Source organism: Wolbachia endosymbiont of Bemisia tabaci, from assembly GCF_003999585.1.
Lineage (GTDB): Bacteria > Pseudomonadota > Alphaproteobacteria > Rickettsiales > Anaplasmataceae > Wolbachia.
On the sequence record NZ_CP016430.1, the window covers coordinates 874,133 to 931,803 of the forward strand.

At 33.8% G+C, this 57,671-nt stretch carries 60 protein-coding genes, 3 tRNA genes, 2 rRNA genes and 4 pseudogenes (1 of these 69 cut by a window edge); 54 read left to right on the forward strand and 15 right to left on the reverse strand.

From position 1 onward, the window contains the following. The 3 genes and pseudogenes from gatA to BBB02_RS04240 all read left to right on the forward strand — a co-directional run. On the forward strand, positions 1-958 hold the 3' portion of the coding sequence (gene gatA, locus BBB02_RS04225; RefSeq protein ID WP_127464081.1) for an Asp-tRNA(Asn)/Glu-tRNA(Gln) amidotransferase subunit GatA. Its footprint begins 518 nt before the window's first position; 958 of the gene's 1,476 nt are visible here — the last part of the coding sequence; the start codon falls outside the window, past its left edge; the stop codon is at positions 956-958. Between the two features lie 111 nt (positions 959-1,069). Next, the gene (polA, locus tag BBB02_RS04230) at positions 1,070-3,601 is read left to right on the forward strand and encodes a DNA polymerase I (protein WP_127464082.1); all 2,532 of its coding nucleotides are present in this window, start codon (positions 1,070-1,072) and stop codon (positions 3,599-3,601) included. Between the two features lie 908 nt (positions 3,602-4,509). Then, a pseudogene (locus BBB02_RS04240) lies at positions 4,510-5,471 on the forward strand (hypothetical protein). Between the two features lie 8 nt (positions 5,472-5,479). Here the strand turns inward: BBB02_RS04240 and BBB02_RS04245 are convergent. The 4 genes from BBB02_RS04245 to BBB02_RS04260 form a co-directional block, all read right to left on the reverse strand. Further along, a complete protein-coding gene (locus tag BBB02_RS04245; RefSeq protein ID WP_127464084.1) occupies positions 5,480-6,262 on the reverse strand; it encodes an exodeoxyribonuclease III in 783 nt (260 codons plus the stop codon). After that, positions 6,262-6,969, reverse strand: coding sequence for a uroporphyrinogen-III synthase (locus BBB02_RS04250; protein WP_127464085.1), 708 nt, complete (start codon positions 6,967-6,969; stop codon positions 6,262-6,264). The genes BBB02_RS04245 and BBB02_RS04250 overlap by 1 nt, the downstream gene beginning before the upstream one ends. 228 nt (positions 6,970-7,197) lie before the next feature. Next, positions 7,198-8,709 (reverse strand): actin-bundling T4SS effector WalE1 family protein, encoded by a 1,512-nt coding sequence (locus BBB02_RS04255; RefSeq protein ID WP_127464086.1) that lies wholly within the window; start codon positions 8,707-8,709, stop codon positions 7,198-7,200. Positions 8,710-8,899: 190 nt separating this feature from the next. Continuing rightward, positions 8,900-10,801: a coiled-coil domain-containing protein gene (locus BBB02_RS04260; RefSeq protein WP_127464087.1), complete on the reverse strand. Its 1,902-nt coding sequence runs from the start codon at positions 10,799-10,801 to the stop codon at positions 8,900-8,902. 128 nt (positions 10,802-10,929) lie between these two features. Between BBB02_RS04260 and BBB02_RS04265 the strand changes: the two genes are divergently transcribed. Next, entirely contained in the window at positions 10,930-12,255 is a 1,326-nt protein-coding gene (locus tag BBB02_RS04265; protein ID WP_179948504.1) for a phosphomannomutase/phosphoglucomutase, read from the forward strand. Between the two features lie 130 nt (positions 12,256-12,385). Here the strand turns inward: BBB02_RS04265 and BBB02_RS04270 are convergent, their stop codons facing one another. Genes BBB02_RS04270 through BBB02_RS04280 form a run of 3 tightly spaced genes read right to left on the reverse strand, consistent with a single transcriptional unit; the run spans position 12,386 to position 15,020 of the window. Further along, on the reverse strand, positions 12,386-12,973 hold the full coding sequence (locus BBB02_RS04270; RefSeq protein WP_127464089.1) for a CvpA family protein: 588 nt from the start codon (positions 12,971-12,973) through the stop codon (positions 12,386-12,388). Positions 12,974-13,030: 57 nt separating this feature from the next. Further along, on the reverse strand, positions 13,031-13,627 hold the full coding sequence (locus tag BBB02_RS04275; protein WP_017532459.1) for a riboflavin synthase: 597 nt from the start codon (positions 13,625-13,627) through the stop codon (positions 13,031-13,033). Positions 13,628-13,667: 40 nt separating this feature from the next. Continuing rightward, positions 13,668-15,020, reverse strand: a complete 1,353-nt coding sequence (locus BBB02_RS04280; protein ID WP_127464090.1) for a hypothetical protein — start codon at positions 15,018-15,020, stop codon at positions 13,668-13,670. Between the two features lie 664 nt (positions 15,021-15,684). On the opposite strand from BBB02_RS04280, the gene pheS reads away from it, so the two are divergent. From pheS to ruvC, 13 genes and pseudogenes are all read left to right on the forward strand, one after another. Further along, entirely contained in the window at positions 15,685-16,728 is a 1,044-nt protein-coding gene (pheS, locus tag BBB02_RS04285) for a phenylalanine--tRNA ligase subunit alpha (RefSeq protein WP_127464091.1), read from the forward strand. Next, positions 16,729-17,946: an NTP transferase domain-containing protein gene (locus BBB02_RS04290; protein ID WP_127464092.1), complete on the forward strand. Its 1,218-nt coding sequence runs from the start codon at positions 16,729-16,731 to the stop codon at positions 17,944-17,946. 78 nt (positions 17,947-18,024) lie between these two features. Continuing rightward, a pseudogene (locus BBB02_RS04295) lies at positions 18,025-18,584 on the forward strand (hypothetical protein). Positions 18,585-18,819: 235 nt separating this feature from the next. Further along, entirely contained in the window at positions 18,820-19,290 is a 471-nt protein-coding gene (locus BBB02_RS04300) for a P44/Msp2 family outer membrane protein (RefSeq protein WP_017532463.1), read from the forward strand. Positions 19,291-19,525: 235 nt separating this feature from the next. Continuing rightward, positions 19,526-19,933, forward strand: coding sequence for a hypothetical protein (locus BBB02_RS04305; protein ID WP_127464093.1), 408 nt, complete (start codon positions 19,526-19,528; stop codon positions 19,931-19,933). A 215-nt stretch (positions 19,934-20,148) separates the two neighbouring features. Further along, positions 20,149-20,451, forward strand: a complete 303-nt coding sequence (gene rplU / locus BBB02_RS04310; protein ID WP_015588327.1) for a 50S ribosomal protein L21 — start codon at positions 20,149-20,151, stop codon at positions 20,449-20,451. A gap of 10 nt (positions 20,452-20,461) precedes the next feature. After that, a complete protein-coding gene (gene rpmA / locus BBB02_RS04315; RefSeq protein ID WP_006012184.1) occupies positions 20,462-20,731 on the forward strand; it encodes a 50S ribosomal protein L27 in 270 nt (89 codons plus the stop codon). Positions 20,732-20,739: 8 nt separating this feature from the next. Continuing rightward, positions 20,740-20,816: transfer RNA gene (locus BBB02_RS04320), tRNA-Ile, on the forward strand. A gap of 31 nt (positions 20,817-20,847) precedes the next feature. Then, positions 20,848-22,023, forward strand: coding sequence for a methionine adenosyltransferase (metK, locus tag BBB02_RS04325; RefSeq protein ID WP_127464094.1), 1,176 nt, complete (start codon positions 20,848-20,850; stop codon positions 22,021-22,023). 103 nt (positions 22,024-22,126) lie between these two features. Then, positions 22,127-22,782 (forward strand): annotated as a pseudogene (locus BBB02_RS04330) (TenA family protein). Positions 22,783-22,821: 39 nt separating this feature from the next. After that, the gene (locus tag BBB02_RS04335; RefSeq protein WP_017532468.1) at positions 22,822-23,481 is read left to right on the forward strand and encodes a TenA family protein; all 660 of its coding nucleotides are present in this window, start codon (positions 22,822-22,824) and stop codon (positions 23,479-23,481) included. A 47-nt stretch (positions 23,482-23,528) separates the two neighbouring features. After that, positions 23,529-24,356, forward strand: a complete 828-nt coding sequence (locus BBB02_RS04340) for a cytochrome c oxidase subunit 3 (RefSeq protein ID WP_127464095.1) — start codon at positions 23,529-23,531, stop codon at positions 24,354-24,356. Beyond that, on the forward strand, positions 24,357-24,845 hold the full coding sequence (ruvC, locus tag BBB02_RS04345; RefSeq protein ID WP_127464096.1) for a crossover junction endodeoxyribonuclease RuvC: 489 nt from the start codon (positions 24,357-24,359) through the stop codon (positions 24,843-24,845). Positions 24,846-24,871: 26 nt separating this feature from the next. On the opposite strand, the gene ruvX is transcribed toward ruvC, so the two are convergent. The 3 genes from ruvX to BBB02_RS04360 form a co-directional block, all read right to left on the reverse strand. Next, positions 24,872-25,339 carry a Holliday junction resolvase RuvX gene (gene ruvX, locus BBB02_RS04350; protein ID WP_127464097.1) on the reverse strand — a complete coding sequence of 156 codons (468 nt, stop codon included), beginning with the start codon at positions 25,337-25,339 and terminating at the stop codon, positions 24,872-24,874. A gap of 319 nt (positions 25,340-25,658) precedes the next feature. After that, positions 25,659-27,443, reverse strand: a complete 1,785-nt coding sequence (locus BBB02_RS04355; protein WP_127464098.1) for a ribonucleoside-diphosphate reductase subunit alpha — start codon at positions 27,441-27,443, stop codon at positions 25,659-25,661. 48 nt (positions 27,444-27,491) lie between these two features. Then, positions 27,492-28,562, reverse strand: coding sequence for a methyltransferase domain-containing protein (locus tag BBB02_RS04360; protein ID WP_127464099.1), 1,071 nt, complete (start codon positions 28,560-28,562; stop codon positions 27,492-27,494). Positions 28,563-28,896: 334 nt separating this feature from the next. Between BBB02_RS04360 and BBB02_RS04365 the strand changes: the two genes are divergently transcribed. The 3 genes and pseudogenes from BBB02_RS04365 to BBB02_RS06795 all read left to right on the forward strand — a co-directional run. Further along, positions 28,897-31,660, forward strand: a 23S ribosomal RNA gene (locus tag BBB02_RS04365). A gap of 67 nt (positions 31,661-31,727) precedes the next feature. Next, positions 31,728-31,834, forward strand: a 5S ribosomal RNA gene (gene rrf / locus BBB02_RS04370). 162 nt (positions 31,835-31,996) lie between these two features. Continuing rightward, positions 31,997-32,632, forward strand: a pseudogene (locus BBB02_RS06795) (IS66 family transposase); the annotation flags it as partial. Positions 32,633-32,809: 177 nt separating this feature from the next. Here BBB02_RS06795 and BBB02_RS06155 read toward each other — a convergent pair. The 3 genes from BBB02_RS06155 to rpmH form a co-directional block, all read right to left on the reverse strand. Continuing rightward, the gene (locus BBB02_RS06155) at positions 32,810-32,980 is read right to left on the reverse strand and encodes a hypothetical protein (RefSeq protein ID WP_164741542.1); all 171 of its coding nucleotides are present in this window, start codon (positions 32,978-32,980) and stop codon (positions 32,810-32,812) included. Positions 32,981-33,053: 73 nt separating this feature from the next. Next, positions 33,054-33,431 carry a ribonuclease P protein component gene (gene rnpA / locus BBB02_RS04375; RefSeq protein ID WP_127464308.1) on the reverse strand — a complete coding sequence of 126 codons (378 nt, stop codon included), beginning with the start codon at positions 33,429-33,431 and terminating at the stop codon, positions 33,054-33,056. Beyond that, a complete protein-coding gene (gene rpmH, locus BBB02_RS04380; protein WP_015588337.1) occupies positions 33,415-33,549 on the reverse strand; it encodes a 50S ribosomal protein L34 in 135 nt (44 codons plus the stop codon). The genes rnpA and rpmH overlap by 17 nt, the downstream gene beginning before the upstream one ends. Positions 33,550-33,656: 107 nt before the next feature. On the opposite strand from rpmH, the gene pstC reads away from it, so the two are divergent. The 3 genes from pstC (at position 33,657) to BBB02_RS04395 (ending at position 36,625) form a co-directional block, all read left to right on the forward strand. After that, positions 33,657-34,745 (forward strand): phosphate ABC transporter permease subunit PstC, encoded by a 1,089-nt coding sequence (gene pstC, locus BBB02_RS04385; RefSeq protein ID WP_063631036.1) that lies wholly within the window; start codon positions 33,657-33,659, stop codon positions 34,743-34,745. Between the two features lie 96 nt (positions 34,746-34,841). Then, entirely contained in the window at positions 34,842-36,278 is a 1,437-nt protein-coding gene (gene atpD, locus BBB02_RS04390) for a F0F1 ATP synthase subunit beta (RefSeq protein WP_179948525.1), read from the forward strand. Positions 36,279-36,283: 5 nt separating this feature from the next. Further along, complete coding sequence (locus BBB02_RS04395) at positions 36,284-36,625, forward strand: F0F1 ATP synthase subunit epsilon (protein ID WP_127464101.1); 342 nt, start codon at positions 36,284-36,286, stop codon at positions 36,623-36,625. Between the two features lie 377 nt (positions 36,626-37,002). Here BBB02_RS04395 and BBB02_RS04400 read toward each other — a convergent pair whose 3' ends face one another. Further along, positions 37,003-39,363 carry a coiled-coil domain-containing protein gene (locus BBB02_RS04400; RefSeq protein ID WP_127464102.1) on the reverse strand — a complete coding sequence of 787 codons (2,361 nt, stop codon included), beginning with the start codon at positions 39,361-39,363 and terminating at the stop codon, positions 37,003-37,005. A gap of 434 nt (positions 39,364-39,797) precedes the next feature. On the opposite strand from BBB02_RS04400, the gene fsa reads away from it, so the two are divergent. Next, on the forward strand, positions 39,798-40,442 hold the full coding sequence (gene fsa, locus BBB02_RS04405; protein ID WP_127464103.1) for a fructose-6-phosphate aldolase: 645 nt from the start codon (positions 39,798-39,800) through the stop codon (positions 40,440-40,442). 780 nt (positions 40,443-41,222) lie between these two features. Here the strand turns inward: fsa and BBB02_RS04410 are convergent. Continuing rightward, positions 41,223-41,690, reverse strand: a complete 468-nt coding sequence (locus BBB02_RS04410) for a hypothetical protein (RefSeq protein WP_127464104.1) — start codon at positions 41,688-41,690, stop codon at positions 41,223-41,225. 151 nt (positions 41,691-41,841) lie between these two features. Between BBB02_RS04410 and carA the strand changes: the two genes are divergently transcribed. The 30 genes from carA (at position 41,842) to rplQ (ending at position 57,666) form a co-directional block, all read left to right on the forward strand. Next, a complete protein-coding gene (carA, locus tag BBB02_RS04415) occupies positions 41,842-42,936 on the forward strand; it encodes a glutamine-hydrolyzing carbamoyl-phosphate synthase small subunit (protein ID WP_127464105.1) in 1,095 nt (364 codons plus the stop codon). 105 nt (positions 42,937-43,041) lie between these two features. After that, positions 43,042-43,124: transfer RNA gene (locus BBB02_RS04420), tRNA-Tyr, on the forward strand. A 4-nt stretch (positions 43,125-43,128) separates the two neighbouring features. Beyond that, positions 43,129-43,199 (forward strand) — tRNA-Gly (locus BBB02_RS04425). A gap of 78 nt (positions 43,200-43,277) precedes the next feature. Beyond that, positions 43,278-44,450, forward strand: a complete 1,173-nt coding sequence (gene tuf / locus BBB02_RS04430; protein ID WP_127463721.1) for an elongation factor Tu — start codon at positions 43,278-43,280, stop codon at positions 44,448-44,450. Between the two features lie 14 nt (positions 44,451-44,464). Next, positions 44,465-44,785 carry a 30S ribosomal protein S10 gene (gene rpsJ, locus BBB02_RS04435; RefSeq protein ID WP_012482004.1) on the forward strand — a complete coding sequence of 107 codons (321 nt, stop codon included), beginning with the start codon at positions 44,465-44,467 and terminating at the stop codon, positions 44,783-44,785. Between the two features lie 9 nt (positions 44,786-44,794). Continuing rightward, a complete protein-coding gene (gene rplC / locus BBB02_RS04440) occupies positions 44,795-45,517 on the forward strand; it encodes a 50S ribosomal protein L3 (protein WP_127464106.1) in 723 nt (240 codons plus the stop codon). 2 nt (positions 45,518-45,519) lie between these two features. After that, positions 45,520-46,134, forward strand: a complete 615-nt coding sequence (gene rplD / locus BBB02_RS04445) for a 50S ribosomal protein L4 (protein ID WP_127464107.1) — start codon at positions 45,520-45,522, stop codon at positions 46,132-46,134. Further along, positions 46,131-46,418: a 50S ribosomal protein L23 gene (locus tag BBB02_RS04450; protein ID WP_127464108.1), complete on the forward strand. Its 288-nt coding sequence runs from the start codon at positions 46,131-46,133 to the stop codon at positions 46,416-46,418. Before rplD ends, BBB02_RS04450 begins: the two co-directional genes overlap by 4 nt. Before the next feature lies 1 nt (position 46,419). Then, on the forward strand, positions 46,420-47,244 hold the full coding sequence (rplB, locus tag BBB02_RS04455) for a 50S ribosomal protein L2 (RefSeq protein WP_127464109.1): 825 nt from the start codon (positions 46,420-46,422) through the stop codon (positions 47,242-47,244). Between the two features lie 3 nt (positions 47,245-47,247). Beyond that, complete coding sequence (gene rpsS, locus BBB02_RS04460) at positions 47,248-47,532, forward strand: 30S ribosomal protein S19 (protein ID WP_010404687.1); 285 nt, start codon at positions 47,248-47,250, stop codon at positions 47,530-47,532. Positions 47,533-47,541: 9 nt separating this feature from the next. Beyond that, positions 47,542-47,892, forward strand: coding sequence for a 50S ribosomal protein L22 (gene rplV, locus BBB02_RS04465; RefSeq protein WP_108784172.1), 351 nt, complete (start codon positions 47,542-47,544; stop codon positions 47,890-47,892). Between the two features lie 39 nt (positions 47,893-47,931). Beyond that, positions 47,932-48,552, forward strand: a complete 621-nt coding sequence (gene rpsC, locus BBB02_RS04470) for a 30S ribosomal protein S3 (protein ID WP_127464110.1) — start codon at positions 47,932-47,934, stop codon at positions 48,550-48,552. Positions 48,553-48,563: 11 nt separating this feature from the next. After that, complete coding sequence (gene rplP / locus BBB02_RS04475; protein ID WP_127464111.1) at positions 48,564-48,977, forward strand: 50S ribosomal protein L16; 414 nt, start codon at positions 48,564-48,566, stop codon at positions 48,975-48,977. Positions 48,978-48,988: 11 nt separating this feature from the next. Further along, positions 48,989-49,195: a 50S ribosomal protein L29 gene (gene rpmC, locus BBB02_RS04480; protein ID WP_127464112.1), complete on the forward strand. Its 207-nt coding sequence runs from the start codon at positions 48,989-48,991 to the stop codon at positions 49,193-49,195. Continuing rightward, positions 49,188-49,418 (forward strand): 30S ribosomal protein S17, encoded by a 231-nt coding sequence (rpsQ, locus tag BBB02_RS04485; protein ID WP_127464113.1) that lies wholly within the window; start codon positions 49,188-49,190, stop codon positions 49,416-49,418. Before rpmC ends, rpsQ begins: the two co-directional genes overlap by 8 nt. 18 nt (positions 49,419-49,436) lie before the next feature. After that, complete coding sequence (rplN, locus tag BBB02_RS04490; RefSeq protein WP_006012242.1) at positions 49,437-49,796, forward strand: 50S ribosomal protein L14; 360 nt, start codon at positions 49,437-49,439, stop codon at positions 49,794-49,796. Then, positions 49,796-50,113: a 50S ribosomal protein L24 gene (rplX, locus tag BBB02_RS04495; protein WP_010404700.1), complete on the forward strand. Its 318-nt coding sequence runs from the start codon at positions 49,796-49,798 to the stop codon at positions 50,111-50,113. The genes rplN and rplX overlap by 1 nt, the downstream gene beginning before the upstream one ends. A 6-nt stretch (positions 50,114-50,119) precedes the next feature. Then, positions 50,120-50,656, forward strand: a complete 537-nt coding sequence (gene rplE, locus BBB02_RS04500) for a 50S ribosomal protein L5 (RefSeq protein ID WP_127464114.1) — start codon at positions 50,120-50,122, stop codon at positions 50,654-50,656. Positions 50,657-50,668: 12 nt separating this feature from the next. Continuing rightward, positions 50,669-50,977, forward strand: a complete 309-nt coding sequence (gene rpsN / locus BBB02_RS04505; RefSeq protein WP_017532494.1) for a 30S ribosomal protein S14 — start codon at positions 50,669-50,671, stop codon at positions 50,975-50,977. Between the two features lie 22 nt (positions 50,978-50,999). Further along, entirely contained in the window at positions 51,000-51,395 is a 396-nt protein-coding gene (gene rpsH, locus BBB02_RS04510; protein WP_127464115.1) for a 30S ribosomal protein S8, read from the forward strand. A gap of 16 nt (positions 51,396-51,411) precedes the next feature. Next, positions 51,412-51,957, forward strand: a complete 546-nt coding sequence (gene rplF / locus BBB02_RS04515; protein WP_127464116.1) for a 50S ribosomal protein L6 — start codon at positions 51,412-51,414, stop codon at positions 51,955-51,957. Between the two features lie 5 nt (positions 51,958-51,962). Beyond that, on the forward strand, positions 51,963-52,334 hold the full coding sequence (gene rplR, locus BBB02_RS04520; protein WP_127464117.1) for a 50S ribosomal protein L18: 372 nt from the start codon (positions 51,963-51,965) through the stop codon (positions 52,332-52,334). A gap of 12 nt (positions 52,335-52,346) precedes the next feature. Next, entirely contained in the window at positions 52,347-52,859 is a 513-nt protein-coding gene (gene rpsE, locus BBB02_RS04525) for a 30S ribosomal protein S5 (RefSeq protein ID WP_127464118.1), read from the forward strand. Between the two features lie 3 nt (positions 52,860-52,862). Continuing rightward, entirely contained in the window at positions 52,863-53,333 is a 471-nt protein-coding gene (gene rplO / locus BBB02_RS04530) for a 50S ribosomal protein L15 (protein WP_127464119.1), read from the forward strand. A 3-nt stretch (positions 53,334-53,336) separates the two neighbouring features. Next, positions 53,337-54,665, forward strand: a complete 1,329-nt coding sequence (gene secY, locus BBB02_RS04535) for a preprotein translocase subunit SecY (protein WP_127464120.1) — start codon at positions 53,337-53,339, stop codon at positions 54,663-54,665. After that, positions 54,662-55,303 (forward strand): adenylate kinase family protein, encoded by a 642-nt coding sequence (locus tag BBB02_RS04540; RefSeq protein WP_127464121.1) that lies wholly within the window; start codon positions 54,662-54,664, stop codon positions 55,301-55,303. Before secY ends, BBB02_RS04540 begins: the two co-directional genes overlap by 4 nt. 59 nt (positions 55,304-55,362) lie before the next feature. Next, positions 55,363-55,731, forward strand: coding sequence for a 30S ribosomal protein S13 (rpsM, locus tag BBB02_RS04545; protein ID WP_127464122.1), 369 nt, complete (start codon positions 55,363-55,365; stop codon positions 55,729-55,731). 24 nt (positions 55,732-55,755) lie between these two features. Continuing rightward, a complete protein-coding gene (gene rpsK / locus BBB02_RS04550) occupies positions 55,756-56,142 on the forward strand; it encodes a 30S ribosomal protein S11 (protein WP_006012273.1) in 387 nt (128 codons plus the stop codon). A 20-nt stretch (positions 56,143-56,162) separates the two neighbouring features. Further along, positions 56,163-57,230 (forward strand): DNA-directed RNA polymerase subunit alpha, encoded by a 1,068-nt coding sequence (locus BBB02_RS04555; RefSeq protein WP_127464123.1) that lies wholly within the window; start codon positions 56,163-56,165, stop codon positions 57,228-57,230. A 7-nt stretch (positions 57,231-57,237) separates the two neighbouring features. After that, a complete protein-coding gene (rplQ, locus tag BBB02_RS04560; protein ID WP_010404731.1) occupies positions 57,238-57,666 on the forward strand; it encodes a 50S ribosomal protein L17 in 429 nt (142 codons plus the stop codon). The last annotated feature ends 5 nt before the right edge of the window (positions 57,667-57,671 follow it).

Sequence of the window (57,671 nt, forward strand, 5' to 3'; positions counted from 1 at the left end):
TGCTGGAGCATTAGGAAGCGATACTGGTGGGTCTGTACGTCAACCAGCAGCTTATTGTGGAGTGGTTGGAATAAAGCCAACTTATGGAAGATGTTCGCGTTTTGGTATTATGATTGCATTTGCGAGCTCTCTTGATCAAGCAGGAGTAATTACTCGTTCCGTTTCTGATTCAGCGTTAATGCTGGAAACAATTTGTGGCTATGATGAAAAAGATTCAACATCGAGCGAAAGACCAGTGCCTAAATTCTCTAATCTTATAAATGGTGATATCAAGGGTAAGCGCATTGGTATACCAAAAGAATATAGAATGGATGGAATTTCAGAAGAAATCGTTCATCATTGGGAAAAAGTTTCTTCCAATTTAAAAGAAAATGGTGCTGAAGTTGTTGACATTGCTCTGCCTCATACTAAATATGCGATACCGGTTTACTATCTAATTTGTTCTGCTGAAACTTCATCTAATCTTGCTCGCTATGATGGTGTACGTTACGGATTTAGGGTTGATGCTGATACCCTTGAAGAAATGTATTCGCTAACAAGAGCAGAAGGTTTTGGTAAAGAAGTGAAAAGGAGAATTTTAATTGGTGCTTATGCGCTTTCTTCAGGTCATTACAATGAGTATTATGAAAAAGCACAGTGCATTAGGGCATTAATTAGAAATGATTTTACAAAAGCGTTTGAAAAAATAGATTACATACTTGTGCCATCTGCTCCAACAGAAGCTTTTGGCTTAAATGAAAAGTCAGATCCGCTAATGATGTGCATTAATGATGTGTTTACCACCGTGCCGGCAAGCTTATCAGGGTTACCTGCTATTTCTGTTCCTGTTGGACTTTCCAATGAAGGCTTACCACTTGCTTTGCAAGTAATTGGAAATTATTACGATGAAGCTGGAATATTAAATATGGCAAGTGTGATAGAGCAAAATTGTGGCAGAATAGTTAATTCCCTTGCGTAATATGTTTTCTTATAGTAACTATAGCATTATGATTATTTTGGCTATAGGAAACAAGAGCTTGATTTTTATAGCTAAATAAAAGACCATCAAAGGCACATATAAATATCTACAATGAAAGAAAAGACTTTCACAATCATTGATGGTTACGGTTTTCTTTTCAGAGCTTATTACGTTTTGCATCATTTAACTACCACAACCGGTATTCCTCCAGTAGGTGCTGTGTACGGTTTTCTTAATATGGTTCTGAAGTATATTTCCCATTCGGACTACTTAACTATAGCACTTGATTCTGGCAAAAAAAATTTCAGGCACAGTTTATATTCTGAGTATAAAGCAAACAGAGTAACGCCTCCTGAGGATCTAATTCCACAATTTACAATACTGAGAGAAGCGGTAGAAGCTTTTAACTTCAGCTATGAAGAGATTGAAGGCTATGAAGCAGATGACATAATTGCAACACTAGCTGCAAAATATGCCAACCACGAAGACTTTAAAGTAGTAGTAGTCTCATCAGATAAAGACTTATTTCAACTTTTGAATTACAACATTCTAATATTTGATCCTATCAAAAATATATACGTAGATGAAAAACAAGTGATAGAAAAATTTGGTGTAAATTCAAATAAGCTTCTTGATTTATTTTCTCTAACTGGAGATGCATCTGATAACATTCCAGGCGTTCCAAGAATAGGCCCAAAAACTGCAGCTAAATTGCTGGATAAATTTGATTCGTTGGATAACATTATAGAAAACATCAATAACATTGAGCAAACAAGAGTTCGTAATATTCTTACTGAGCATAAGGAAAAAGCACTAATTTCAAGAGAACTTTTGTCACTATGCAAAAAAGTAGATCTTCAACATGATATTGTAAAATATGAAGTCCATCCTCCAAATATGGAAAAATTGTTATCCTTTTTGAAGAGATATGAATTTAATTCATTGATAGGAAAAGTAGAAAAGCTTTTTTCTTATAGTGGATCTAGCACAAAAGAGAAAACAGAATATAGCGGTGAAGAATTAGAAAAATTTTTGGAGCATTGCAGATATGAAGGCAAAATTGCAATTCATTGCCACTTTGAAAACAATGCATTAAACGAAATCTCCTTATCTTGCAGTGAAGATAATATTTTCTACATAGATCAAAACTGTCTACAAGATGCACTCACTATAATAAATTCAACTTTATTTTCAAATGGGGTGCTTAAAATAATACATGATATTAGAAAGATCAGAGAAATATTTCCTGCAATAGAGAAAGTGCTAGATTCAATTGATGACTTAATGATCATGTCATACAGTCTTGATACAGGGAAGCATGATCACAGCATTCCAAATATAGTTGCACACAATTTAAGTGAAAATGTAGAAACTTTCTCGGCAAAAACTTTAATAGCGATCCATGAGAAACTGACACAAAGATTATTTCAGGAAAAACTTTTTACGATTTACGAGCGCTTTGACAAGCCTCTCATGAAAGTAATATTTGATATGGAGAAAAATGGAATACTGATTAATATTCAAAAACTACAGGAACTGTCTGATAAGTTTGAGCAGCTAATTGCTGTACTTGAAAACGATATACATAATTTAGCAGGAGAAAAATTCAACATTGCATCGCCAAAACAATTAAGTGATGTTTTGTTTAATAAAATGGAGCTAAGTAAAAAGAAAAAGTCAAAATCTGGGTCTTATAGCACAAACTCTGAAGTTCTAGAGGCACTTGAAGAGGAGGGGACAGAAATCGCAGGTAAAATTTTAAGTTGGCGACATTCAAGTAAATTAAAGGGTACCTATACTGACGCGTTAATAAAACAGGTTGATCCGCTTGATGGTAGGATACATACAAGCTTTTCAATCACTGTGACTGCAACTGGAAGGCTGAGCTCTAGCAATCCTAATTTACAAAATATTCCTATCAGAAGCGAAGAAGGTAGTCTTATCAGGCAAGCCTTTATTGTGCCAAAAGGTTGCAAGATAATTTCTGCTGACTATTCACAAATAGAATTAAAACTCCTGGCACACGTTGCAAATGTTACCGCATTTAAAGAAGCTTTTGCAAACAGGCAAGATATTCATGATATCACTGCAAGACAAGTTTTTGGAGTGCAAGAAATAGATGAGCAATTAAGACGCAAAGCAAAAACCATTAATTTTGGCATTATATATGGCATTAGTCCATTTGGCCTTGCAAAGCGACTTGGCATTACCTTTCAAGAGGCTGCTGAATACATTAATTACTATTTTTCTTGTTACCCAGAAATAAAGGTCTATATGGAAAAAGCAGTATCTATCGCGAGAAATCATGGTTATGTAGAGACTTTGTTTGGTAGAAGATGTTTTGTAAGAGACATAAATAATAAAATTCCTTATCTAAGACAATTTGCAGAAAGGGCAGCAATAAATGCACCGCTGCAAGGAACCGCCGCTGATATAATAAAACGTGCAATGATTCAGCTTTTTGATCAATTGAAAACAGGTAAAATAATTCTCCAAGTCCACGATGAGCTACTGGTTGAAGTAGAGGATGACAAGGTACAAGAAACAGCAAAACTTATGAAAGACGTAATGGAAAATGCGATAGAAATCTCTATACCACTTGAAGTAGAAATAAAAATTAGCGACAACTGGGGCTTTTCTTAATTATGTTGCACACTCTAAGAACATATCTTGAAAGGACCTAAGTAGTATCTGTTCAGATGCATGGCTAATGTGTAAATATTGAAGTAAAAATAATGTCATCCCAGTGCTTGACACTGGGATCCAAATTGCTCACAAGCAACCTAATCATAGATATTAAAAGCAACGCTTTCAATGAGACTACAAAAGGCTGGATTCCAGTGTCAAGCACTGCCTTGTTGTTGTAAATTCATTTTTACCTTATTTTGCCACACCCCTGAACGGATGCCTTGAGTAGTTAATTTCGTAAGTATAATAGTAGTCATATTAAAGAGTTCTTGAAGTAAGGAGAGCACGCTCATACGTCACGCAAACAACGTTTGGGAATAATCTAAGGTTCTGTGATATCAGCAGCTTTCTTGGCAATAACATCCCGCTTTCAGTAAATAGTGATTTTATAATTTTCCTATATATTAGAAAAATTTTTATTTTAATTAGCGTTAAACAATAGGCGCCTATTGATTTTTAGCTAAAGTAAAGGTCAAATATCTGGAATTCTGGACATAAAACCCCCCTGTGTAAGAAAAAGATTAGAAAAAAGTGCAGCGCACATACGACAGAAATTAAGCATATTTACATGCACTAAAGAAGATACGCTACGCTTTTTGATTAAAAATTTGACTGAAAAGTCTGCAGACAAAGATAGATTTTGAGCTCTTAAAATATCTCTAACTGTAATTATAATCAGATTTAAAATATATGGAAGCAATTTTTTACATTCCCTTATCACTTATATCATTTGTTACTCTTCTATTTTTTGCTTTATTCTTTCTTTTTCCCCTTTCGATACAGGTTTTAGGAAATTTGAACTAATGCGAAAAATATGCTATAATTAAAGCATAGTAAATGTGAGTAAGTCAGTTATGGGAAAAATATCAGCTCCACAAGCAAAGAATCAGGAACCTTCGAAGCCACCTGCTCAGGTAATGGAGATAGTTCTCAAAGAAGAACATAAGGAAATTTACGATTACTTTGTGAAAGTATATTAGAAGTTAAAGCCAAATTAAAGGAGAGCAAAGGAATAACTGATTATTTTATATTAGCTTATAAGAAGATACTACTAACTAATGTCAATCCAGAAAAGATAAGACCACTCAGTGAAGAGAATTTTTGTCAGTTTTTACTTTCTGTATTCAAAGAAGTTAGAGAGAAAAAATTAGCGAACAAAGAGAATGTCAAGAATGTTGAAATAAAGAAATTAGTAGATGATTGTGTAGCTGATATACGTGGTACAGAAGCTAAGGATTCACTAATAAAACTTGTTGGGTTACCATTGGGAATAAAAATAGACCCGAAAAATATTTCTGGCTCCTTTATGGATGGAGTGAAAGAAAAAATACCATTTTTAGGTGGGGACAAAAAAGAAGAGGATGAACCACTACTTAGTGATGAAGAGATGGTAACAAAGTGCTTACGTAAGGTTTTTCTTCCTATTCTTTTTTCCATTGCTTCAATATTAATTTTTGGTCCTACTACACTTGCAATAGTTGCTGCTGTTATTGGTACAATATTTGCTGTAAAGGGAGGAATTGAAGTTCTTTTTTCAAATAATAGGCCAGGTACTTTATATGATCCTAGCTCACCAGATAAAGATGATACAAAAAAGAGAGAAAAATTGAATGAAAAAATTCGCAATGGCATTGATGATATTTTAAAAACCGAAATCAAAGAGATTACTGAACAAATTTCTCAGGGAGACGGAGAGAATAAACAGCATTTTACTTCTGAGCGAGTTTGCAGTCCACGAAAAGAAACACCTGCTACCCTTAAACAACCTACTTTAGATCAGCCAGCTAAAAGTACAGGACAGCAAACAGATTTACCAAATATGTAAGAGGTCTTTTATTGTTTTATAACACATACAACAGGAGTATGATCAGATGGGTTTTCTAGTTTACGCAACCTATCATCTATGTAACATGTTTCCAATTTATCTGCAGCTTGTGGCGATAGCAGCATATGATCTATTCGCATTCCTTGATTGTTTCTGAGTGAATTACCTTGATAATGCCACCAAGTGAATTGTTGTAAGTTGAGGTGAGATATTCTAAATGCATCTTTAAAACCAAGATTCAAGATCGCTCTTAATTTCTCACGCTCTTTTATATGAAAGCACACTTGGCCATTTAATAAATTTGAATCAAAAACATCAATTTCATCCAGTGCAACATTATAATCACCAGCTATAATAGTTAACTCTTCATTTTTTAACAAAGTGCCCATCCTTTCATATAGGTTATCAAAAAACTTGAGTTTATACTCAAAAGTATGAGAGTCTGGGCTTTGACCGTTTGGAACGTATACACTTCCTACCCTTACCTTATTATTGGTGTGTTTTATCACACACTCTATATAACGTGCTTCTTGATGACTTTCCACAATATCAATTTTTAATTTTTCCAGTATTGGATATTTAGATAAAACACAAACACCATTTCTTGCAACCTGTCCATAGACAGAATATTCATATCCTAACTTTTCTATCTCTGCATAAGGAAATTGCTCTTCTGTACATTTTATCTCTTGCAGCAAAACTATATCTATCTGACTATCAACTATAAAACTACAAAGTTGGTTAATTCTTTTACGTATGGAGTTTACATTCCAAGTTGCAATCTTTAGCATCAACAATCCTTATTAATTATATCAATTAAACTCTCCCCTGTGGGCAACCTCGATGTTATAATTTTTTTCCACTTGATTAACTTTAAACTATCAGCAATGTTTTTACTCATGGTATATGCAACTGTATTATTAATCACAGGAGATAGCCCACTTTTTAGAACTAATGAACAAAATACCCTTGCAGTTTGTGAGGAAAAAAAAGCAACGCTATCAATTTTACCGTCCAATAGTAAATTTTTACACCTATTAGTTAGACTCCTTTTAGTAATTGTTTTATAGAGTACAACTTCTCTTACGTTAAAACCTTCTTCAGATAATCTCTTTTTTAGGTCACATGATACTTCTTGTCCCCTTATATATAAGAACTTTATTGCATTTGAATAATGAGATTTTATGAATGATATCAGACCATCAATGTTGCTGTCTGCTGAGATTATATCGGAAAATCCCAAATTTTTTGCAGCCTGCATAGTTGAATTACCAACCGTAATAATTGAAAAGCCATCCTCTTTGCATATTTGACTGAAAGCCTTTACACTGTTTTTACTTGTAGATATCACAACGTCAAATTCATACGTAGATATATCAGGATTTAAGTACTTTATTGTGAATACTGGTTCTATAAAAACTTTGTATCCATATTTTTTTAGCGTGCTTCTTGTGCTCAACGAATCTAATAAAGGCCTTGTCAATAAAATAGACTTCATTCTGGTTTATTTCACTAGCAGTAAAATAATATACCTTATACACAAATTATTGAATAAAAACTTTTATTTTTTAAGTTTCTTGCGTAACCTATGAAAAAGGCAAGAGAAACTCCATAAATTGGCCTAGTGCTAGAAAATTGATATTAAATAAGCGAACGTTTTGATCAAATGGAAAAAAGGATGTTACTCATTGAGTAACATCCTTTTGAAGAAAGTGGGTAATTTTGGTTACTGTCTTTCATTTGTTTTTGGAACTTGCTGTTCTACATTAGTGTCAACAGTTACTGCTGAAGAAGGTCCCACCAATTTGTCCAAAGAACCTGTCTTTCTTAAGTCAGCTTGGGTTTTTAACTCACCATTTTCCTTAGTGAGTATCCCATGTTGCGGAGAAGAACTTGGTGAATTGAACCCACTATCAGAATTACGACGGTAACTGGCAAAGCTAGAAGTTGTAGCAGTACTGTCAGTGCTTATAGAACCCATTGAATTGCTTCTTGGCGGTTTCTCCGGAGCAACATAAAAACGGCTATTTCCTATCTCTGCTAATGTCACCTCATTCTCAGAAATCCTTTTATATCCTGTGCAAGTAACTTCCTCTGGCTTTTTGCTACCTTTTGACGAGAACATCCTACCAAAGAATGAAGTAGGTGCTTTTACTTCCTTGTGCTCACTAGGGTTTAACAACTCCTCTTCGCTGCTAGTAGTGCTGTAACTACTTAAAGAATTCATTGAACTACTTCCTAATAAGCTATTTTCCAATGAATTCATAGAACTTGCTTTATGCCTTTTTGCTGACTTATTAAGCCTTTCTAAAGTATTAAAACGAGTATGCTCTTCCTTGCATTCTCTAATAACTTCCTTAATCTCATCATGATGTTCAGAGAAAATACTGTCTCTAAAGTATTTATCTTTATCTGATAGTCTTTTTGTAACTAAATTACGCAAACCATCTGCGTCCAAGTTATCAATAAATTTCTTCTGCTCTCTCCATTTATCTACTAGCTGGTCTGGCAAATAATCTCTCCAATCAAGATATGTTTCTTTTGCTATTTTTCCTTCTATTTTTTCTGATATTCCAGAAAGTATGCTCTTTATTAACGTGGAATTATTTTTTCCATCAGTACAAATTGCTCTAAGATCTTCTTTCACTTCTTGAGCTCTCTTCTTTTGTGGTGAATCAGGAATAAGCTCATTATCTATTCTATCTGAATAATTCTCATTACCAGCTGCACGATATAACTTATTTGCTGTTGCAGTGAGCACATTACTTGTCTTTTCCTTTGTTTTTTCACTTACAAAACTAGCACCTCTCTTCAGCGAATCTGTTGAATACTCATAGCCATCCTTAATTTTTCCGCCAATATGCTTCGCTCCTTCAACTGTTTTTTCTGCTGACCATTTGAGCCCTTTATATCCAGATTGAACTGCTTTTACAGCAACTTTCGCAGCGAAAAATAGAGTAAGACCAACTATAGCACTTGGTATAGCAAATGTTGCACCAACTGCCAAAAATGGTAACACTGCTGCAAATAATCCACTTGCTGTACCTACTACAAGAGCCTGATCTCCTTGCTTCATCTTGGAGAATTCTGTATCTCCTTTTAACAGATCCATAATTCTGTCTTTTAGCTTCTTGGGATCGTGAATGATATCTGAATTTAATGAAGAATCTTGAATCATTTTAAGATCATCTTGCTTATTTTCAACAAAATTTGAAGAGTTTTTTTCACTAGGTGACATTTTAAACCTCACTATTAATTAAACATACTAATATTGTATATATCTGATTCTTAAGTTAGGGTTAATTCATCTAACAATGTCCACTTACTCTCAAATGATTTTGCTTGATGTGTTTTTTTGAAAGCACAGAAAATTAGTGATTGTTGCGGTATGACGTCTCGTTTAGATTAGCTATAGTTGAAGCAAAAACTCATCCTTTTGAAGGAGTAGATTTTTCTGGAACCTTAGCAGGAGTTGGTTTTGGATCTGATAATTCTGTATTGACCTTAGTTGGCTCTGCTGGAATTTGCAGTTCTTCCGATTTATCGTCTGGAATTGGAGTAGGCCAATCCATAATGTTTTCTGGTCTGTTTGTTCGATCTTCCTCTTCCTTAGTCTCTTTTTGATCTGTTGAAGATGATGCATTAACACCTTCATTTTTAGTTTGTGTACCTTGATCTTGTGTTTTAGGAGCTGTAGTTTCATGATCACTTGCCTGGATTCCTCTACTTTCATATTCAACTTCAGTTTGAGTTGAGATAGCTACTTTCGCATTTACTTTACTGAACTTATCCGCAAGTGATCTTCCAGGTTCAAGTTGTCGAATTTTTCCGTCCAAAACTTCTTTTTCTTTTTGCAGTTGATTTAATTCTTTAGTTAATTGACTTGCTGTATCAGTCAATTTTTTGTTTTCATTTCTTGCTTCCATTAATTCTTCTACCAACTGCTTTTCATGATTATCTTTTGAACCTTCTACCAATATTTCCGTTATATCATTTTTCAGCTTTGTGTTTTCTGCTTTCAACTTACTTAATTCAATCTCACTTTGCTTAGATTTTTTGTGTAGTTCCTCATTTATTCTATTTGTTGACTGAATCTCACTTTCTTTATCTTTCAATTGATTAATTAAATCTGTTATTCTAGCATTTTCATCTTTTTGACTTTGTTCTAGTAAGGTTACTTTTTGTGCTAATCGCTCTATGTCTTTATCCTTTTCAGCTAACTCTTTTTCCTTTCTTTTTAATTCAGCTTTAAGTCTTGTGACTTCTTTTGCCAAATCTTGCTTTTCCTCAGTTAATTTACTTAGTTCCTCATCAACTTCTTGTATTATCTTTGTATTATGGCTTTTTAACTCTGCATTTTCCTTCTTGAGATATGTATTTTCTTTCTCTAATTCCGCTACTCTATCTTCTAATCCTTTCCCTCCTTGTTTATGCTCTTCTTCATCATTAAACGTATCACTTTCAAATACTTCATCTCCATCACCAACCTCACCACTAATAGACAAAGAACTTCTGCGTGAAGAAGGTGTAGACGTACTAAGAGAAGAATATCCACTACTACTTAGTATAGGTGATTGTGATGAATTTTTTGTAAATGCTTCCTCTGCTGGTGTTTGCTGCTCGTTCATACTTTTGCCCATGTCAGTGAAAGCTTGATGTAGAGTTTTGCCGTTGATAAAAACTTCTTTATTCTGCTCAATTAATTTTAATACCTCTTCTGGGTCGGTTATTCCTCCAAATTTTGGTTCATCAACTACATTTTTTATGCCATTAGAGTCTATTTTCACAGTCATACTACAGTTTATGTTATTGCCTTTAGAATCCTTAGCTTGCCAATTAATGGTCATCTCACATGAGCTTGAACCAGTAAAATCATAGTGCCTTTCGCTGCCTTTTTTGGTTGCAGTTATTTGACTATCTTGCCCTAGAGATAGGTTATAAACCTTGCCTTCGTCGCTAGCTCTTAAAAGGGCGCTAATCTCTATTGGTTTTTCTTTATTTTCAAATCTAATTTTAAAGTCATTATCTTTTGTTGTATATATTAAGAAATTTTCACCTGGTAGAGATTCTTCAAATTTTTTATGTGTTTCATTTATTAATTGCTCAAATCTTTGGAAATCTGTCTTCCACTTTGAGCTCATTTGTTCCTTAATGTCTTTATTTTGTAGTAAAGGACCAATAAAATACCAGATTAAATTTTCTTCCTCTAGTTTTCTTGTAAAATCCTGAAATTTGTTACAAGATTCAATAAAACTTAAAATATCCTTTTTCTTCTGCTCATCTAAATCTAAACCTTGATTTTCAGTTACAAGTAAATTTTCTTTTGTCATAATTTCTATTTTTAGAGAACTATATTATAATATTAGCATATTTTCTTAAAAAATCAACTAATTTATAGTTAAATAAACTTGAGTATTTGACGGGAATGTTATATATTAACCACTCCAAGAAGTGCAGTATGGACAATAATATTATAAGAAAATACGATATTAGAGGTGTGGTAGGCAGAGACCTGCAGATCAGTGATGGGTATGAAATAGGCAGAAAATTTGGTCAAACTGCAGCTAACGTTTGTGTAGGCTATGACAGCAGGATAGATTCACCAAGCATAGAAAAAGAATTAATCAGAGGCTTAATTTTATCCGGCGCAAATGTTATACGCGTTGGGCTCTGTTCTTCACCTATGCTCTACGCTGCAACAATGCAGGCAGATCTTGGGATTATGATCACTGCTTCTCATAATCCCAGAGAATATAACGGCTTTAAATTTTTCAGTAGTAAAAAAGTTTACTCAGATCAAGAAATGAAGGAAATTATAGGCAGTACAATTAAAAACAGCACGAAAATTGGAAGCTTAATTAACACGAATATATATAGTGAGTACGTTAACATATTAAAAGATGTGCTCAAGAATAACGCTACACAAAAACTAAAAATAGCTTGGGATTTTGGCAATAGTCCAACAATTGTAAGATATATTGAAAAGATTTTACCAGATCATATACACATCGTAACCAATAGCTTTATAGATGGAACGTTTCCACTGCATGACCCAGATCCCATAGAAGAGAAAAATCTTGCTCAGTTAATAGATATTGTCAAGAAAGATAAATGTGATCTTGGTATTGCACTTGATGGTGATGGTGATAGGGTACGCTTGATTGATAATAAAGGTAATGTTGTTTCCAATGATCACTTGTTTATGATTTTTTCACGTGAAGTATTGGCGGAATACCCAAAAAGCAAAGTTATTGCCAACGTAAAAATGAGTATGAAAGTGCATGATTTTGTTAGCAAATTAGGAGGACAAATAATTACCTGTGCCACTGGACACTCACTAGTTAAGAAAAAGATGGTAGAAGAAGGGGCAAAGTTTGCCGGTGAACTGAGTGGACATTTTTTCTTTTCTGAGCTGGGTTTCGATGATGGACTATATTCTGCTGTTAAAGTCATTGACATTTTACTTAAGAAAAACCAAAGCCTATCTGAGATGATTGAAGATTTGCCAAAGTTATATATCACTCATGAAATGAAAATTGTAGTGAAGGATGAGAAAAAATTTCAAATAATTGAATCAATAAAGGAGACACTAAAGCAGCAAAACATTGTATTTTCAGAGCTTGATGGAATTAAGGTAACTGATGATAAAGGTTGGTGGCTTCTTAGAGTATCAAATACGCAAAACTGCATAACAGCAAGATGTGAAGGAAATACCTTAGAAAATTTTGAACTCACTAAAAAAGTTTTGTTGTATTACATTGATGAACTAAAATTATACATTTAAATTTTTTTGATGATTTACTTATTCGTCAATGTTTGCAGTTTTGTTTGATTAGTAATAGGAATTGGTAACCTATAGCGAATTGCTGTGGATAATAGCTGTCTAGGATAGTTTAGCTATAGAAAATGAACACTCACTTTTCTTTATTGTTTTGAGGCTTTTCTTGATCAACCATTTCCTCACCGATCTCTTTTATTTTTAGTATCAATGACTCTGGTACATACATGTTAATTACTTCTTCTGTTGTCACAAATAAAGCCTGATAAGAGTGTGAATTTATTATCCAATTGGGCAATATGTCTTCTGCTTCTACTTTAGACTCTCCCTCTTTTTTATCATATACTGTGTGGCAATATAAGTGCACAGCAAAAAATAGTACATAAGAAAGCAATATTCCTCTGAGTGCTCCAACAAAGATTCCAGTAACTCTATCCATTAATCCCAACCTTATAGGTGATAATATGTACATTAGCCAGTTATTCATTGTCATGAATGTAAGATTAAGTATGGTAAATACAGAGATTGTAGAAAGTATGTTTTGTGTAACTTTAGAGTCAAAATACTTACTATAATTTATAATAAAAAAATCATAGTAACTAGCTGTCAAAAAGACTGATAAGAGCAAGAACATTAATGCACATAGCTCTTTTATAAAACCTCTAGTTATCGATATTATTACACACAAGACAATAATAAAGATAATTAGGCTATCGAAAAACATATTTTGTATCTATATGATTTTCAAAATATAATAATTGTAAATAGTAAAGTTGTAAAATTAATTGTGTTGATATTTTATCAGCTGATCTAAGTACCGAGCAATCATATCAACTTCTAAATTTAGGTAATTACCTGTTTTATTATGCTGAAAAGTTGTGTTTTTCCACGTATAGGGAATGATATTCACAGTGAATTCTTGATCGACAACTGAATTTACTGTAAGGGAAACTCCATCTAGCGTTACAGAACCTTTTTTTGCAACAAATTTAATTAATTCTTGTGAGCATGATAGTCTGATTTCATGAGATTCTGAATTTTGATTAATTGTTAAAATTTCTGCTGTGTCATCTACATGACCCTGAACCAAATGGCCGTCAATTCTGTCACTCAGTTTCATTGCTTGTTCTAGGTTTATTTTTTTTCCTATTTTCCACATATTTAAGTTAGAAACCTTCATAGTTTCTTGAGATACTTGAACTATGAATACATCGTTCATTATGTCGACAACAGTTAAACACACTCCGGAGCAGGCTATTGAATCTCCTTTGTTTATAGAGGATAAATTTTGTGTCTCAATATGGAAGATTTGATCAGAGTTAGGGTGGATAGTGATATCAGTTATAGTGCCAATATCTTTGATAATTCCTTTAAACATGCAATAAAATAAATAATTATATCACGGAAGATCTTATTTGTTAGGTGCGCGAAGGAGGATCTTTTTCACTTATCTGCTCTACAGAATATTCAGAATATAGAAAGTAAGCCAGGTTCAAAACGCACAGTGTAATTAATATTGGTAACCCTATGTTTAATGTTAGACCGATACTTTCCCTTTTTTCTGTTGGCACCAATTCCTTTAAAATTGACACTTTTCCCAGCGGTAAGTGCCATAGGCAAAGTGCTGATATAGAAGCTGCTACTAAAAATAGACAAAAATAAGTTTCTTTCGAGGAAAATACAGTTTTTAATGATGATTTTAAAGTAATATCGGTGGGTTTATTTATTTCCAGTAAAGGGTCTACAGCTTTGCTTGGTAAAATTTCATGAGAAACATTTTTAGGCTGTGGAGAAGGTTGGCCTGAAACTAATTTAATCAACTGCTCTTTTTTTCTATATACTTGCTTTTGTAAATATTCTTTACCTAAAAGTGAATTATTAGGGGGTTGTGGCCTTTTGAGTACCTCTAGCACTTCTGATATCTCATCTGGTCCTAATATCTCATATAATTGTTTATCTTGAAAGTAAACAATATTAAATATTGAGTTGAAAATATTGTGAAATATTTCTGAATCTTGATTTTTATATTCACTTACTACTTCTACGAATATTTCATCGAGTTTTTTTCTCTTGTGCTCAGCTACATTATCTATCATAGCTACTCTAGCATCAAGTTGAGCTTGTTTTATGATTGATTGTTTTTCTTCTTGCAATAATTCTTTAGCCTGCTTTTTGGATTTCTTTTTTCTATTAGCCTTAAAATAATCCGTGTGTGACCTAGTTTGACCTATATCCCGCTCTATTTCTTGAGACACTAAATTTCTTGTAGTATCCTCATTTTTAGCTTTTTCTGCATGTTTTAGCTGCTCATTCAAGAATATCTCGATTTGTTGTAAGCCATCGAGGTTGATGTTTTTAACGTTTGTTTGTAGCGTTATCGTTATGCCCTGCAGGAGGATTTGAATTGGAGCATTACTTATGAATTCTTCTACAGTTTTATTAGCTTTATGGTAGTTGTTGTGTAATTCTTCACTTTCTTTTGGTACTTTTATATTGGCTGTGAAGTTTTTCTCCTGAGAAAGGCAGATTTTAAAAAAGTCAATTAAATGTTTTATTTGAGGTAATATTGTATTAGGGTTTACCTCTGTTAGCAGCTTGAGCTTAAATGAAAACTCTTGTGTATCACTTACAACACTTGTTGAGCGAATGGTGTTAATCTCCAGTACTTCATTAGAAAATGCCTTACTTATTTTTTTAGATCTATCCTTAAAAAACTTAGGTAAATCCTCAATTTCGTATTTTTTCTTAGTTTCTATGTTACTACTATGCATGAGTAAATTTTTTAATGTAGAGTGAAATAAAAAACATCATTAGTCAATAAATTAATAATTATAGCACCCTTGCATAACAGCGGCGTGTTGGATTCAATAAGAGCAGAAAAAGTTACTTTACAAATCTCATCAATCTTCTTATCATGACAATAAGAGTGTTTATCCTTGTTTTTAATCTCTGCAGATTTAACAACAAAATTCAGTAAAAAACTCAGGTATATATTGGCAGATTACATAAAATTATAGCGGCTGCATGTCTTTTTTATTTTTTCTACATTCAGCCAAATCGCGCTTGTTAGCACATTATTACAATGCCGATTTACATTATAAAACTCACTACTGGGGGATTCTTTTGCCTTTTTTTCGCTTGGTGAATTTTTTAATATTCTGGATTAGTTAGTAGTCCTATAGAGATAGCACTTGATGCTGGAATTCAGGAATTTTTTGAGCACGAAAGTTATGCTAAGTTTTTATTGTTAAGTAAAGGCTGGATTCCAGTGTCGGAGCACTGGAATGACAGAAGAAGGAAACACTCGGATAGGGGCAATTTTAATGATACCAATCATAGAGATCAGCTACTCTGATGACAACTTTTTATTCAAATAGTTTTATTGATGATATTAAAGATTGCACTATAATGAAAGTTTAAGCTAGCGTTTTTAAGGTGAATAAAGAGCTAATAAGTGAAATACCTTTACTTGAAGATAAGGCAGTTTCTGAAATTGAAAATGCTGCTTCTTTGCAGGATTTAGAAAAAGTTAGGTTGTCATACTTGGGGAGAAAGGGTGTAGTAAAAGCTTATTTCGATGACTTAAAGAATATAGATGATGCAGGAGAAAAACGCGACCTAGGTGCAGTGATTAATGTTTTACGCAATAAGATAGACCAGCTTATAACAAGCAAAGAAAATGAACTAAAAGATAAAGAAGTTAAGTTAAAACTGCAAAATGAAGCAGTTGATATCACACTGCCTGTCAGACCAGAAAGAATTGGCAAGATTCATCCACTGAGCAAAGTTATAAGTGAAGTAAAGCTCATTTTTGCACATATGGGCTTCAAAGCAGTTGATGGTCCTGATATTGAAGATGAATTTCACGTGTTTGATGCACTAAATACTCCAAGTCATCATCCTGCGCGAGAGGAGCAAGATACCTTCTACTTAAAGAATAAAATAAACGATAAAAGAATGGTGCTGCGCACTCATACCTCATCTGTGCAGATTAGAACTATGGAAAAGATAAAAGCTTTTCCAATTAAAATAGTGGCTGCAGGCAAGGTATACAGAAATGACTTTGATGCAACTCACACTCCTATGTTTCATCAGATAGAAGGGCTTTATGTTAATGAAAATGTCAATATGGGCCAATTAAAATTTACTATTCATCGCTTCCTTAGTAAATTTTTCGGAGATAAAGGTCTAAAAATACGCTTTCGTAATAGTTTTTTTCCTTTTACTGAGCCTTCTGCAGAAGTGGACATAAGTTATAAAGGTAGTAAATGGATTGAAGTACTTGGATGTGGTATGGTGCATCCAAATGTCTTTAAAAATGTTGGAATAGACCATACTAAATACAGTGGCTTTGCATTTGGGATTGGTATAGAAAGACTAGCAATGCTGAAATATCAAATTAGTGATCTAAGGAGCTTTTACGACAATAGAGTTAGTTGGCTCAACCATTATGGTTTTCATTTTTCGTCTTTAAGATAAGTGACAAATAAATCTTATACATTTGTTGTACTTGCTGCTGGGCATGGTAAACGAATGAATTCAAGCTTGCCTAAGGTTCTGCACAAAATAGGTAATTTCTCCATGCTTGAGCACGTCATTTACAATTCAAAGCAGCTGAATCCTGAAAAAATAGTTATTGTAGTCGATTTGCCTTTAACTCAAAGGCTGAAATGCTTTGAGGGTATAAAACTAATTACACAAGAGTCAACGCTCGGTACAGGGGATGCAGTCAAAATTGCAATGAGAAACCTGAAAGAATTGTCAGATATAGTTGTTGTGCAGTATGGGGATACTCCACTAATAAAAAGCAGCACAATAACTAAAATGATAAGCTGCTTAGGAGAGAGCAATGCTTTAGTTTGTCTTGGGTTTAAAACTGATAATAAAGGATACGGTAGACTAATTATTGAGAATGGTTCCCTAAGAGAAATCGTAGAAGCACAAAATGGTAGAAATAATGATGCCGGAATAATGGTTGCACGTGAAAAGAATCTACGTGAATTGGTGGAGAAAATAGAGTGTAATAACCAAGCTCATGAATATTACTTGACCGATATCGTTGCCATTGCAGTAAAGAGTAATTTAAATGTCGGCTATGTTATTGCTGATGAGGAGGAGGCAACTGGCATAAATAATAGGAATGACCTTGCAACGGCCGAGTTTTACTTTCAAGAAGAAAAAAGAAAGTTTTTCACTAACTCTGGAGTAACACTTGTTGCTCCAGAAACTGTTTTCTTCTCTCTTGATACGCAAATTGGTATGGATTCGATTGTTTACCCATACGTTTTTTTTGGTCCTGGAGTAAAAATAGGATCTGGTGTTAGGGTTGGTCCATTTGCCAAATGTGAAAATACAACAATAGGTGATGGTGCAATCATAGGTAATTTTGTTGAAACAAAAGCAAGTGATATAGGTATAAATACTAAGATAAAGCACTTAAGTTATATAGGAAATACTCAGGTAGGGCAGGGGAGTAACATAGGCGCAGGTACCGTTATTTGTAATTATGATGGGAAAAAGAAACATAAAACAAATATTGGAAGCAATTGTTTTATTGGTGCCAATAGTTCATTAATTGCACCGCTTAATGTGCATGATGACTCTCTAGTTGCAGCAGGTAGCGTTATAGTAGAGGATGTGCCAGAGAAAAGTCTTGCAATTGCAAGAGAAAGGCAAATAACTAAGAAAATAAAATAACTCTAATTTTTATTACGCGAATTATGTTATTTTTAACATATGCATTAGTATACATGTATATCAATATACATGTTAAAAATGAAAAAGTTGCTGATTTTGGTGGTCTGTTGTTTCCTGTCAGTACCGTCTTTTGGAGTTGATTGGATTAAAGATAGAATCTATACTTCTTCATCATATAGCCGACTTGGTGTTAATTATGACGTTGGTTTTCACTATACAGATAGCGTTAAAATTTCAGTTGGCTATGTAATCAAACCTATTATTAATTCTCTAATCAAACCTACTCTTGATGAAGAATTTGGAGCAGTGGTGGGGCTTATGGCAAAGCTTCATTATCATCACAAATTTGAAAATACGGGTATTACTCCTTATATTACTGCTGGTGTTGGTGCTGTTATAGTGCGTACAATAAAGGCTAAACCTAATGTAAGTAGACTGATAGTATAGGTGAAAACATAAGTGCTCTACTTGGAGAGGCTTTCAAAGCTGTAGTCAATGATGAATTTTTTTCTTATCAAATAGGTTCTGGTATTAATCTTCCACTTTCTGAAAGAACAAGTGTTTTTGCTGGCTACAAATTGCAAAGGTTTCATAAAATTTTCCATGGAATTGAGCTAGGAGTGAGTTTTAATTTATAAACTCTGATTGAATATTTTTAGTAAAGGCTAGTGGGAAATTATATTGAAGCGAAAGTAAGTGATGTAGACTCAAATGATGATTGCAGCAGATAGTGAAAGATACGCCAATTTGCAATTGCAAGAGAAAGGCAAATAACAAAAAAAATAAAATAACTTCAATTTTTTACTTGCAATTTATACTATTTTTAATATTTATATGCTTGTATATGCATATATTAATCTTTGGAGTATAAAAATGAAAAAGTTACTTACTTTATTGGCCTGCTGTTCTTTGTCAGCACCGTCTTTTGGAGTTGATTGGGTTAAAGATAGAACCTACACCTCTTCGTCTTATGGCATGCTTGGTATTAATTATGATCTTGGTTATCATTGTACAGATAGCATTAAAATTTCATTTGGTCCTGCAGTTAAACTTGTTATGAGTGAAGGGATTTTAGACGCAGGACTTATGACAAAGCTTCATTATCATTATAAATTTGAAAATACAGATATTACTCCTTATGTTACTTTTGGTGTAGGAGGAGTTGCTAAAATTCCTCTTTCAGAAAATCAAGGGCCAGACGTAGAAGAATTTTTTTCTTATCAAATAGGTTCTGGTATTAATCTTCCACTTTCTGAGAGAACCAGTGTTTTTGCTGGCTACAAGCTGCAAAAGTTCCATGAACTTTCGCATGGGGTTGAATTTGGAATGAGTTTTAATTTGTAAGCTCCGATTGAATGTTTTTAGTGAAGTCTGGTTTGAATTTTTGTTGAAATAAAAGCAAGTTATATAGGCTAAAATGATGATTGCAGCAGGTAATAAAATGTGAAAAAGAAAAGTTTGGCAATTGCAAGAGAAAGGCAAGTAGCTAAGAAAGTGATTCCGATTTTATTATGTAAGTTATATAATTTTTAACTTTTCTGTGAGTATATATGCGTATATTCATGGTTAGAGGGTGAAAATGAAAAAATTACTTACTTTAGTAGTCTGCTGTTCTTTGTCAGCACCGTCTTTTGGAGTTGATTGGATTAGAGATAAAATCTATATCTCTATTCCTCTCGATATTAAGCAGAGTGCTATCGGTTATCACTATACAGACAACGTTAAAGTTTTAATTCAGCCTTTTGATATAGGAGCTCTTGTAAATTTACAATATCGTTATGAGTTTACAAACACAGATATCACTCCTTATATCAGTGCTGGTATGGGTGCAATTAAAGATGATGAGTATTATTTCCTGTATAAAGTAAGTGCTGGCGCTAATCTTCCACTTTCTGAAAGAACAAGTATTTTTGCTGGCTACAGTGTCTTAGAAGTGTCATCGAAGTATAATCATGGAATTGAGCTGGGAATGAATTTTAATTTGTAAGCTCCGATTGAATGTTTTTAGTGAAAGCTTGAGTTTTTGTTAACGTCGTAAAGTTTTCATGAGACTAAGAGAATTTGAGAGTAGTCAAGTTTAAAACTTGACTACTCTCCAAGGAAAAGCAGATAAAGGTAGAAGTATTTCATGTTTTTATTTATATTGACAGTATGTGTAACATCATTTACGATTAGTATTAATAACAATAATTGATATTTGTCATGTTTGCAGTAATCGAAACTGGTGGAAAGCAGTATTTAGTAAAAAAAGGCAGCATAATTAAAGTAGAAAGATTACAAGCTGAAGAAAAAGAGGAAGTGGAAATCAATAAAGTGATTTGTGTTTCAAGTAATGGCTTATCTTGTTCATCTAACGCTGTTGTTAAAGCTGAAGTACTGGAGCAGTGTAGAGATAAAAAAATTATAATCTTTAAGAAAAAGAGAAGAAAAAATTACCGTAGGAAAAATGGTCATAGGCAGTATATTACTGTTCTTCGTATCAATGAAATTAGTCTTCAAAAGTAAGAGGTAAGATATGGCAACTAAAAAATCAGGTGGTAGTTCCTGTAATGGTAGAGATTCGGCAGGGCGTCGGCTCGGGATAAAGAAGAATGGTGAGGTTATTCCAGGTAACATAATTGTACGTCAAAGAGGTACAAAATTTCATCCTGGAAAGAATGTTGGTATGGGTAAAGATCATACGATTTTTGCTAAAACGAAAGGCTGGGTGAGTTTTAGAAAATCAGCAAATAAAAAAACGTTTATTGATGTTGTGCCTACAGATGATATGCAAGCCTTGGCTTGAATAGATACGGGTCTGTAGCTCAGGTGGTTAGAGCGCACGCCTGATAAGCGTGAGGTCGGAGGTTCAACTCTTCCCAGACCCACCATTTAAATTTGCAATAGTTTTGTAACTAAGTGATGGTTTTACACAAGAATTCAGTAACCAGTGAATCAGTAGCAGCCGGTCATCCGGACAAAGTAGCAGACCAGATTTCAGATGCAATACTTGACGAATACCTTTTTAATGACTCTTCCTCTCGTACTGCAATAGAGACTTTAGTTACTAAAGATAATGTTATTATAGCTGGGGAAGTATTTGGGCCGAACATTGAAAATAGCAAGATTGAAAGTATTGTACGGAATACAATAAAAGATATTGGTTATGAGCATGATGGTTTCCACTGGGAAACAGTGAAAGTAAATATATTACTACATGAACAATCAAATGACATTGCAATAGGTGTGGATCAAGGTGCTGGGGATCAGGGCATAATGTATGGCTATGCAACAATAGAGACAGAAAGCCTCATGCCAGCACCTATTTTTTATGCACACTCGATTCTGAGAAATATCATGAGTATGGTCAAAGAGGTAAAGCTTGGTCCGGATGCAAAATCGCAAATCACTTTGGCGTATGAGAATAACCTTCCAGTGCGTGCTGAAAGTATTGTTGTTTCAATACAGCATCTTGAGGATCTGAGTCAATCGAAAGTGAAGGAAATAATTTATCCTTACATAGCTTCATCTTTACCTGAAGGGTGGATGTGCCCCAAAGAAAATCTCTTAGTCAATCCAACAGGTAGATTTGTTATTGGTGGACCAGTTGGTGATTGTGGATTAACCGGACGAAAAATTATGGTTGATACTTATGGAGGCTATATTCCACACGGTGGAGGAGCGTTTTCTGGAAAAGATGCAACAAAAGTTGATAGATCCGCAGCTTATATGGCTAGATACCTTGCTAAAAATATTGTCTTTGCAGGTTTAGCTGAACGTTGTCTTGTACAGCTTTCTTATGCAATTGGTGTCTCAAAACCTACTTCATTTTACATCGATACATTTGGCACGAATACAATAGATGAAGAGAGGATTAAAGGGTTTATTGAAGATAACATAGATTTATCAACTAAAGGCATAATAAGACATTTATCACTTAATCGTCCTATATATAAACGTACAGCCTACTATGGGCATTTTGGTAAAGATTCGGAAGGTGATGGTGGATTTTCTTGGGAAGGTGTGGACTTATCTACTGATTTTTGTCTTGGGAACGTACGGACTTATCTGCTGATTTTTGTAGAGAATTCAATATGAAAGACAAAAAGAGAATTTCTTTAAACTTTGATTTATAACTCGATATTGATATAATAACTTATTATTAAAGCATAATTAGCTTTTATATTTGTGAGGTTCATACATGTCTAACAAACCGAAAGAAGAATTTTATGATATTGCTATAAAAGAATCATCTGATCTTATTGAAGAAATAAAAGAACATCCTTTCAATGTTGAATTGATAAACAATACGCTAGATTATGAAAAGTTCAAAATTTATCTTCAGCAGGATTTTTTATATTTAGTGGACTGTACTCGTGCTTTATTGATTATTGCAGCTAAAGTTCATGACATTGAAATAATGAGCAGCTTAATAAATGTGGCAAGAGGAACATTTGATGTTCGGAGGCAATATAAAGAACATTTTGGAGATTGTGATTTATCTGATAATCACAAAAAATCAAGAGCCTGTTCTGCCTTTACTGACTTTTTCATGCGCGCTGCTCTGTTGCTGAAGCTTTATCAGCATCTTACCCTTGCTTTAACATATACCAAATCATTCTACATAATATGATGAGTGAGGTAACACCCGATGAGATTAAAAATAGCAAGTACGAAGGATGGATCAATATTTACAATAGCAAAGCAATGAATGCTGCAATTGATGAGTTTACTAATGTTACGAATAAATTTTATGAGAAAGCTGGCGATTGTGAAAAAAGAAGGATGCATGAGTTTTTTAAGAGAGGTCTAGAGCTAGAAATATTGTTTTGGGATGAGATGTATTCTCTAGCATAGTCTGTAGTATTAACACTAAATTATATTCTAGTTTATGTGATGTTCAGTGGTATAATTAAGGGCTATTACGGGTCAAATCTTTTAAAGGATATTATTGAGCATCCTTTCAATGTTGAATTAGAAAATAATACTTTAAACATAGAAAACTTCAAATTTTATATACAACAAGATGCATTCTTTTTAGCTGATTATGTTCGTACTGTTTTAATGATTGCATCAAAAATGGAGAGTTGTAATAACATTGTTCCATTGATTGGGGTGGCTAAAGGAGGAATAGAGATTATGAGAGTGTTATACGACCACTACTTTACTGTATACTCCATAAATCGTGGAGAAAAGTCGCTTGAGTGTTTCAATTTTACTAACTTTCTTTTGTCTACTTCATATAGCGATGTTTATGAAGCTGTAACAGTTCTTTACTCTTGCCATTTCATATATAAAATTGTTGTTGATGATATGAGAAATAAAATTAAAAAAAATAATAGGTATAAGGATTGGCTTGATTTTTTTGGCAGTAGCTTGATGGAATCTGGATGTGTTGCTTTGGAAGATATTGTTGACGAATATTGTAACAAAGCAAGGGAAAGTGAAAGAACCAGAATGCTCGAATTATTTAAAATAACTGCACAATTTGAGTTAGGCTTTTGGAATAGCGCATATAATTTTTCAAAATTTGATCAAGATTTTAAGAAATATTGACAATTTTGAGCTAATTTGTATGCTTGGTACGTATTTTTGAAGATGATATGAAAAGTAAAGAACATGATTTTCATTTAGTAGATCCAAGTCCCTGGCCAATTGCTATATCAGCAGCAATTCTTGTTCTTGCACTTGGATTAGTTGGTACACTCCATAAACAAATTTCTGGAATATTTGGTTTAGTTTTGGGAATCTCTGCGGTATCAGGAGTGCTGTTTTATTGGTGGAGAGATGTAATAAGAGAAGCAATTTATGATAAATGCCATACTGCCATTGTAAAACATGGACTCAAGCTTGCAATGTACTTATTTATCCTCTCGGAAGTTGTGTTTTTTATAGCGTTCTTTTGTTCATTCTTTAAAGCCTGGCTTGATCCGGTTTTTTTATTTGAAGCGTTTTCTCCTACAAAAAAAGTTGAATGGCCCCCTGAAGGGATTTTACCACCGGATCCGTGGTCATTACCATTTATGAATACACTAATATTATTACTTTCTGGTACAACAATTACCTCAGCACATCATTTTTTACTTGAAAATGATAAAAAGAGCATGATTAAAATGTTATCTATAACTATATTGCTTGGAATTTTCTTTATAATAGTGCAAGCAATTGAGTATTATGAAGCAAGTTTTTCTCTACAAGAAGCAGGGGAGAAACTTATTTATACATCCAACTTTTACATGATTACTGGTTTTCATTGTGTGCATGTTATAATAGGTATAATATTTTTGTCAGTATGTTTATTTAGAGCTCGAAAAGATCAATTTACACCTCAAGATCATTTATGCTTTGAGTTTGCCTCTTGGTATTGGCACTTCGTGGATGTAGTCTGGATATTTTTATTTGTGTTTGTTTATTGGTTAAGCCTTTATTAAGTGATTAAAATAATAGGCCTAGATCCAGGGATGAGTAAGACTGGTTGGGCCATTATTAGACTGGAAGAAAAGAATAATATTAAATTTTTGGGTGGCGGTACCATATCAACTGATGGTAAATTGGGTGTAGGTGAACGTCTACATATAATTTTTGAACAATTAAAGAAAGTAATTTTCCTATACTCTCCAAATGAAGCTGCTGTGGAAAAAATTTTTATTAATAAGAATCCAAAATCTTCGCTAACTTTAGGATATGCAAGAGCAATTGCAATTTTAATATTACGAATGACGGATTTACCCATGAATGAATATGATGCAAACTATATAAAAAAGAGCATTACTGGAAATGGTCATGCTGATAAGGGTCAGATTATATTTATGGTAAAGCAAATAGTTAAAAGCTCAAATATAAAATGTCACCATACTGCTGATGCTCTTGCTACAGCAATTTGTCATGCTTATACGAGAAATTCTTGTTTTATTGAATAGTTTTACATGAATTCAGTTAAAAAAAACTATTTGATGGTATTTATCTTATCTAATGTTCGTTGCAGAATAATACATGCGGCAATTTTATCATCTATTTTTTTTGATTTTGTGATTGATATTCCAGTAATTTTTAGTGCATGAGTTGCAAGAGATGTTGATAAACTTTCATCTTGTAGATATATGTTTATCTTACATTTTTTTATTATTTTATTTACAAATTGGATTATTGCTTTACACCATTCGGTCTCTTGGTCATCTATTGTGAATGGTAGCCCTATTACCATTGATCCAGCTTCATTTTCTTTAAGCATTCTATGTAGATAGCCTAAATCTTTGCTCATATTCCTTCTGTAATATATACTATGAGCTGTAGCTATAAGCTGTGTTTTATCACTAAATGCTACGCCTATTCGTTTTTCTCCCATATCAAGGCACATTATACGTTTATCTCTTGGAATAGACTTTAGGAATTCATCTGGATTTCTATGTAGCATCTATTAGATTTCCTTTAAAGCCAAGAATAAACAAATAAGTTGTAACGTGATATAGAACTGTAAGAACGTCCTGTAAGGCAAGATGTCATTCGAGTAGCTGATACTGGAATCCAGCCTATTTGATCATAGATGTTGTTTTTGAAATATTTTCCCTGCCAATTGTATGGTCTGCAAGCACTTTTATACCTGGTCGAACACTGGGATGACAAGGGGAGGAGCGTTTGGATGACGGAAAAGAGAATACTGGAAGATAACTGAGTTGCCTTGAAAACATAACTTTTGTACAGTTGTATTTTTGTGACAGTAAGGTATGCCCATTCTACTGGCATGATAGACATTCATCATAATTAATATCTGTTTTTTGTTGCAATATTTCACTTTTTTTGAGTATGTCATGTGAAATCTTGTCAGCTCTCTGCATTGATTGTGACCTGCAGTAGTATAAGCTCTTTAATCCTTTTTTCCAAGCAAGCATATGTATTTTATGTAAGTAACGTTTATGCACATTGGCAGGTAAGAACAGATTTACTGATTGAGATTGACAAATATAAGGAGTTCTATCGCTTGCATGTTCTATAATCCATTGTTGATCAAGTTCGTATGCTGTTTTAAATGTCAGTTTTTCATGCTTGCTAAGAAAATCTAAATGCTGAACAGAACCCTCATTTGTTGAAATTGAGGACCATATTTCATCATTGTCTTGATTTTTTTCTGCTAGTAGTTTTTGCAAAAATTTATTTCGTACTACAAATGAACCTGTCAGTGTCTTCTGTATAAATACGTTTGCTGCATATGGCTCTATTCCAGGAGAAGTGTTGCCTGCGATAATCGAAATTGAGGCAGTTGGAGCAATAGCGAGCTTATGTGTAAACCTTTCCATTAGATCGATTTCTTTAGCGTCAAGACATGGCCCTTTTTCTTCTGCTAATTTTTTAGAAACTACATCCGCTTGCTCGCGCAAATGCTTAAATACTTTTTTATTCCATTGTTGGGCTGTTACTGATTCAAAAGGAACCATTTTACTTTGTAAAAATGAATGAAAGCCCATCACACCAAGACCGATACTACGCTCTCTTATTGCGGAATATTTTGCTCGCTGTATTTCATTTGGTGCGTGGTTTATGAAATCCTCTAATACATTATCAAGAAAACGCATTATATCTTCTATGAAAAGCTCATTATCTTTCCATTCTTCGTAGTATTCAAGATTTACGGATGATAAACAACATACAGCAGTGCGTGACTTGTTCAGGTGATCGTAACCTGTAGTTAAAGTTATTTCACTGCATAGGTTTGACATTTTGATGTCTAAATTGAGCTTTTTGTAAGATTCTGGTTTATTGTTATTTGTTGCATCAAGAAAAATAATGTAAGGTTCTCCAGTTTCAACTCTTGCTGTTAATATTTTAATCCATATATCCCGTGCTTTTACTGTTGAAATAACTTTATTGTTATGAGGGCTTATTAAATCCCATTCTTGATCATCTTCAACAGCTTGCATAAACTTATCTGTTACTATTACAGCATGATGTATATTTAATGCTTTGCGATTTGGGTCACCACCAGTTGGCTTACGTAAGTCTAGAAACTCTTCTATTTCTGGATGCCATACAGGAAGATAAACTGCTGAGCTTCCTCTTCTTAATGATCCTTGGCTGATTGCAAGCGTTAGAGCGTTTTGTACTACGATAAATGGCACAATTCCTGATGTTTTACCGCTACCTTTGACACTTTCACCAATTGAACGTAAATTTCCCCAATAACTACCTATTCCACCACCACGTGCAGCGAGCCAAACATTTTCATTCCATAAATCAACTATTCCCTGCAAGCTATCTTCAGTTTCGTTAAGAAAGCAGGAAATAGGCAATCCTCTCTTGGTACCACCATTGCTAAGTATTGGAGTTGAAGGCATGAACCATAAATTGCTCATGTAATCATAAAGACGCTGTGCATGCTCTTTATTATCAGAGTAGTAATTGGCAATGCGTATAAAGAGATCTTGATAACTTTCATTTTCTATTAAATACCTGTCCAATAGAACTGCTTTTCCAAAATCGGTTAATTTACTATCCTTTGCGTAGTTAATAGCAATATAATTCATAAGGCTCCTTTTATGATAATATAGACATTTATTTGAGCGATTTCTCGATTAAGTTGTTAAATTTTTTTGTGGATACTGTAATGCAAACAAGATACCATCAACTTGGCTGCCATATATTTTACAGTAACTCATTTGACTTATTTGCATATTTGTTTCTTTTGCAACATGCTGAATATAATCTTCTGAGTGACGAAAATAATCTCCCTTGTTTACAAAGTCAATACCTTTACTTTCCTTTCTTCTTACTAAACATACAATAACCCCTTTTTTGTTTATCAATCCTTTTGCTAGTTCCAATTCTGCTAGAAAATCATGTAGATAGTGTAGCACTTCAGCAAAGATAATTACATCATACTGCTGGTTCTTCTCTTGTTTAAGAAACTCTTTCATTTCTGTATGTATTAACTCATCGTAAACAGGTTTACCTTTTATAAGGCATCCTCTTGCAATATTGAGCATTCTATTTGAGATGTCAACTCCTGTTATGCGACTTCTAATATTACTTATTTTTAGGAAGTGACCACATATTCCAGTACCGCAACCAAGGTCTAGTATATTCAGTTCAGAAGTGGAGTTATTAAAGACTTTTGTAATTATCATGTGTACGAGTTCATGCCCTCTGTATTGTTTGGCAATTAACCAATGCTCAACAAAATATTCACCTGTGTAATCAAAATATTGTTTTATGAGATTTTCAGGCAATTCTACGATATCTGATGTGTTTGTTATTTTTTTTAAGTAGTAAGAAGCTTCTTTGTGATTACTATCTAATTTTAGCGTCTTTGTTAAATAATTATAAGCTTTATTAGTATTTCCTACTGCAAAATGACATCTTCCAATATTATAACAGATTATAGGTAAATTGGGGTAGAATATGCTAATTAACCAAAATCTTAACTTTGCATCTGATATATTACCTTTATAGAAGTGATATAACCCGATTTCAATGTTGGTATTTAACAGGTTTTTAGATTTTTCAAGAAACACTACAATTTCTTTATGGAGAGTATTGTATTTATCCATAATGAAATTTTTTACTTTTTTAATATTTAATAAGCCAGTGAGCTTAGATATACAATTTAAAGCAAAGTTTTTTATAAAAGATAGATTACTTTTCATACATTAGAAATACTCCAAATGTTCATTTTCATTTTTAGGTAACTAATTTTAACACATTTTATCTTACAAAATATCTTTTTCATTAATTTTTCTGTACATATCAATTTGTCGAATATTTCTCATATTGTACTGTTTAAGATTACTGGTATGTTGTTGTTGATAATAATAGGTAAATGTTTTGTGTAAAAAGGAAGGCATTGACATATGATTTATCAGATTGTAACATACAAAAGATTAGTTTTTAGATGTTTGACAAGTTTTATGGTAGAGATTAATTTAATCTCAATTCAATTTTAATAATATTTAACTCTGCATATTCTGCATATAGTCGGATAAATAAATTATTAAGAGCACTTGATGGATGCCTTGGCGTTAAGAGGCGATGAAGGACGTGGCAGGCTGCGATAAGCTGTGGGGAATTGTCGACAAATTTTGATCCGCAGATTTCCGAATGGGGAAACCCAACTAGCTTAGCTAGTTATTATATACTAATATATAAGGCAAACTTGGTGAACTGAAATATCTAAGTAGCCAAAGGAAAAGAAATCAACCGAGATTCTGTTAGTAGTGACGAGCGAAAGCGGAAAAGGCTAGTGATTTAAGAATAAGAATTAGAATACTCTGGAAATGGTAACCATAGAAGGTGATAGTCCTGTATAAGTAGAAAGTTTTTAAATCCTTGAGTAGAGCGGGGCACGTGAAATCCTGTTTGAATATGGGGGGACCATCCTCCAAGCCTAAATACTCCTTAACGACCGATAGTGAACAAGTACCGTGAGGGAAAGGTGAAAAGAACCCCGGGAGGGGAGTGAAATAGAATCTGAAATCAAGTGCTTACAAACAGTTGGAGCTCTATATCAATTTATTGATATTTAGAGTGACAGCGTACCTTTTGCATAATGGGTCAGCGAGTTAATCTATGAAGCAAGCTTAAGCTGGTAGGTGTAGGCGTAGCGAAAGCAAGTCTGAATAGGGCGTTTAGTTTTATGGATTAGACCCGAAACCAAGTGATCTAGTCATGACCAGATTGAAGGTATGGTAAAACGTACTGAAGGATCGAACCAGTTAATGTTGCAACATTATTGGATGAGTTGTGATTAGGGGTGAAAGGCCAATCAAACTTGGAAATAGCTGGTTCTCCGCGAAATCTATTTAGGTAGAGCGTTGTATTTATGTTGTTGGGGGTAGAGCACTGGATAGACTAGGGGGATTCATCATCTTACCAAATCTAACCAAACTCCGAATACCAACAATTAATTATACAGCAGACACACTATGGGTGCTAAGTCCGTGGTGGAAAGGGAAACAGCCCAGATCACTATCTAAGGTCCCAAAATTACAGCTAAGTGGGGAAGGAAGTAGAAAAACCATTACAGCTAGGAGGTTGGCTTGGAAGCAGCCATCCTTTAAAGAAAGCGTAACAGCTCACTTGTCTAAATAAGTTTTTCTGCGCCGAAAATGTACCGGGGCTAAAGCTGTATACCGAAGATGTGAGTGCTTATTAATTTCGATCAATAGGCGCGGTAGCGGAGCGTTCCGTAAGTCTGTGAAGGTGGTTTGTGAAAGCTGCTGGAGATATCGGAAGTGAGAATGCTGACATAAGTAGCGTAAAAGAGTGTGAAAAACACTCTCACCAAAAATCTAAGGGTTCCTACGTTAAGTTAATCTGCGTAGGGTTAGTCGGTTCCTAAGGCGAGTCCGTAAAGGAGTAGTCGATGGCAATTAGGTTAATATTCCTAAACCTCTTAAGTGTGACGGGTTTTGTATTTGTATAGGTCTTATTGGATTGATCTATGCTTAAAAGAAGCTCCAGGAAATAGCACTTATATTTATGAGGCCGTACCGTAAACCGACACTGGTGGATGAGTAGAGTATACTAAGGTGTTGAAAGAATGATGTTGAAGGAACTCGGCAAATTATACCTGTAACTTCGGAAGAAGGGTAACCTGCTTTTAGGCAACTATGAGTAGGTGGCACAAAATAGGGAGTAGCGACTGTTTACTAAAAACACAGGACTCTGCAAACACGTAAGTGGAAGTATAGGGTCTGACGCCTGCCCGGTGCTGGAAGGTTAATAGGAGGGGTGCAAGCTCTGAATTGAAGCCCCAGTAAACGGCGGCCGTAACACTGACGGTCCTAAGGTAGCGAAATTCCTTGTCGGGTAAGTTCCGACCCGCACGAATGGCGTAACGATTTCTCCACTGTCTCCAACATCACTTCAGCGAAATTGAATTCCCCGTGCAGATGCGGGGTACCCGCGGTTAGACGAAGAGACCCCGTGCACCTTTACTATAGCTTTACATTGCTATTAAAAGTGCGATGTGCAGGATAGGTGGGAGACTTTGAAGTTATGGCGCTAGCTATAATGGAGTCAATCTTGAGATACCACCCTTTACACTTTTGATATCTAACTATGTTTCATTATCTGAAACTAGGACATTGTATGGTGGGTAGTTTGACTGGGGCGGTCGCCTCCTAAAAAGTAACGGAGGCGTGCGAAGGTAAGCTAGAGCTGGTCGGAAATCAGCTTGATAGTATAATGGCACAAGCTTGCCTGACTGCGAGGCTGACAAGCCAAGCAGAGACGAAAGTCGGTCATAGTGATCCGGTAATTCTGTATGGAAGGGTTATCGCTCAACGGATAAAAGGTACGCCGGGGATAACAGGCTGATGGTGTTCGAGAGTTCATATCGACGACACCGTTTGGCACCTCGATGTCGACTCATCACATCCTGGGGCTGGAGAAGGTCCCAAGGGTTCGGCTGTTCGCCGATTAAAGTGTTACGTGAGTTGGGTTTAGAACGTCGTGAGACAGTTCGGTTTCTATCTGCCGTGGGTGAAGGAAATTTGAGAAGATCTGACTCTAGTACGAGAGGACCGAGATGTATATACCTCTGGTGTACCAGCTGTTATGCCAATAGCATCGCTGGGTAGCTATGTATAGATGGGATAATTGCTGAAAGCATATAAGCAAGAAACCCTCTTCAAAAAAATTTCCCAATTAAGGCCGTGGGAGACTATCACGTTGATAGGCTAGGTGTAGAAGCATGGTAACATGTGAAGCTAACTGGTACTAATAGCCTGATTGATTTATTTCCTTTCTATATGTGTATATGCAGTGTTAAATATTAAATTAAAACTTGTTAAGTCAGAAATTTTTGTTGACTTGGTGGCTATAGCAAAAATGAACCACCCGATCTCATTTCGAACTCGGAAGTGAAACTTTTTAGCGCCGATGATACTTAAAAAGGGAAAGTAGGTCGTTGCCAAGTTTATAAAAATTTCTTTTTATTTATATCTTTTCATTAGAGCGATGAAACAAGGTAAACATAGAGTAGCTGTGAGGTAATATAACTGATCTTTTAGAACTCTGCGAAAACTTTAAAATAAAAGTAGAAATAATTGAATATTAATTAAGTTGTTGGAGATGAAGAGAAAGAAGAAGTAGCAAACTACCAAGAAGCAGATATATTTGGTCCAAGAGTTAGGTGATAATTATAGCACTCAGTGGATTTTATAAAAATTCAAAACGTGAGAATTATAAGTGATGTTTTTAATGTGAATTGAAAGCGTATCAAATAGTGAATATAGAGTTCCTTCAAAATGCAAAAAGATGTATGAGCAAATCGAATAAGAAAAGTCAGGTTTTGCGCATCAACGTGTTATAATAAAGGTAAACTTGGTTAGTGCTGAAGCAATACTGCAAGTTTTAAAGGGAAAGAAGATTTAAAAGACAGTATATGCTGCAATCGTAATAGTCGCTGACAGGTACTTTGAAACATAGCTGAACTATTGAAGTTAAAATTCTGGGCTGTTACTTAAAAAACGCATCCACTGAATTATTCATGCTAAAAAAACCTTTATTAAAAAATGAAACAGAAGTGTAAAAAAGTTGCAAAACGTATAAGGTATTACTTGAAGCTACCTATCTGAAGCAACTGGAGCTTCTCAAGTTGCGAAAAATATTTTAAAATCTGAAAGAATGATGTGAAATTTTTTAAGTAAACCAGAAAGTATTCCACTATCACGCTGAACAGCAAATTAGGCATTGTATCGTTTACTGTAAGAGCTAGGAACTTGAAAGGATAATTTCATTATACTTAACATGGAAATAAAGAGAACTATACAACCCTCTGCCTATCGTTTCTTGAACCACTTGGGATTGTTAAATAAACTGTGTCAAACCACATTTTAATTCAACTCAACTCTCAATCTATCAGGAAAGAAAATGTCGAGCTGGGACATAATTAATGCCCAATCACGTACAGGCATCGTCCACTTTTCTTCCACCTTTTTTGTCTTTGTTCAAATGCCATTCCCCATTGTGTACGGTAGCTAGACTTTCTATATTCATAAAAACTCTCTTCAGCATTATTTGTATCGAGCTTTTTATCTTGTTTTCTTATACTCTCTACCATCAAGCACCCACATCTATTAATTTATTTTAAAAACTTTATTTACCTTATCATAAAAAATATAGCTGTAAATACTTTAGTGAAAATTCCTTCTTATTTTATCTTTCTTTAAGCAAATATTTAGATCTTTTTGTAAATTTTTATAGCCTGCTTGCATAATGTTTTTATGGGTTAGTATTATGTAATAGCACCCTACATTACTTATATTAGAAATGCTAACTTTAGCTAGCACTCGTAATTGCCTTTTTATTTTATTTCTTTTTGCTGCTTTTCCGACTTTTTTACTGATAGCCAGACCTACTCTAATAACATGAATATACTTTTCAGGTTCTCTTTCTTTTATAGCATATAGTGATATATATACCCCTCGATAAAAAAGACTGTCAGGTGCTAATCTGTTTTTAAAAGCAAAGGAAAACTCTTTTTTTTTATGCTTACTATGCGCATAATTTATTACACCCTAATGAACGACGCTTATTAAGAATTTTTCTTCCAGCTTTTGTTGACATACGTGAACGAAATCCATGTCTGTGCTTTCTTTTTAAATTTTTTGGTTGAAATGTTCTTTTCATTGTTTTTATATTAATATGATTATTTATTTTAAATTATTTTGCTCTATTGTCAAATAATGGTCAACTTCTATGGCATTCTTATTGAATAAAATTTGATATATGGAAAAATGAATTTAATTATAGGCGTACCTATTTTACTAATCCTTTTATTTTGTTTGAGTAAGTTTCAAGCAGTAAGTAAAGTTAAGTCTTATATATATTTGAGTTGTATGTGGATGCTACCTTGTTTGTTAGCATTCTATGATGGTTATTTTATAACTTCTATTTCTATAGCGTTACTTTTTTTTATGCTGATTTTTATCTTTAAAGGTAAAAGAAATAAGATGGTAAAATTTTTGTTATTTATGGCTTTAGCAATATCACTTTTTATCACTTTATTTATAATGCTATCTATTTTTGTTCAGTCCATTTCTTTTTTTAATAAAGTAGCTATTTCAGAATTCTTATTTTGCTTAAAATGGAAGCATAATGTAGCTATTATTGGTGAAGGAGAGGTGGGATGTTTTGGTATAGCGCCACTTTTAGTGGGGACATTACTTATAACTATTGTAGCAATGTTAGTTGCGGTGCCGCTTGGTTTGTTTTCTGCAATATATATTAGTGAGTATGCGAGTGAAAAAGTGCGTTATGTTATTAATACAGCCTTACAGGTTTTGTCTGCTATTCCTACTGTTGTATATGGATACTTCTCAGTTGTATTTTTGTCTTTTTTTATAAAGCAGGTAGCAAATTTTTTTAATTTAAGTATACACTCAGAAAGTGCTTTGATTGCTGGTTTATCGATCGGGGTAATGATTCTTCCTTTTATTATTTCTTTGCTTGAAGATGCTATAAGATCTGTTCCAAAAAGTTTGCGTTATGGTTTTATGGCGCTTGGTGCAACACCAGCGGAAACTATATGGCATATAATAATACCTTATGCAATGCCTACAATTTTAAGTGCAATTTTATTATCAATTTCAAGAGTGATAGGCGAAACAATGATTGTACTAATGGCTGTGGGAATCAATGCAAATTTGACCTTTAATCCTCTCAATTCAGTTACTACTATCACTGTACAAATTGCTACATTACTTACCGGAGATCAGGATTTCAATAGTGTGCAAACTCTTGCTGCTTATGCGCTTAGTTTGGTGCTGTTTGTTATTACTTGGCTATTGAATGCATTTGCATTGTTTATAATGAAACGTAACTAGTAAGTGTTTTAATATTGCAAAATTTCTGTTAATAATATAAGATTTATTTTCTTTAGAAGTTCTTTTATAGAATTGTAGTGTTAGGTGATGAAAGAGATGGGTACAGGTAAAGTAGTTAAAATAACTCAAGCAGTTGTTGATTTGAAATTTGAAGATGAGTTGCCTAAGATATTTAATGCTTTAAAAAGCAAACTAAAATCTAAGGGCAAGGAGATAGTTCTAGAGGTTTCACAGCATATAGGTGACAATATAGTCCGTTGTATTGCTATGGATAGCACAGATGGTATGTCAAGAGGTGATGAGTTTGTTGATACAGGTGCACCAATATCAGTTCCGGTTGGACGCTCAACTTTAGGAAGGATTTTTAATGTTGTAGGGGAGCTTATAGATGAGTGTGGTCCGCTAAAAGGAAAGTATGATTTAGAACCTATACATAGATCACCTCCAAGTTTTACTGAGCAGAAGATACAGGAAGAAGTTTTAGTTACAGGAATAAAGGTTATAGATCTTCTTGCTCCTTATCTTAAAGGAGGAAAAATTGGCTTATTTGGTGGAGCTGGTGTTGGTAAAACAGTTCTGATAATGGAGCTGATTAACAACATAGCAAAAGCTCATAAAGGATTTTCTGTGTTTGCTGGAGTAGGAGAGAGAACGCGTGAAGGTAATGATCTTTATAACGAGATGATTACTTCGAATGTAATAGATATAAATGAGCACGAAAAATCTCAAGCCGTTTTGGTTTATGGTCAAATGAATGAACCTCCTGGAGCAAGGGCTAGGGTTGCTTTAACAGCACTAACTATGGCAGAGTATTTTCGTGATTGTGAAAATCAAGATGTTCTATTTTTTGTGGATAATATCTTCCGTTTTACTCAAGCTGGTTCTGAAATTTCTGCTTTGCTTGGAAGAATACCGTCGGCTGTTGGTTATCAGCCAACCCTTGCAACTGATATGGGCGCTATGCAAGAGAGAATAGCCTCAACTACTGCTGGTTCTATTACTTCTGTACAGGCTATATATGTTCCTGCGGACGATTTGACCGATCCAGCTCCGGCAACGACATTCTCTCATCTTGATGCAACCACAGTGTTGTCAAGGCAGATAGCTGAAATGGGTATATATCCTGCTGTTGATCCACTTGACTCAACTTCTCAGTCTTTATCTGCTGAAATCATTGGTGAAGAGCATTATAATGTGGCTTCTGAAGTGAAACGTATATTGCAAACTTATAAGTCGCTGCAAGATATTATCGCAATACTTGGTATGGATGAACTATCTGATGAAGATAAAATTATTGTTGATAGAGCTCGTAAAATTCAGAAGTTTCTTTCTCAACCTTTTCATGTTGCGGAGGTATTTACTGGCATGTCTGGCAAATTTGTTTCACTTTCTGATACTATTTCTAGTTTTAAAGGAATTATTGAAGGTAAATATGATAACCTGCCAGAAGCTGCTTTTTATATGGTGGGAAGTATAAGTGAAGCAATAGAAAAGGCTGAATCAATAAAAGCTGAAGTTGGAGCCGGACATTAAAGATTATGAACACTTTTAAGGTGCAATTTTTTTCTCCTGATAATCAAATTTCATTCGATGAAGTGGTTTCGCTTTCAGTGAATGGGCTTGAAGGAGAGCTAGTGATTTTAGCTTACCATTCTCCTTACTTAATTTATTTATTGCCTGGTATAATTACTGTTCAAATGAGTAAACAGACAAAGGAAAAAGTTGTAATTGATAATGGTATATTAGAGGTTGCAAATAATAATTGTAGCATTATAACGAATCAAATTCAGATTTTTGATCATTTGACTCATGATGAGGAATCATTAAAAAATAAGAGAGTTGGTATATATTTAAGTTATCTTGATGTCAAATCTCTTTAGGGACTCTTTTTGTGTTCAAGAAATGAGTTTACTTTTGTCATTCCCACTTCAAGTAGCTGACACACAACTGTACGAACATTATGGTTCAGGGAAGATGTCATCCCAGTATCTTCCTTCTTGTCATCCCAGTGTGTGACACTGGGATCCAGATATAAAAAAAAAAGTATTTGCAAATTATGCAGTAAACAATAGTTCTTAAGGACATATGTCAAAAACAATGTCCAAAAACTAGATCCCAGTGTCTAGGCACTGGCATGACATTATTTATTATATGCCGTATTGCAATGTTCGTACAGCTATGTGTCACGTACTGTAATGACAAGAGTTGAATGACAGGAAAAAAATCACTGATTTCACATGCATCTAAATAAGTATGTTTATTTAACACTTCCTTGCTGACTTTGGCTACACACCTTTGAGGGACTGCTGATTAAGTCTAGAAGTGAATTACAGTGGTCGTCATTATCGCTATGAAATGCGCTATCAAAGCTTGAAAATCTAGATTTTCTTTCTGCATTATCAACTTCCCCTACAAGCTGATCAGATATTTTTGCACGATTGTTCAAAGATTCCTGTTGAGAAATCTCTGTACTTAACATTTCTACTTGGTTATTTAGATGTTGCTCTTTACCGTTTAGCTTTTCTCTTTCTCCCGTTATTCTTTCAATTTCCATAGCTTGATCTTTAATCTTTTCTTTCAATATTTCAATCTCATTCTCATACTCTTCAAGCTTTGGTTCTATAAATGAACGGTATTGATCCATTATTTCTTCTTCCATCTCCTGCCGTAACTGTTCTCTTTGCCTCTCAATTTGCTCATCTTTAGTCTCTAGCTCTCCCTCTCCCTCTGACGATTTGAAATCCCACTTTTCATCCCACTCTAGCTCACTTACCTCTTGTTCATCAGATTCTAAATGTGCGTTGTGCTCACTTTGCAAATTTTGCATTTGAGGTTTTAAATTCGTTAAACGTTCATACTGCCGTAACTGTTCTTCTTGACTCTTAATCTGCTTATTTTTAAGCTCTACCTCGTTCTTTAACTCTTCATATTTCCACTTTAGCTGAGCTACCTCTTGTTTATGAAATTCCTGATTTGTGTTTTGCTTATCATCTAAGCTTTGCATTTGAGATTTTAAATTCATTAACGATTTACTGTGTTCATCTCTCATGCGTTCTACTTCCTTTTCATTTTCACTTGCATCTTCTTCTAACTTATTCACTTCACCTTTCAGTTTCTCTCGTTCTGCATTAGCAATTTCCAACTTTTTCTTCAGGTCTTTCTTTTCTTCATATGCACCTTCAAGTTCTTGTATTTTCCCTTGCAGCTCTGTTGATATATTTTCTAGCTTCTCATCTTTTTGTGTTAGTCCAATTTGCAATTTTACGTTTTTTTGCTTTTCTTCTTCAAGTTTATTCTGTAAATCACTATTGCACTTCTCTAATGCTTCAATTTCTTGCTTAGCCTCCATGAGTTCCTGTTCTGATTTTTTTAGCTTTACTATGCAACTACTTAACAGCTGGTCTGATTCCTCTTGCAATTTTCTTACCTCACTTGTCAACTCTTCTTTTTCTGCATTAGCAACTTCCAGCCTCTTCTTTAGATCTTCTTTTTCTTTTTCATACACACTCTCAAGTTTTTGCACTCTTTCTTGCAGCTCTGTTGACATATTTGCTAGTTTTTCATTTTTTTGCTTTTCCTCTCCAAGTTCATTCTGTAAATTACTATTATGCTTTTCAAATTCTTGCTCAGCCTTGTCGAGCCTATGCTGTAAATTGTTCCTCAGTTCATTTAATTCTCTAATTTCTTGCTCAGCTTTTGTAAGCTTTTGATCTAGTTGTTGTGAATTAACTTTTGTTTGAGTTGCAATTGCCTGAGTTGCAATCTGCTGTGTATTAACCTTTGATACATTGTTGCTAGTGAAAGAAAGAATAGGATTGCTTTTAGCATCATTTTCAAGATCTTTCAGCTTTTCGTCTTGATTGATTACGATATGTTCGTTATTTTGCAGATTACTAACAGCCGGTGCAATGTTAGCATTTTTGTTCTTTTTCAATAATGCTTTTACAGCATCATGTAGAGAGAGGCCTTGAATATATAATTCCTCATTTTGTCTTATTAATTCCCAAAACTCCTCAGGTGGCGATTCAAAATCTTTACCATTAAACTGTAGTACTTTAGTTATACCAGAATTACTTACATTCATAACCATAGTACAGGTAAAAGTTTTCCCATCCTTGTCCTGCACAGGCCAAGTGCTTGTCATTTCATAATATGCATCCTCTTTAAATTCATAACGTCTTTCCTTACCTTTTCGGTAAGCGTATATGTCATGCTTTTTATCGCAATAGATATTCAATGTGCTAATATCCCTTTCTTGCTGTAAGATATCACTAATTCTTATTGGCTCACTTCTATTGTAATTAATAAGATTAATGTTTAACACTTTATCAGAATTGTTAGTTTCTACATAAAAAGCTCGAAGGTCTATGTCTTTGTCTCTAAAATACTTACTTATAGCTTTTTTTGCCTGATTTGCTAATTCTATAAAGTTTTTTTTAAAGCTCTTGTTGAAAGATAGATCTATATATGCTTGCTTCAAATTTTCATCATTTGTTAAATCCATGAGCAAGTCATAAACCTCCCATTTTTGCTGACAATGTTCTTCTAAAACAGTAATGCTATTTTTTCTTTTCAGTTCTGCTAATATATCTTTCAATATCGGGAAATTTGTTGACATAGTATACCCCCTATTACTATTGTTCTGATAATATATTTACTTTAGGAGTGATTAAGCTATCAAAACTCCTTTTATATTAACCTTTTTAGTTGAATTTAATTGCGAGCGTTAAACTCGACCTTAGTCGTTTTGTTTATTGTTGCTCACTACCTATTTATGTTACTGTACTAATAGTAGCACTAAGTTTTAGGCTATGCAAGAATTTCTATTGAACGTAAAGCTAGTAAACTTCAGAAATTGGTTATGCTAATTTTATAATAAAATGCAACCAATTCATGTTTATTACCAGTATACTGTGTCTCAGTACAATATTTTCTTTCCTAACGGACTTAGAATTGAGTTGAGTTAAAAATCCGATTTTATTTAATACTTTTCAAAGATGACAATATTTTGTAAAAATGGGTTTTGAATAGGACAATAATTAGGACAATAATATGGAAATTTTTCTTGATAGTGTTGATTTAAATGAAATTAAGGAGCTAAAAGAGTTCATTGGTGGTATAACAACTAATCCTTCTTTAATAGCAAAATCTGGACATAAAGATAAGTACGAAGATTTAGTAAGCGAAATATGTTCTATTATAAAAGGACCTGTTAGTGTTGAAGTTGTTGCAGATAGCCATGAAGATATGGTTAAGGAAGGCCTTAAGTTAGCGAAAATCGCTAGTAATATCGTAGTAAAGTTACCCCTTACACATGAAGGATTAATTTCTTGTAAAAGGTTGTGGACAGAACATAAAATACCTGCTAATATCACATTATGTTTTTCTCCTGGACAAGCACTGCTTGCCGCTAAGGCCGGTGCTTGTTTTATTTCTCCCTTTGTTGGTCGTCTTGATGATATAAGCTATGATGGCTTATCGCTAATAGAAGATATATGCACTATATATTCTAATTATAATTTTAAGACAAAAGTTCTTGTTGCATCAGTAAGAAGTCCAGCACATGTAATAGAAGCTGCACGGCTCGGTGCTCATTCAATTACTGTGCCAGCAAAAATACTTAGACAGTTAATTAATCATCCACTTACTGATCAAGGGCTCGCAATATTTGAAAAAGACTGGGGCGTAAAACAATAAATGACATTGCTAAAAAAGACATAAAAACACAATAATTTATATAAAAAGGACATAGGTACCATCTGTCCTTTAAAGACATGTAGGTCAATGATATGCGTAATTCAGCGTTTTAAACATGATAGTCCTCCACTAATAAAAAAGATTGAGAAAAATGTATACATCTACGACCGAAGTATAGCTAAAATATATTTTAACTGAAGATTATAGATTAATTTAATTGAAAAGTCTGCAGACGAAGATAGATTCCAAACTCTAGAACACCTTCATTACGAATAGTAAAAAGACTATCAGAATTTGTCAAGTAATTTTTATCGTAATTTTACGAACGTGCCATACCAGTAATTATATCTAGTTAAATTTGTAAAGTAATACAGTGTTTTCGATAGTTATAAAAAAGCTGGATTTCAGTGCTGGAGTAACATTTTGGAAATTGGGATGAAAAGAGGGAAAGTACTAGTTTGAAATTAAGTTTTCTGGATTCCAGCATCAAGTGCTGGAATGACAAGAGAGGAGCTCCAGGTACAGCTGTTACCTATAGAATGGCAGTACTAGAATGATAACAAACTGAATGATATATTTAATCTCTATACAGATGTACATCACGCACCGATTTCCATTCAAGGTAATGTCATTCCAGTATTGGAATCCAGTTAGATTTGCGAGTATAAAAGTAATACAACATTTTTGATGATTGAAGCCATTACTAGTATAACAAGAAAGGGAGTGCTGATTTCAGTGTTTATACGTTAGCCATGCATCTAAAAATTTATAAACAAAAGGTTACACTTCACAACTTTGTGATGGAATAAGTTTTTCAATGCTGTTGACGCAAAACTCAGTTGTATTATTAGCTATTTCATCGAATTTATCATTTATATCCTTACCTATTTTTTCATCTTTAATATATTCATACAGAGTTAAAATAGCTATAGTTGAACATATTGCGATGAAACCAACTTTTGCTGTAATAAGTAATGATAACCCACCTGCAAGTATGGACACTGCTCCAATAGCTAGGTTTATAATTTTATTTTGTGTTGATTGATTCTCTTTATCCTCTAAAACGTTTGATATTGCTTTTGAGGCAATTTTTATTGCTATTGCTGTAGTTGAGATTATAATAAACATCATAGCTATTTTTGCTAAGAGAAAAATTGATGGTAGAATTGTTACAAGAAACAATGAAGCACCTCCTATAAATAACCATTTCTCATTTATTTTTTTAGACTGATCTGTATTATTAGGCATTGTAAACCTCCACTTTCATTAATAGTTTATTCATATAATATGAAACATGCGATAGTCAAGATGTTTTTGTGTGGAGAAGCTTGCGATTGAGTTTTGGCATGTTATTTAAAATTCTTATATAATATTTTAAATGATTTTAAGAGAGAGTTAAATGCAGGATGCAGCTTTAGTTTTACAAGATGGCAAGTGCTTTTGGGGAAGATCGGTAGGTAAAAAGGGCAAATGTATAGGTGAAGTTTGTTTTATCACTGGTATGACCGGGTATCAACATACTATAACCGATCCTTCTTTTGCTAATCAAATCATAGCGTTCACTTTTCCTCATATCGGTAATGTTGGAATAAATCACAAAGATAATGAAGGAGAAAAAGTTTTTGCAAGTGGTGTGGTTATGCGTGAACTTTCTCCTATGTCTCACTCTTCTTCATATATTAGCTTAAATGATTGGTTGGAGAAAAATAATGTAGTTGGGATATCGGGAATTGATACTAGAGCTTTGACGAGATATTTGAGAAAACATGGATCTCAAAATGGAATGATATGTCCGTCAAGTGAGGCACATATATTAGATGAATTGAAGAAATACAAATCTGTAAATGGAATAGAAATAACTAAGAAAGTCGGTTTAATAAGTAATAACTTTAAAAGCGATCTTAATGCAAAATATAGAGTTGTAATTGTTGATTTCGGTGTAAAAATTAGTATAATCTCACGCTTAGTAGAACTTGATTGTACGATTGAATTAGTCAAACCAGATACAGGTTTTGCTCACAAAATATTAAGCATGAATCCAGATGGTATAGTGCTTTCAAATGGCCCTGGTGATCCACAAGAGATAGGAGAGAGTGTAATTTCAGAAATAGAAATTATTGTGAAATCTAAAATACCAGTTTTTGGTATATGCCTGGGCCATCAATTACTTGCAGTTACTTTGGGAGCAAAGACTGTCAAGATGGATATTGGTCATCGAGGGAGTAATCATCCAGTTTATGATCTGGAGAGTAAAAAAGTTGAGATAACTAGCCAAAATCATGGTTTTGTTGTTGATTCAGCTTCTCTTCCAAGTAACGTTGAAGTTACTCATATTTCTCTATTTGATAATAGTGTAGAGGGAATAATGATGAAGGATTGCCCAGTCTTTTCTGCTCAATATCATCCAGAAGAAGCGCCAGGTACGCATGATTCACATTATTTGTTTAGGCGTTTTATTGATAATATTTTGTTATATAAAATGAAATCTAACTGAAATCAGTTAGATTAGCTTTTATTACTTGATCTTTTGGATTTGGATGTTTAATATTAGGGATAATAAAACTTAAGTTAAGGTAGTGTTCTCTTAACAGATTTTTGTGGAGGAGTGACCGAGTGGTTAAAGGTAACAGACTGTAAATCTGTCCGCGTGTGCGTACGTAGGTTCGAATCCTACCTCCTCCATTGTGCGGGTATAGCTCAATGGTAGAGCTCTAGCCTTCCAAGCTAGTGACGTGGGTTCGACTCCCACTATCCGCTCTTTTTTTTGTTGTATTTATATAAAATCAACATATTATTTATTGATGTATTTGTATTTTAGGTAGAAGAGTTAAAGTTATGACAGCGATAGTAGAAGCATTTGGAAAGCCGCATGTAAACGTGGGAACGATAGGACATGTGGATCATGGGAAGACAACGTTAACAGCGGCGACAACAAAGCATTATGGTAGTTTTGTAGCATATGATCAAATAGATAAAGCGCCAGAAGAAAGAAAGAGAGGGATAACAATAGCAACAGCGCATGTTGAATATCAAACAGAAAAGAGACACTATGCACACGTTGATTGCCCTGGACATGCTGATTATGTAAAGAATATGATAGTAGGTGCAGCACAGATGGATGCAGCGATATTGGTAGTGTCAGGGGTTGATGGGCCGATGCCACAAACGAGAGAGCATATATTGCTGGCAAAACAGGTGGGTGTTGGATATATCGTGGTATATATAAATAAAGCTGATGTTGCTGATGCTGATATGATAGATTTGGTGGAAATGGAAGTGAGAGAGTTGCTGAGTAAGTATGGATTTCCAGGTGATGAAGTGCCTGTGATAGTTGGATCTGCATTAAAAGCATTAGAGGATGATAGTAGTGAGTATGGAAAGAAATCAATAGATAAATTGATGGAGAAGTTAGATGAGTATGTAGCAGTACCTCCAAGGCCTATAGATTTGCCGTTTTTGTTGCCAATAGAAGATGTATTTTCAATATCGGGCCGAGGGACGGTAGTAACAGGAAGAATAGAGAAGGGGGAGGTAAAGACAGGGGATGAGATAGAGATAATAGGTCTGAAAGCGACACAAAAGACGATATGTACTGGTGTTGAGATGTTTAAGAAGTTGCTAGATAAGGGAAGTGCAGGACTCAATGTAGGAATACTACTAAGAGGAACAAAGAGAGAAGAAGTGGAGAGAGGGCAAGTATTGGCAAAACCAGGTACAATAACCCCGCATAAGAAATTTAATGCGGAGGTATATATATTGAAGAAAGAAGAAGGAGGAAGGCATACACCATTTTTTGGAAATTATCAGCCACAGTTTTATTTAAGGACAACGGATGTAACTGGGAGCATAAAATTGCTAGATGGAAAGGAGATGGTAATGCCAGGGGACAATGTAAGTATAGAAGTAGAGTTGCAAGTACCAATAGCAATGGATAAAGGACTGCGTTTTGCGATAAGAGAAGGTGGTAGAACTGTTGGTTCTGGCGTTGTTTCGGAAATTTTAGAATGAGTATAATAACTAAGATGAAGCAAGATATATATATTAGAATCAAAGCTTTCGATTGTTCTTTATTGGAAAAGTGTATTCGGGAGTTTATTGATCAATTAAAGCAGTTTAATGCAGATTTATCTGGTCCGATTGCGTTGCCAAGAAAAGATTCTAAATTTACTGTTAATAGATCTCCTCATGTTGATAAAAAATCTCGTGAGCAATTTGAAATGAGAATTTCTAAGCGGTTAATTATTGTACATAATCCTACTTCTACTATGATGAAGATGCTTGCAGATTTATCTTTTTCTGCTGGTGTAGAAGTGGATTTAAAGGTTAAGGAAGTTAATATTTAGGAAAAGAAAATGAAGAGAATAAATTCGCTTAGGAGAATTGGTTTGTTAATGACGAATGTTGGCCATACTGCTATGTATTTTGATAATAGTCGCATGGCTGTAACCTTATTGCATCTCAGCGAAACTTATATTATCGATATAAAAGGACAAGATAAATGTGGCTACAATTCAGTCATTTTAGGCACGGGAGATTTAAAAAAAATAGCAAAACCTCAGTTGGAATATTTAAAGAAAAAGGGTATAAATAGTAAATGTAAATTATACGAAAGTAGATTAACTGATCTACTTGGAATAGAATGTGGTAAAAAGGTGGGGGTTAATCATTTTGTAGTTGGTCAATATCTTGATATTACGGGTTATTCTTTAGGCAAAGGGTTTGCTGGTGTGATGAAGCGGCATAACTTCAGTGGGCTTAGGGCATCTCATGGCGTTTCTATTGCTCATAGATCACAAGGTTCTACTGGTCAATGTCAAGATCCTGGTAGAGTATTCAAAGGGAAGAAAATGGCTGGTCATTTAGGTAATAGCAGAGTAACTGTACAGAATATGAAAATATTATCCATTGATTATGAAAATAGCATAATTGCTGTAAAGGGTAATAATGTTCCTGGGTTTAAAAACTCTTATGTTTTTGTGAGAGATGCAGTTAAAAAGCCTTTACATAAAGATGTTCCTTTTCCAGTAGGTCTGCTGTTGAATATGAGTGATAATGCTAATAATTTGGTGAGTTAGTTATGGAATGTGAATTAGTTGATCTATCTAATAATAATGTAGGTAGTGTTGAGCTTAATCCCTTGATATTTTCTGCCAAGCAAAAATTGAGTGTTTTGCATGATATAGTGAGATGGCAATTAGCAAAGAGAAGAGTTGGTGCTCATAAAACAAAGGGTATCAGTGATGTTTCTGGTACAACAGCTAAGCCGTATGGTCAAAAACGTACCGGTAGGGCGAGACAGGGGAGCTTGCGATCTCCTCAGTTTAGAGGTGGTGGAATTATTTTTGGTCCTGTTGTGAGGAGTCATGCTTATTCTCTTAATAAAAAAGTACGTAAATTTGGTTTGAAAATTGCTTTATCTCTAAAATATTTAAATAATCAAGTTATTATTCTTGATAGTTTAAATGTTGATGTGAAGAAAACATCTAAAATGTGTGAATATATTAAAAATTTTAAATTTTCTTCTTTTTTAATAGTTGGTGATTATGGAGATGATTTGTTACGTGCTGCTAAAAATTTGCATCATGTAGATTTAATCAAACCTATTGGGTTAAATGCTTTTGATATATTGAATCATGAATGCGTGATGTTAACAAAAGACACTTTAAAGCATCTTGAAGGTAGATTGTTATGATTAAATATAATAATATAATAAAATCTCCTGTAATCACAGAAAAGGCTTCTCTTTTAAGAGAGAAGTTTAATAAATACTCTTTGTATGTTTTTGTAAATGTAAATAAGCGTCAAATAAAATCGGCAATAGAGTCTTTATTTAATGTCAAAACTTCTTCTATAAATGTTATTAGAGTTAAACCTAAATATAGACGTTTCAGGGGTGTGATTGGTTATAAAAAACAGAGAAAAAAGGTTTATTTTTCTTTGATAGGTGGTCAAAAATTAGATATAATGAGCGTTTAATATGGGTATGAAATTTTTTAATCCTGTTACTCCGTCTTCTCGTGGGACTATATTGATAAGTAAAATTGGTTTATCAAAAGATAAGCCGGAGAAGTCTCTTGTATTTGGTAAGAAATCTAGTGGTGGAAGGAATAATCATGGTAGAATTACAACTCGTCACAGGGGTGGTGGTCACAAGAAGAAGTATAGAGTTATAGATTTTAAACGTAATAGAAGTGATCAGGGTATAGTTGAGAAAATAGAGTATGATCCAAATAGAAGTGGATTTTTAGCATTAATATCATATAAGGAGGATGATGCTAAATCTTATATATTAGCTCCTCAAGGTATGAAGCCTGGTGATGTTGTGATAGCTGGAGATGATGCTGATATTCTGCCAGGTAATTGTTTATTGTTGAAGTATATACCTGTTGGTTCTTTTGTTCATAACGTTGAATTGAAACCAGGTGGTGGTGCTGTAATTGCTAGAGCTGCGGGTTGTTGTGCGCAAATTGTTGGTCGTGATGGTCAATATGTTTTATTGCGGCTTAGATCTGGTCAAGTTAGGTTGATTTTATCTTCTTGTAAAGCTACTATTGGTACAGTGTCTAATCTTGATCATAAGAATAGAAAGTTAGGTAAGGCTGGGAGAAGTAGGTGGCTTGGAATTAGACCTGCTGTGCGTGGAGTTGCAATGAATCCGATTGATCACCCTCATGGAGGTGGAGAGGGGAAAACTTCTGGCGGTCGTCATCCTGTTACTCCTTGGGGTGTTGCAACAAAAGGAAAGAAAACTAGGAAAAAAAATAAATCTAGTGATAAGTATATAAAAAAATTGAAAGGTTAATTTATGAGTAGATCTGTATGGAAACCACCTTTTTTACACCCATCTGTACTAAGATTAGTTCAGAGAGCTTTAAAAGAGGGTTCTATTAATAAGGTGATAAAAATTCATTCCAGGGCTTCTGTAATTCTTCCTAATTGTTTGGGTTTAAAGTTTGCTGTTTATAATGGTAAAGATTACATTCCTGTTAGTGTTGATAATCAGAATATGATAGGTCATAAATTTGGTGAATTTTCACCTACTCGTAAATTTACTGGGCACGGTGGTGATAAAAAGGCAACAAGAAGATAGGTAATTGATATGAAAAATAGGGATATAATGGTTGAGGCTGGTTCTAGGGTTTTAAGATCCACTCCTCGCAAATTGAATTTGGTTGCTGATTTAGTACGTAATAAAAAAGTTTCTTTTGCTAATGTACAATTAAGATTTTGTGAAAAAAAGGCTGCTGGTTTTGTAATGAAGGTGTTGAATTCTGCAATTGCTAATGCTCAAAATAATTATGGATTGAACATTGATAATTTATATATAAAGGAAATTTTAATAGGTAAGTCCCTTACTTTGCGTAGAGTATATCCAAAAGCTATGGGTAGGGCTAATAGAATGAGTAAATTTTATAGTAATATAACTATAAAATTGAAAGAAATTGTATGATTTATAGAAATGGAAAGTTAATAAGGAAAGTGTAAAAATATGGGACAGAAGGTTAATCCTAAAGTATTTAGATTACAAGTAAATAGTAATACCTGGGATTCTGTTTGGTGTGCTACAGACGATTATAAACAGAGATTGCATCACGATCTATTCATTCGCAGTTATATAAATGAATCCTTTAAGCATGCTGGTATTTCTAAAGTAACTGTAGAGCGTACAGTTACTTTAGTGTCTGTAATAATACATTCTTCTAAACCTGGAGTTATAATAGGTAAGAAAGGTTTGGATGTTGAGAAGATAAAGCAAAAGATAGCTAAAAAAGTAGAAAGTAGTGTCGAAGTGAATGTAGTAGGAGTTAAAAAGTCTGAAATAGATGCAACTTTAATATCAAGGAGTATTACACATCAGCTAGAAAAAAGGATTTCATGTAGAAGAGCGATGAAAAAAGCTATTCAAAATTGTTTGAAGATGGGTGCTGAGGGTATTAAAGTAAGTTGCTCTGGGCGTCTTGGCGGAGCTGAAATAGCTCGTACTGAATGGTACAAAGAAGGTCGTTTGCCTTTACACACTTTGCGTGCTAATATAGATTATGCTTTTTGTGAAGCGAAGACTATATGTGGTATTATAGGAGTTAAAGTTTGGGTTTATGTTGGTAGTTAAGGTATATTGAAATGTTTGTTCCCAAAAAGAGTAAATATAAAAAGGTATTTAAGGGGAGAATCAAGGGTAATACTAAGGGTGGTAGCACGCTGTCTTTTGGAGATTATGGATTAAAAGCTATGGAAGTAGGTAAGGTTCAGTCTAAGCATATTGAAACTGCAAGGCGCGTAATATCTAGAACGTTAAAACGCTCTGGTAAAGTGTGGATAAGAATTTTTCCTGATACCCCGGTTAGTAAAAAGCCAGCAGATGTACGTATGGGTAAAGGGAAAGGTAGTGTTGAATTTTGGGTATTTAAAGCTAAGCCCGGTAGGGTTTTGTTTGAAATTAGTAGTGATGTTCCCATGCATTTAGCAAGATTGGCGCTTGAAAAAGCGACTGCTAAGCTTCCTATGAAGTGTAAATTTATATCTAATCATAATTGAACGGAGTTGTAATGGATATAGTTAAATTTGAATCAGAATCTTCACAAGGATTACATCAACTTCTTGTGAATTTGAGGAAAGAATTTGTTAATTTGTCTTTTTTTCAAAAAAAGCTGGGCCAGTGCAATAATTTTTCGCGTTTTAGCTCAATAAGAAAGAGCATAGCTCGTAGTCTAACTGTATTAAATAGAAGAAAGAGAGAGGGAAAAAATGCCTAAGAAGGTTTTTTGTGGTGTCGTAACTAATGCTGAGTTTGATAAGACTGTAAAGGTTTCGGTGTTACAAGTGTATAAGGATAGGCTGTATAAAAAAGTTATTAAAAAATACAAGAAGTATACAGCACATGATGAGAATAATAGTTGCAAAAAGGGAGATAGGGTTTTAATACAGGAACATAAGCCTATTTCTGTTACTAAAAAATGGGTTGTTATTAATAGCTAAAATGGAATAGATATTTATATGATTCAAAAAAATACATTATTAGAAGTAGCTGATAATTCTGGTGCGCGTGCAGTGCTTTGTATTGGCTTGTTAGGTGGTAGGAAATCTGCATCTGTAGGTGATACGGTTATTATATCTACTAAGTCTATTAACCCAAAAGGTAAAGTTGAAAAAGGAAAAGTATATAAAGCAGTTGTTGTTAGAGTAAAAAATAGTGTTAAGAAATCTGATGGTTCTGTAATTCGTTTTTCTAGCAATGCTGTGGTTTTAATTAATGATCAAGGTGAACCACTTGGTACTCGGGTGTTTGGTCCAGTAAAAAAGTTATTATCTGGTTCTTTTATGAAAATAATGTCATTAGCTGATGAGGTTTTATAATGAGTGCTAAAATAAAAAGTGGTGATGATATTATAGTTTTAACTGGTAAAGATAAGAGAAAAATTGGTAAGGTAATCAAAGTTATAATACGTGATGCTAAAAAGAAAGTAGTTGTTTCTGGCGTAAATGTGTGTAAGAGACATACTAAACCAAGAGCTGGTAGTGGTGGTGGTATATTGAATAAAGAGTTAGCTATTGATGTATCTAATGTTGCAATATTGGATCCTAAGTGTAAAACTCCAACTAAAGTAGGATTTAAGATTATAGATGGTAGAAAAGTGCGTTTTGCAAAAGTTTCTGGAGAAGTGATAGATTAGGTTGATATGTTTAGACAATTGTATAAAGATAATATAGTAAAATCCTTAAAGGATAAGTTTAATTACGGCAATGTAATGCAAGTGCCTAAACTTGTCAAGGTGTGTATCAATATGGGCGTTGGAGATGCTGCTACGGACAATAAAGCGATAAATGAGCCATTTGATAATCTACATTTGATTGCTGGGCAAAAGCCTGTGTTAACCTTTGCAAAAAAATCTATTTCTGGTTTCAAAATTAGAAAAGGTGCAACTGTAGGTTGTAAAGTGACTTTGCGTAGAAATAAAATGTATGAATTCTTAGAAAGATTAATATATATTGCTTTGCCAAGGGAAAAAGATTTTAGAGGGTTTAGTGTGAAGCAATTTGATGGTCATGGTAATTTTTCCTTTGGTATCAAGGAGCATATATCATTTTTAGAAATAGACTATGATAAAATAAGTAAAATTAGGGGTATGGATATTAATATTATAACGACTGCAGTTAGTGATAAGGAAGCAAAGGAATTATTACTGGCTCTTAAATTCCCTTTTTTTGATAATTGAGAGAAAATATATATGGCAAAAAAATCCATGATACAGAAGAATCTTCGTAGAATAAAGTTATGCGATCAGTATAGGGAGAGAAGGGAAGAATTAAAATCTATAATGAATAATAAGGATTTATCTATTACAAAAAGGTTTGCAGCTCAAAGTAAGCTGATTAAAAAATTGCCTAGAGATTCTTCTAAAATCAGAATTAGGAATAGATGCGCTTTAACTGGTAGGCCGAGAGCAGTATATAGAAAATTTGGTTTATGTAGGATTGTTTTACGTGATTTGTGTTCTTTTGGACAAGTTCCAGGGGTTACAAAATCTAGTTGGTAAATGTGATATAAGGAGTGTAATAGTGTCGTTATCTGATAGTATTGGTGATTTTTTAACAAGAATACGTAATGCTCAATTGGCAATGCATAGGGAAACAAGAGTCCTATTCTCTAAAGTGAATTCTTCTATATTGAAGATCTTAAAAGAGGAAGGCTATATTCTTAATTATAAAAAGCAAGAGAGTGATAGTGTCCCTTCGCTTGTTGTGCAGTTGAAGTATTATGATAAATCACCTGTGATTAATGATATAGCTAGGGTATCAAAGCCCGGTTGTCGTTGTTATTCTAAGTGTAAGGACATTTCTAAAGCATATAATGGTCTTGGAATTTTTATTATATCTACGCCGAAAGGAGTGATGACCGATCATAATGCACGTAGATTAAAAGTTGGTGGAGAAGTTTTGTGTCGTGTATTTTAAATGATAGGAGAAATGTATGTCTCGTATAGGTGCCGCACCTATCAATATTCCTGCTGATCTTTCAGTTGAATATAATGATGGTAGGGTATTAATAAGAAGTGTTAGGGCAGAAAAAGAGCTGAACTTGTGTAGTGGCATTCTGTGTCAGATAGTTGATAATCAATTGTTACTTTCTGTTGATCAAGGCAGGGATGATTATGATAAAATAAAATCTATATGGGGCACTTATAGAAGTAATATTAATAACATGATTAACGGTATGGTTAATGATTTTTCTGTTGATCTTGAGATTAATGGTGTAGGGTATAAAGCAGAATGTGATGATAAGTATTTGACTTTATATCTTGGTTATAGTCATAATATTAAGTATAAAGTGCCTAAAGATGTTGAGATTAAGTGTATAAAGCCAACCCATTTAGTGATTTGCGGTATGGATAAGCAAAAAGTCTATATGGTGGCTTCTGATATATGCAAAATTAGAAAATATGATCCTTATAAAGGTAAGGGTATTGTAATAAAAGGCAAATTTATGCTGCGTAAGGTTGTAAATAAAAAGAAGTAATTAAAATGAAAAGATTGTATAATTTTTTAAGTAGCTATGAAAAAAGGAAACTTCGTAATAGAGCGAAGCTCGATAAGAGCGCTGGGCGTTTACGTATATCCATATTTAAGTCTAATAAACATTTTTACGTTCAGTTGATTAACGATGCAAAAGGAACAACCCTAGCTTCTGCTTCTACTTTGGATGATAAAATTAGGAATGTATGTAAAGGTAGGGTCAATGCTGAAACTATAAAACAGGTTTCTTCTTTATTGATTGAGCGTCTGTCTAGTACAAAATTGCAGCAGCGGTTCGTCTTTGATCGGGGGGCATATAAGTATACAGGATTGATTTCTCAATTTGCTGAAGCTTTAAGAAGCTCTGGATTTGAATTTTAGAAGGTTTGAAGTATGGCTGTAAAGAATTTACAAAATAATAATGATTTATCAGAACTTTTGGTTTCAGTCCGAAGGGTAACAACGGTTACTAAAGGTGGTAGAAGATTTTCATTTTCAACTTTGGTTGTTGTTGGTGATGGTAAGGGTAGGGTAGGATGTGGAATAGGTAAACACGCAGAGGTTGCTGAAGCAAGAGTGAAAGCTGTAAATGCTGCAAAGAAGTCGATGATTAGGGTGTACTTACGTGAAGGTAGAACTTTACATCATGATATTAAAGTTAAATTTTGTTCTGGTGAGATAGTTTTAAGAGCTGCAAGAGCTGGAACAGGTATTATTGCTGGTGGAGCAATGAGGTCGGTTTTTGAGGTATTAGGTATAAAGGATGTGGTAGCTAAGTCTACTAGATCAAATGATCCTCATAATATTATATGTGCAGTATTTAAGGCTTTTGATGTTATGTTATCTCCTCGCCAAGTGGCAGGTAAGAGGGGTAAAAAGATTAGTGAGATAGTTGGAAATAGGTAAAGTATGAATGATGCTGTAAAATTAAATTCTGTATTTACCAAATTATCTAAGAAAAAGAAGCCTAAATTATTAGGTAGAGGTATTGGTTGTGGTAAAGGTAAAACATCTGGTAGGGGGCATAAAGGGCAAAAAGCGAGAAATGGCGTTTCTATAAATGGTTTTGAAGGTGGACAGCAGTCTATATATACTCGTTTACCTAAAAGAGGTTTTAAGCCTATACGCAAAAACTTATACTCTATATTTAATGTTGGTGATGTACAGTGCTTAATGGAAGCTAAAAAAATAGTCAAGGATTCTATCATAGATAAGGAGCTACTGCATAAATTAGGTTTTATCAGATCTGTTAAAAGTAAAATCAAACTTCTTAATAAGGGTAAATTAAGCGAAAAATTTGTGTTTCATGTTGATTTTGCATCAGAAGCTGCAAAAAGATCTGTAGCTTCAGTTGGTGGTAGTGTAGAGATACTATCATGAATTATGAACAGTAAATTTGCATTTGATAGTTTGGGTTCTACGTTATTATATAAAACTGATTTACTAAAGCGTATATTTTTTACGCTGATGGCTTTAGTTTGTTATCGTTTAGGCACTTATGTTCCTATTCCTGGAATTAATCTTGATATAATCAATGATATATTTCCAAAAGAGAGTTCTGGTATTTTTGGAGTATTTAATTTATTTTCTGGTGGCGCTTTAGCTAGAATGACGATCTTGGCGTTAAACGTTATGCCATACATAGTTGCATCCATAGTTATGCAATTATTGTCTTCTGCCGTTAAAGGAATCAATGAAATTAAAAATGACGGAGAGTTGGGACGTCGAAAGATGAACTCTTATATACGCTATATGACTATAGTGTTTTGTATCTTTCAATCAATTACGATCTTAATAGGGTTAGAAAGAATGAATAGAGAAGGGGTATTAGTTGTAGTTGAACCTGGTATTATGTTTCGTACTATAGGTGTCTTTAGCCTTTTAGGTGGAACTATATTTTTAATATGGCTTGGTGAGCGGATCAGTGTGAGCGGTATAGGCAATGGTATCTCATTAATCATTTTTACTGGCATAACATCTGAATTACATAATGCTTTATCATCTCTGCTAACATTAAATAAAAATGGTAGTATGTCGTTTTTCATTACCCTTTTTGTTATAGCATTGTTTTTTTTACTGCTCCTTTTAGTCATTTTTATAGAATCTTCTTATAGAAAGGTAATTGTTCAATATCCCAAAAAACAGTTTAAAAAATTACATAATGATGATTTTACTTACATTCCATTGAAGATCAATTTATCTGGTGTAATACCAACTATTTTTGCTAACGCAATTTTATTAACGCCTATTTCAATTGCAAATTTCTATAAAGGTCATGCCATTGCTGATTTTATTTTAAACTACTTTATGGCAAATAAAGTGATGTACATTATAACTTACTTAATACTCATAGTACTTTTTAATTTTTTCTATACCAATTTTATATTTAATCCAGAGGAAAATGCTGATTTTCTTAGGAAAAATGGTGGTTTTATTCCTGGTAGAGGACCTGGAAAACATACTTCTGATTATCTTCAAGATATAGTTTTTAAATTAACATTTATTGGGTCTGCGTATTTGGTGGTAATATGTACTATACCTGAAATTATGAGGTATCATTATGATATACCATTTATTTTTGGTGGGACGAGCTTGCTGATTATAGTTAACGTTATTACTGATACTATTATGCAAGTACAATCTTATGTTTTTTCAAATAGGTACAATAGTTGGATAAAGAAATATGAGTCTAAAACAAGGAGAATAAAGTGATTATTACAATTTTTGGTCCTCCTGGCTCTGGTAAGGGTACTCAGTCCAGTTTGTTAATAGCAAAGTATAATTTTAAATTAGTTTCAGCAGGAGATTTATTAAGGAATATTATATCTAGTGGGAGTAAATTAGGTAAAGGAATAAAGGATACTGTTGAATCTGGTAATTTAATTCAAGATGAAGTTATATGTAAATTATTGTGTGACCAGCTTGCATTAATAGATGGTGATTTTTTGTTAGATGGTTTTCCAAGAAATTTAAATCAAGCTCATTTTTTAACTCAAGTTTTGCAAAAAAGATGCAATAGGGATGTTGATCTTGTAATTGAGTTGCAGCTTGACGATAATATTGCAATTGATAGATTAAAAGATCGTCTTACTTGTTTGGATTGTAAAAGTATATATAGTATATCTTCTTTTAAGAATACTACTTGTGCTAAATGTAAAAGTACGAGATTGGAGAAGAGAATTGATGATGCTAATATGCTTGCAATTAATAAGAGGATAAGAGAATATCATTCTCAGATAGAGGGTTTGCGCGAGTATTATAAGGAAAAGTTGTTAACAATTAACGCTAATTTGAGTGTTGATAGAGTAATGCAAGAGATTGAAAGTAAAATTTCTTGTAATTTGATTTGACTATAAGTTGTTTTATGGTATAAATTAAGAGTTATTATTAATAAAGTATCGAGGTATCAGTGGCACGTATTGCAGGCATAAATGTTCCGGTGAAGAAGTCTATTCCTTTTGCATTAACTTATATACATGGTATAGGTATTACTACTGCGAATATAATTTGTCGTAGCTGTAAAATTGATGAGCGTAAGCGTGTTTCAGAATTACAAGATGAAGATATAGAGAAAATTAGTAATTTTATTAGGCAAAAGTATGTCATAGAGGGTGAGCTCAGAAAAAAAGTGGCTATGGATATAAAATCTTTAATGGAAATCGGTTGCTATAGAGGATTAAGGCACAGAAAAGGTTTGCCTGTGAGGGGACAAAGAACCCATACTAATGCTAAAACTCGTAAAGGCAGATCTAAATTGCCTATTGCTGGAAAAAAATAAAATTTGTTATTATCGTGAGTTTTTATGAAAAAAGTTAAAACGGTTGGTAAGAATACAAAAAGGTTTATTACTGGTATTGTCCATATTCGTGCAACTTTTAATAATACTTTTGTAAATGTGACTGATGTTTGTGGTAATACGCTTTACCAGACTTCTGTTGGTGCATGTGGTTTTTCTGGTTCGAGAAAATCCACACCTTATGCTGCAGGTAAGGTTGCCGATTCTGCTGCGAAGAAAGTAATAGAGAGATTTGGTATGAAGGTTGTTTCTGTAATAATTCGTGGTCCTGGTTTTGGTGCAGAAGCTGCAGTTAAAGCACTTAGGAATTGTGGATTGACTGTCACTTCAATTGCAGATAAAACGGCGATACCTCATAATGGGTGTAGACTAAGGAAAAAAAGAAGAGTATAGGATATTTGGAAGGTTTTTGTATGTATTATAGTGATAATGTCTCTTTCTGTGGAAATTTAGATAGATTAACTAAGCCTAATGCGATTAAGGTAATATCAGGTGATTCAAGTAAAAAAGGTGATATAGTTCTAGAACCTTTGGAAAGTGGTTTTGCTTTAACGTTGGGTCATGCATTAAGGCGTGTAATGTTGTCTTCTCTTTGCGGTAGTGCTGTTTATGGAATAAAAATTGAAGGCGTGAATCATGAATTTACTTCGATCCAAGGAGTTAGGGAAGACATAACTGATATAGCATTAAATATGGGCATGTTGAGATGTAAGCTAAATAACACGTCTAATAAGTGCTTAAATTTGAGCGCTAAAGGGCCTTGTCAAGTATTAGCTGGAATGATAGAAACTGATGACCAATGCTCTATTGTTAATAAAGATTTGGTGATATGTACACTAGGTCAAGATGTGGAGCTTAACATTACTATATATGTTGCTAGCGGAAAAGGTTATCTTCCTGTAAATAAATATAAAGAAAATGAATTTTTAAAATTTATGAATGAACAAGATTTAATTGGTTTCATTCCAGTTAATGCTTTATATAGTCCTGTTGAGAGGGTTTCGTATAGAGTAGAGAATAGTCGTGTTGGTCAAGTTACTGATAAAGATAAGCTAATATTGTCAATTGAAACTGATGGTACAATCTCTCCAAGTCAAGCTGTTGACTATGCTGCAAGAATATTACAGGAGCAATTTCAGCCTTTTATTAGTTCTGATATGAGTTATAAAAAATCGCAGGTTTCTTTGTCTAGTGGTGCTAAAGATTTGGGCTATGATCCTGTTCTATTGCGTAAAGTAGATGAAATGGAATTATCTGTTAGATCTCATAACTGTCTGAAAAATGAAAATATCACTTATATAGGTGATCTTGTGCAAAAGACGGAAGTTGAAATGTTAAGAACTGCTAATTTTGGCCGAAAGTCTTTGAATGAAATCAAGTCAATTTTAAATAATTCAGGTTTGTCTTTGGGTATGAATATACCAAATTGGCCGCCTAAGGATATAGATGAACTGGCTAAACAACATACTGATGAGGATTAGGTAGTATATGAAACATGGAATAAAGAAAAATAAACTGTCTCGTTGTACCGAGCATAGGTTATCAATGTTAAAGAATCTATCTATCTCGTTAATTAATCATGAGCAGATTGTAACTACTTTACCAAAGGCTAAAGCACTTCGTCCATATGTGGAAAAGTTTATTACAATTGCTAAGAATAACGATTCTTTACATGGTAGAAGGCTTTTGCTTTCACGTCTTCATAATAGTAAGTTAGTAGTTGATAAATTATTAAGCGTTCTAGCTAATCGTTATCAAGACCGTAAAGGTGGATATTCTAGAATAATAAAATTTGGTACTCGAAAGGGTGATTGCGCTCCAATGGCAGTGATAGAGCTAGTTGATAGAGATATTTCAGCAAAAGGTGAGATTTATAGTAAAAATAAAAAAGGAAGCAAAGTAGTTACACAAAGCTAATTATT

Coding starts and splice junctions, on each gene's coding strand:
- polA (WP_127464082.1), top strand. CDS start 1,070: ATGAAAGAAAAGACTTTCACAATCATTGATGGTTACGGTTTTCTTTTC.
- BBB02_RS04245 (WP_127464084.1), bottom strand. CDS start 6,262: ATGCTAAAGATTGCAACTTGGAATGTAAACTCCATACGTAAAAGAATT.
- BBB02_RS04250 (WP_127464085.1), bottom strand. CDS start 6,969: ATGAAGTCTATTTTATTGACAAGGCCTTTATTAGATTCGTTGAGCACA.
- BBB02_RS04255 (WP_127464086.1), bottom strand. CDS start 8,709: ATGTCACCTAGTGAAAAAAACTCTTCAAATTTTGTTGAAAATAAGCAA.
- BBB02_RS04260 (WP_127464087.1), bottom strand. CDS start 10,801: ATGACAAAAGAAAATTTACTTGTAACTGAAAATCAAGGTTTAGATTTA.
- BBB02_RS04265 (WP_179948504.1), top strand. CDS start 10,930: ATGGACAATAATATTATAAGAAAATACGATATTAGAGGTGTGGTAGGC.
- BBB02_RS04270 (WP_127464089.1), bottom strand. CDS start 12,973: ATGTTTTTCGATAGCCTAATTATCTTTATTATTGTCTTGTGTGTAATA.
- BBB02_RS04275 (WP_017532459.1), bottom strand. CDS start 13,627: ATGTTTAAAGGAATTATCAAAGATATTGGCACTATAACTGATATCACT.
- BBB02_RS04280 (WP_127464090.1), bottom strand. CDS start 15,020: ATGCATAGTAGTAACATAGAAACTAAGAAAAAATACGAAATTGAGGAT.
- BBB02_RS04300 (WP_017532463.1), top strand. CDS start 18,820: ATGAAAAAGTTACTTACTTTATTGGCCTGCTGTTCTTTGTCAGCACCG.
- BBB02_RS04305 (WP_127464093.1), top strand. CDS start 19,526: ATGAAAAAATTACTTACTTTAGTAGTCTGCTGTTCTTTGTCAGCACCG.
- rplU (WP_015588327.1), top strand. CDS start 20,149: ATGTTTGCAGTAATCGAAACTGGTGGAAAGCAGTATTTAGTAAAAAAA.
- rpmA (WP_006012184.1), top strand. CDS start 20,462: ATGGCAACTAAAAAATCAGGTGGTAGTTCCTGTAATGGTAGAGATTCG.
- metK (WP_127464094.1), top strand. CDS start 20,848: ATGGTTTTACACAAGAATTCAGTAACCAGTGAATCAGTAGCAGCCGGT.
- BBB02_RS04335 (WP_017532468.1), top strand. CDS start 22,822: ATGTTCAGTGGTATAATTAAGGGCTATTACGGGTCAAATCTTTTAAAG.
- BBB02_RS04340 (WP_127464095.1), top strand. CDS start 23,529: ATGAAAAGTAAAGAACATGATTTTCATTTAGTAGATCCAAGTCCCTGG.
- ruvX (WP_127464097.1), bottom strand. CDS start 25,339: ATGCTACATAGAAATCCAGATGAATTCCTAAAGTCTATTCCAAGAGAT.
- BBB02_RS04355 (WP_127464098.1), bottom strand. CDS start 27,443: ATGAATTATATTGCTATTAACTACGCAAAGGATAGTAAATTAACCGAT.
- BBB02_RS04360 (WP_127464099.1), bottom strand. CDS start 28,562: ATGAAAAGTAATCTATCTTTTATAAAAAACTTTGCTTTAAATTGTATA.
- BBB02_RS06155 (WP_164741542.1), bottom strand. CDS start 32,980: ATGGTAGAGAGTATAAGAAAACAAGATAAAAAGCTCGATACAAATAAT.
- rpmH (WP_015588337.1), bottom strand. CDS start 33,549: ATGAAAAGAACATTTCAACCAAAAAATTTAAAAAGAAAGCACAGACAT.
- pstC (WP_063631036.1), top strand. CDS start 33,657: ATGAATTTAATTATAGGCGTACCTATTTTACTAATCCTTTTATTTTGT.
- atpD (WP_179948525.1), top strand. CDS start 34,842: ATGGGTACAGGTAAAGTAGTTAAAATAACTCAAGCAGTTGTTGATTTG.
- BBB02_RS04395 (WP_127464101.1), top strand. CDS start 36,284: ATGAACACTTTTAAGGTGCAATTTTTTTCTCCTGATAATCAAATTTCA.
- BBB02_RS04400 (WP_127464102.1), bottom strand. CDS start 39,363: ATGTCAACAAATTTCCCGATATTGAAAGATATATTAGCAGAACTGAAA.
- fsa (WP_127464103.1), top strand. CDS start 39,798: ATGGAAATTTTTCTTGATAGTGTTGATTTAAATGAAATTAAGGAGCTA.
- BBB02_RS04410 (WP_127464104.1), bottom strand. CDS start 41,690: ATGCCTAATAATACAGATCAGTCTAAAAAAATAAATGAGAAATGGTTA.
- carA (WP_127464105.1), top strand. CDS start 41,842: ATGCAGGATGCAGCTTTAGTTTTACAAGATGGCAAGTGCTTTTGGGGA.
- tuf (WP_127463721.1), top strand. CDS start 43,278: ATGACAGCGATAGTAGAAGCATTTGGAAAGCCGCATGTAAACGTGGGA.
- rpsJ (WP_012482004.1), top strand. CDS start 44,465: ATGAAGCAAGATATATATATTAGAATCAAAGCTTTCGATTGTTCTTTA.
- rplC (WP_127464106.1), top strand. CDS start 44,795: ATGAAGAGAATAAATTCGCTTAGGAGAATTGGTTTGTTAATGACGAAT.
- rplD (WP_127464107.1), top strand. CDS start 45,520: ATGGAATGTGAATTAGTTGATCTATCTAATAATAATGTAGGTAGTGTT.
- BBB02_RS04450 (WP_127464108.1), top strand. CDS start 46,131: ATGATTAAATATAATAATATAATAAAATCTCCTGTAATCACAGAAAAG.
- rplB (WP_127464109.1), top strand. CDS start 46,420: ATGGGTATGAAATTTTTTAATCCTGTTACTCCGTCTTCTCGTGGGACT.
- rpsS (WP_010404687.1), top strand. CDS start 47,248: ATGAGTAGATCTGTATGGAAACCACCTTTTTTACACCCATCTGTACTA.
- rplV (WP_108784172.1), top strand. CDS start 47,542: ATGAAAAATAGGGATATAATGGTTGAGGCTGGTTCTAGGGTTTTAAGA.
- rpsC (WP_127464110.1), top strand. CDS start 47,932: ATGGGACAGAAGGTTAATCCTAAAGTATTTAGATTACAAGTAAATAGT.
- rplP (WP_127464111.1), top strand. CDS start 48,564: ATGTTTGTTCCCAAAAAGAGTAAATATAAAAAGGTATTTAAGGGGAGA.
- rpmC (WP_127464112.1), top strand. CDS start 48,989: ATGGATATAGTTAAATTTGAATCAGAATCTTCACAAGGATTACATCAA.
- rpsQ (WP_127464113.1), top strand. CDS start 49,188: ATGCCTAAGAAGGTTTTTTGTGGTGTCGTAACTAATGCTGAGTTTGAT.
- rplN (WP_006012242.1), top strand. CDS start 49,437: ATGATTCAAAAAAATACATTATTAGAAGTAGCTGATAATTCTGGTGCG.
- rplX (WP_010404700.1), top strand. CDS start 49,796: ATGAGTGCTAAAATAAAAAGTGGTGATGATATTATAGTTTTAACTGGT.
- rplE (WP_127464114.1), top strand. CDS start 50,120: ATGTTTAGACAATTGTATAAAGATAATATAGTAAAATCCTTAAAGGAT.
- rpsN (WP_017532494.1), top strand. CDS start 50,669: ATGGCAAAAAAATCCATGATACAGAAGAATCTTCGTAGAATAAAGTTA.
- rplF (WP_127464116.1), top strand. CDS start 51,412: ATGTCTCGTATAGGTGCCGCACCTATCAATATTCCTGCTGATCTTTCA.
- rplR (WP_127464117.1), top strand. CDS start 51,963: ATGAAAAGATTGTATAATTTTTTAAGTAGCTATGAAAAAAGGAAACTT.
- rpsE (WP_127464118.1), top strand. CDS start 52,347: ATGGCTGTAAAGAATTTACAAAATAATAATGATTTATCAGAACTTTTG.
- rplO (WP_127464119.1), top strand. CDS start 52,863: ATGAATGATGCTGTAAAATTAAATTCTGTATTTACCAAATTATCTAAG.
- secY (WP_127464120.1), top strand. CDS start 53,337: ATGAACAGTAAATTTGCATTTGATAGTTTGGGTTCTACGTTATTATAT.
- rpsK (WP_006012273.1), top strand. CDS start 55,756: ATGAAAAAAGTTAAAACGGTTGGTAAGAATACAAAAAGGTTTATTACT.
- BBB02_RS04555 (WP_127464123.1), top strand. CDS start 56,163: ATGTATTATAGTGATAATGTCTCTTTCTGTGGAAATTTAGATAGATTA.
- rplQ (WP_010404731.1), top strand. CDS start 57,238: ATGAAACATGGAATAAAGAAAAATAAACTGTCTCGTTGTACCGAGCAT.